Here is a 57,671-nt window from a genome sequence, read left to right as displayed (position 1 = left end):
GGACGTAGAAATTGAACGGGTGAAAAATGAACTTATTTCCGATACCGAATTTGAAAAACTTCGTAATCAAGTTGAAAGTGGTTTTGTACAAAGTAATTCAACTGTTGCGGGAATCGCGGAAAGTCTTGCTAATTATCATGTCTATTTCGGTGATGCCGATTTGATTAACACTGAGTTAGATAGATACATGAAAGTAACAAAAGAAGATATTCAACGAGTTGCAAGAGAATACTTGAATAATGATAATCGAGTTGTGCTATACTATTTACCTAAATCGCAACAGAACTAAAAGTTTGTGAGAAAATTGGAGAATGAAATGAATAATAAATTTTTAATGATTTTTACTGTTCTATTATCAATGTCGCTTTTTGCACAAGTTGATAGATCAGTTATGCCGGAAGCAGGCCCAGCACCGGAAATTCAATTAAGCAATCCGCATTCTTTCACTTTAGAAAACGGTTTAAAAGTATTTGTTGTTAAGAATGATAAACTGCCTAGAGTTGCTTTTTCTCTAGTAATTGACCGCGATCCTATTTTAGAAAATGAATATGCCGGTTTTACTTCTATTGTGGGTCCTTTACTGAGAACAGGGACGACAACCAAATCAAAATCGGAAATTGACGAAGCTGTTGATTTTATTGGCGCGACACTATCAACATCATCCACGGGAGTATATGCAAGTTCGCTAACTAAGCATACCGATAGACTTCTTGAATTAATGTCGGATATAGTCTTAAATGCGAGCTTCCAACAAGATGAATTGGATAAATTAAAAAAGCAGACGATTTCAGGATTGAAAGCTCAGAAAGATGATCCAAATACTATTGCTAATAATGTAAGAAATGCACTTGTTTACGGTTTAGAACATCCATACGGTGAACAAGTAACCGAACAAACTGTTGAAAATATTTCACTGGAAGTCTGCCAGCAATATTATGATAATTACTTTAGTCCATCGATTTCCTACTTGGCAATAGTCGGAGACATCGATACCGATGAAGCGGAAGAATTGGTTGATAAATATTTCGGGAATTGGAAATCGAAAGAAGTTGCTGAGCTGAAATATAAAACTCCCGCAGCACCATTGGTAAATAAAGTGGCTATTGTTGATAGACCTCAATCTGTTCAATCAGTTTTACATGTTTCATATCCGGTTAATTTTAAAGTTGGGTCTGCCGACGCAATAAAAGTATCAGTTGCGAATATGATACTCGGTGGATACTTTTCTTCAAAGCTTAATTCTAATTTACGTGAGGCTAAAGGTTACACTTACGGAGCAAGATCAAGCATAGATTCCGATGAACTTATTGGTCGATTTGATGCTTCAACTCAGGTTAGAAATGATGTTACAGATAGTACAATTACAGAAATACTTTCCGAAATGAAAAAAATGCGAACAGGTGAATTTACGGATGAAGAATTTGAAACAGCAAAAAATTATTTGACAGGTATATTTGCACGATCACTTGAAGATCCACAAACTATAGCTCGATTTGCACTAAACATTGAACGATATAATTTGTCTGCGGATTATTATCAAAACTATCTTAAAAATTTAGCGGCTATTACAAAAGAAGATGTTATTGCGGTTTCTAAAAAATATATAAATCCTGATGAAGCTTATATTTTGGTTGTCGGGAAGGCTGAAGAAGTAGCAGAGGATTTAGAAAAATTTTCTTTAAGCGGAAAATTAAATTATTATGATATTCATACCGTTGAATACGATCCGGATGCAAAAAAAGTTGATGAAAGCGTGACTGTTGAATCAATAATCGAGAATTATATTAAAGCTCAAGGCGGGAAAGAAAAGTTAGAGTCCGTGAATGATGTTACAACGTCGTTAAAAGGAAAAGTTCAAGGTTTCGATATTACGCTAACTATTGCAAGAAAATCTCCGAATAAACTCTTCCAAGAACTTGATGCCGGTGTATTTAAGCAAACAACAATTTTTAATGGTGAGTCAGGCAAGCAAATAGCAAACGGACAAGAACAACCTATTGAGGGAAATCAACTTGAAGGATTGAAGTACCAATCAACATTTAATCTCTATTTTGATTATGATAAACACGGTATTTCATCTGCAATAAAAGGTATTAAAGATGTCAATGGGAAGGATGCTTACGAAATTGAGTTAACCTTACCTTCGGGGAAAAAATGGTATCATTATTTTGATGTTGAAAGCGGATTAAAGGTTAGAGAAATCGCGACCGTTGACACACCTCAAGGAAGTTTTAATCAAACTGTAGATATGAGTGATTACAGAGAAGTCAATGGTTTACTTTATCCACACAAGTTAACTCAGCAGATTGGTCCACAATCAATAGATTTAGAAGTAACGGAAATAAAAGTCAATCAAAATTTACCGGACACAATGTTTAACTAATTAATGCGGTCGATCCTAGAGATCGACCGCAAATCCTTTCTATGAAAAATTCAGATTACCGTGTTATTGTTTTTGATTTAGGGAAAGTCCTTCTTCCATTCGATTCACAAATAGTAATAGATAATTTTAATAAAATTGAATCAGGTTTAGGAGATCGATTTGATAAATTGTATAATGAGAATTATCATGTCCATCAACTTTTTGATAATGGTAAAGTAGAAATCGACCAATTCATAAACACGATGCTTGATTGGCTGGAACATAAAGTTTCTGCAGAAGAATTTTGTAATATTTATTCGAAGATGTTCACTGTTAATCAACAAATGATTGATCTTCTACCGAAGTTAAAAGAAAACTATAAATTAGTTTTATTATCGAACACGAATATCATTCATAAGCAGTATGGCTGGGGCGAATACGATTTTCTAAAGTATTTTGATAAACAAATACTTTCCTACGAAGTAGGATTTTCTAAACCCGAAAGTGAAATTTTTAGAGCAGTTGAAAAATTTACAAACGAAAAATCCGATGCGCATTTTTACACCGATGATATTTTAGAATATGTAGAAGCTGCGAAATTAGTTGGTTGGGATGCCGTTCAGTTCAAAGGACATGATGACTTTATTTCCGCGCTCGAAATTAGGAGTATTATTTAACAATTTTATTATATTTGATTTAATCGTCATATATATCAAATAATCAATGCATCCACTCAACATCATCATTATAGTTCTAATCTTTACAACAACAATTTTCCCACAACAATCACTTATAAAAAATTACACAGCAGTTGATGGTTTACCTGTTTCAACAATTTATGATTGTGTTCAAGCTAGTAACGGTAACATGTGGTTTGCTTCAGAAAAAGGGTTGATTGAGTACGATGGGAATAATTGGATACTACACGATTCTTTGGGTAGTGAAAAGGCCGATTTACATTTTCAGATTCTTAGATTAGATGAAAAGGGAATTCTATGGGCTATCCCTTATGACCAAAGTAAAAAAATATTTTATTTGAAAGATTCTGAATGGTCGAATTTACCTTCCATGGGTAATGAATACAAATCATTACTTTCTTTTGATATTTCGTACACTTCTGATGAGAGAAGAATTATTCTGGTTGTTAACCGAACGGAAGTTCTAATCTCAACAAATGATAGTTTAGCTCTAACTAGAATAGAAATTGAAGACACAGATATTATTTATGATGTAAGGTTTATTGACGAACATATACTTGTTGCGACAAACAAAGGACTGTTTCAACATGATTTTCAGGGTAATAGAATTAGCAAAAATTTAGTCAACGCAGATATTCCTGTTTACACTATCTTGAATGATTACTTAAACAATGAGGTGTATTTTCTTACTAAAACATGGATTGGTAAATTAACTGGGACACATTATGAAAAAATAATTACAAACATGTTTCTTAATTTTTACGAAGAACACATCAACCTTCCTTTTCTTGCAAAATCACCAAATAATGATTTTTATTTCGGGACAAAATTCCATCTTTATCAATATTCTTCTGTTTTTAAATCCATTAAAAAACTAGATGTAAGTGAAAACTTTACAACTTCAGGCGCAACTTCAGTATATATTGATTATGAAAAAAATTTATGGATAACTACACTAAGAGGAATAAGCAAAATTCGGTATTCCCCATTTTCCAATCATCTAAACTCATCTACTTTTTTGGAAAATGAAGTTACTTCAATTTCCAGATTTCCTGATGGACCTTTAATCTTGGGTCACAATTCCGGTTTCACTTTTATTCAAGGGGAACTTGTTAAACGCATTCATCTAAACCAAAACGATTTTGATTTATTTTCAAGGATAATCAAGACCGAATATAATCCTAATGATGATAGAGTTTATTTCACGTCACAACGCATGGGGGTTGGTACTATTAGTAGAAATGGATATCTGGATTGGTTAGTAATAGATTCTAATATTAAAACCAGTTATATGAGTTTATTTCTTGCATCAGAACAGCATATCTATTTCTCAACATTTAGTAGCTTGAACAAACTTTCTAATGATTATTTCAGCGAGATTTTTCGTGAGCATAACCTAAATATCCGAGCAATGGATTATTTTAGTGAAAATAAGCTGATACTTGCAACAAGAAGAGGGGTTTATTTATACAACCTTCTAAACGGAGGGTTTACTCAATATAAAGTTGCTGATAAACAAAAGGATGAAATATATGCTCTCTTAAATATTAGCGAAAATAACTGGCTCATCGGTTCTTACGGCGGTTTATTGGTTTTTGACGGAAAAGAATTAAAAGAATTCCCCGACTTAAAAATTTCTGATCCTATTTTCTTTATCGAAAAAGAAAATGATTATATATGGTTTGGACTAATGGGCGGAGCTTTAAGGTGGAATCCCAAAACCGGTGAATTTAGGAGATTTACAACAAAGGATGGTTTTGCCGGTGTTGAAACTAATCGCGATGCTTTTCTTTTTGATGATAATAAAGTTTATATCGGTACTGAAAATGGGCTTTCAATTTTTATTCCAGAAGCATATCATGCTGAGTATTACGAGATTAAACCAAAAATTAATTTTATCGGAATTTCTGATCTGGATGGTAATATTAACAATATAACTGAAGAGATTGAATTTCCCCACACAAATAATGATTTGATTATAATGTACAATTCACCAAGCTTCATCGATGAAACTGCAATGACCTATTCTGTTTTATTAGAAAACATTGATGACGGAACAACCGAGATTTATAATACAAACGAAACTTCATTTTACTTAAGAAACCTTGCCCCCGGTGAATATAAGGTTGGGGTTTCATCAATTAATCCAAACGGTGTTTCAAGTGATACTGTTTACTCTAATACGATTTTTATTGGATCACCATTTTATATACAGAGTTGGTTTTTGGCTCTACTCGTGTTATTATCGGTTGCAGTCAGCTATTCAATCTATAATTATATAGTAAGATCACGCTATTCAAATTTGCTTGAAGAAAAAGTGAAAATTAGAACAAGTCAGCTCCAAGAATCTGAAAAGAATATTAGGATATTAACACAAAGAATTTTTACCGCGCAGGAAGAACAAAGCGAAAAGATTGCCAGAGATCTACATGATCATATTGCTCAAGATATGGCGGTGTTAAAATTAGAAGTCGATAAATTGATTGAAAGCAATAAAGCCGAGCATGAAAATTACTCGTGGATTTCAGATAAAATTTCGGAGTTAACAATTTACTTGCGGGACTTAGCTTATTTTCTTCATGCAAATTCTATCAAACAAACAGGGTTTGTAAATTCTATTCATGCACTATGTAATGATTTTAACAACCACATGAAAATTGATGTGGAATTTTTTACAAATTTAGAGGAGTCTTTCAAAATCTCCGAAGAATCCGGGAATAATATATATCGCTTCATACAGGAAGCACTTTGGAATGTAAGAAAACATTCAGACGCTAATAGCGCACTTGTTATACTAGTAACTCAAGATGATTCTCTAATTATTAGAATAGAAGATGACGGTAAAGGTTTTGAGGTTGAAGACATTCTTCATTCAAGTAACAGCAGACGTATGGGTTTAAAAAGCATGGAAGAAAGAATTCTCTTTTTGCAAGGAAAGTTTTCTATTAAATCGATGATAAAGGATGGTACAAAAATTAAGGCCGTGATTCCTTTATCGGTGATAAATCAATCTGCTTCGGAAGCAAATGTTGACCAAGCATCTACATTGTAACCAAGAACAACTTTTCTATTTAATCTTACAATCGGAGTTTTAAAGAGCAACGGATCTTCCAACAATTCTGTTTCGATATTATGCAGAATATATTGCAAATTTCTTTTTTTATAATGTTTGCCTTCCTTGTCTATAAGTTCTTCAAGTTCATAAAATTGCAAAAAATTATCAAATTCCTTTTTACTCACACCTTTTTCGGTAAGATCACAAAATTGATAATCAATTTTTCTTTCTTTAAAAAAACGTTCTGCCTTTTGTGTTTCCTTACACTTTTTGGTTCCAAATATTTGAATCATTATTTCCCTTTTATTTCCTATACTTCACCATTCCGTCCAACACGTTTTCAGCTTTATGACCGTTTTCTATAAGTATTTTTGTCGCAAAAGTTGATCTATTCCCGGTACGACAAATAACCGCTATGTTTTTCCCTTTATATTTCTCTAATTCACTAACTCTATCAGATAATTCTTGAACAGGAATATTTATAACTGATTCAATTTTCCCGAGCGGCCCAACCAATTCTTGCGGAGTTCTTACATCTAAGATAACCAGTGAAGTATCTGTTTCGATTTTTTCAATAAATTCTTCAATTGTTATTGATGGCACATTTGGTCTTTGTGCACATGATGTAGTAATTAAAACGAGTAATGCTATGATAGCGAATTTTATATTCATAGTTTATTCTACTTTCAGTTTTAGTTTACCAATATTCTCAATTTCGGCTTTAATTTCGTCTCCAATATTAACAGCTCCAACACCCTCCGGAGTTCCGGTAAATATTAAATCTCCTTTTTCCAACGTGAATTTTGAAGATAGATATGCAACAATTTGAGTTGAATTAAACAGCATAAAATCTAACGAGGATGATTGTTTGATTTCATCATTTATGTAAAGTTCTATTTTTTCATTTCCGCTTAATTGATAATCTTTCTTACTAACGAACTCTGAAATGACAGCAGAAGTGTCAAAAACTTTTGCAAGAGTCCAAGGATGACCTTTCTTTTTTAACTCACTTTGGATATCCCGAAGAGTCATATCAAGTCCAACGGCATAACCAGCTATTGCATTTTCAGCTTGTGTTTCGTCTGCATCTTTAATTGTTTCACCAATCAATAAAACCAGTTCTACTTCATGGTGAAGCTCACCCGAATTTTTGGGTTTAATAATATTTTCATTATCTGATATTAAAACCGAAGCCGGCTTTAAAAATATTAATGGGAATTCAGGTATTTCGTTACCGAGTTCTTCGGCATGTTTTGCATAATTTCTGCCGACACAAACTATTTTACCGACTTCAACTTGTTCATTGCTGTTTTTAATTTTTAAAAATCTCATAAAGCTTCCGGTTATGTTTTTTGTTTTTTCTTTTTTGCTGCGGGGAATAAAATATTATTTAATATTAATCTGTAACCCGGCGAGTTTTTATATAGACTCAAATCGGTTTCAGGGTCACCAACCGCATGTTGATAATCTTCAGGGTCATGTCCGCCATAAAACGAAAAGAATCCTCTGCCAAAATTTCCATGAATATATTTAACTTGATCTGTTCCCTCGCGTTCGCCCAAAATATAAACTGAATTTTTTATTAAATGTTTTCTGAACATTGTTGTTTGTCCCATAAATCCACGAATAACATTAACGTGGTTTTGAGTTAACATTGTAGGAACCGGATCGTACTTAGCAGAAAACTCGAATAAAGTGAAATAATCATTCTGCTGATTCCCAACTTCCAAAGGTTGAATATCAATATCACTGTATTCATAAACGTAAGGGTTCATTTCTAACTGAAAGTTTTCAAACGCAAGTGTTTGAGAAAAATCTAATTTTTCTTGAGCGTTTGCGTCGGGAGGATCTCCGTCAAACATTCTATCAGCAATATCAGTATTTACTGCAGCCAAAGCTATATCATAAGAATCAGTAGCGGAGCACATTGCAAACAAGAACCCGCCTTCGGCAATGTAATTTCTAATTTCAAAAACAACCGCTCGTTCCATTTCGCTAACTTTTGTAAAACCTAATTTTTTGGCTTCGTTTTCATATAACATTTGCTGTTCAATATACCACTGCGCATTGCTGTAGCTTGCATAAAATTTTCCATACTGCCCTGTAAAATCTTCGTGATGAAGATGAAGCCAATCATATTTTTGAAGATCGCCTTGAATTATTTCTTGAATCCATATTTTATCATATGGAACTTCCGCATAATCCAAAACAAGAGAAACGGCATCATCCCACGGGAGAAATCCTTCAGGAACAAACACTGCTATCTTCGGAGATTTTTCTAATCGAACAACATCCATATTCTGTTCTTCATTTTGAACATAAGCTAGAATTTCAACTGTTTGTGGAGAAGAAAGGAGTTCGTAAGAAACACCTTTTAATTTGCATCTTAAAGCAAGATCATCGTCAAAGTCAAATAGAAATGAACCGCCTCGATAATTGAGAAGCCAATCAGCTGTGAGACCTCTATCTAAAGCGTTGTAAGTAACACCGTATGCTTTGAGATGATCGGTTTGTTGAAGATCCATGCATATTAAAATTTTGGACTGTGCGCTTATTATTGCGCACAGAGCCAAAATCATTAAAAATATTTTCTTCATTGAAAAGTTAGGAAGTTAGAAAATTTATTAAGTGTGAATTACGCCGATTTTCTATCGGACTCAATATACACCGGCTTTGAGCCTTTATTAATCGTGTCTTTTGTAATTAAACATTTTTCAACTTTATTCATGTTAGGAAGCTCATACATAATATCGAGCAAAACCCCCTCTACTATTGAACGAAGTGCGCGTGCACCTGTTTTCCTTTCCATTGCTTTTACTACAATAGCTTCGAGAGAATTTTTATCAAACTCCAACTCTACACCTTCCATCATAAACAATTTTTTAAATTGTTTGATAATCGCATTCTTCGGTTTTGTGAGAATACTTTTCAAAGCATCTTCGTTTAATGAATGAAGAGGAGCGATAATCGGTAATCGTCCTATTAACTCGGGTATCAATCCAAATTTTAATAAATCTTCAGGTTGAATCATTTGTAATAGTTGATCTCTTTCTTCATTATGTTCGGTAGAAAAATCAGTATCAAAACCCATAACATTTTTCTTTACACGTGATGCAACAATCGGATCAATTCCATCGAATGCGCCGCCGACGATAAATAGAATATTTTTAGTATTGATATTTATCAAGCTTTGTTCAGGATGTTTTCTGCCACCGCGAGGAGGAACTCCGGCAACCGTTCCTTCTAAAATTTTTAGAAGTGCTTGCTGAACACCTTCTCCCGAAACATCTCTGGTAATTGATGTACTTTCACTTTTTCTTGCAATCTTATCAATTTCGTCTATATATATAATTCCTTTTTGAGCTTTTTCAAGATTATAATCGGCAGCTTGTAACAACCTTACTAAAACTGTTTCAACATCGTCCCCGACATATCCCGCTTCGGTTAATGTGGTTGCATCAGCAATTGCAAAAGGAACATCTAAAATTTTTGCTAGTGTTTGTGCAATTAATGTCTTACCAACACCGGTTGGTCCGATCAAAAGAATATTACTTTTTTCTATCTCAACATCATCCAATTCAAAAAATGATGTGTGTGAATTGATTCTTTTATAATGATTATAAACCGCAACAGATAAAACTTTCTTAGCTTTTTCTTGTCCGATTACATGTTCATCGAGACTTTTCTTGATCATTTCTGGAGTTAAGCTAGCAGTTTTTTTTGTTTTGGTATTGTATGCTGCAAGATTGTTTTTTAGTATATCCACACTAGTTCTAATACAGATGTCGCATATATAAACATCAGGTCCGGCAACCATACTTGTTACTTCGTTACCTTCTCTTCCGCAAAACGAACATTTTACATTATGTTGATCTTGAGTTTCATTCATATTGTTTTATTCTTCAATTCGTTAATAAATTCAATTTTTTGTCTGGACTTATCAAAATATAAGGAGTTGCTATAATTATCAAGGATATTTCGATATGCTGTCTGAGCTCCTTCGTAATCTTTTATAGCAAATAATTTTATTTCACCCGAAATATACTCAATTTCAGGTTCAAACATTTTAATAGTGCTGGTTTCTTTTGTTTCTTTCAATATTTCCAAAGCTGCTGTGTAACGATCTTGGGCGATCAAAACATACGCATACTTTAATCCGGCTAATTCTTTCAGAATGGGATTTGAGCCATTTCTTAACTGATCATAAAGTTCAGCTGCTTCATCAAATTTTTTATTGAAAGAATGGTATTCGGCTTTTGAATATGTTGCCAAGTTTGCGGAATCACTTTTTAAAGTTCCGATTAATGTTTGAATTTGCAACGCATCATTTGCGTTATCATCAAGTAAATTTTTTGTTACCGAAGATAAACTGGAAGATGCTTGCTTAAATTGTCCATTCCAAAAATGTAATTTCCCTAATAAAAGACTTGCTTCGCTTTTATACTGTTCGGAAATATTTGAGCTTTTCGCAATTGTTTCTAATCTCGTTGCGGCAGATTCGTTTTCACCGTTTCTTAATTCAATTTCAGCTATTCGAATATTTGCTGAATGAATAATTTGAGCAAAAGTGCGAGAACCGATAACTTGTTTGTAATATGACTTCGCACTATCCGGATTATCTAAATAATAATGATATATTTCACCAATTCTATAAAGCGCTTCCCCTTTTATATCATCGTTCGGATACAATTCCAAAATTGTTTTATATGAATTTATTGCTTTAATAAAATCATCAGTAAAAACTACTTCCGCATTAGAAAACGGTTTCCAGTTTTCAATTGTCGAATAACGTTTACTGATAATTGATTGCTCAAAAGCTTTTGCATAACCAATTCTTGAGGAGGGTACTAATGGTGACTTTGGATATTCTTCAATTAATTTTTCAAAGGACATTGATGCAACATCAAACTTTTTTTCAATTAAAGCCTGTTGAGCAAATTGAAAGAACTCTCTTCCGTTTTTGTTGGATTCTTCTTCTAACTTTACAACGTGTTCAAACGCGCTTTTATAATTACCGTTCATTTTATAGAGATGAATCAGTAAAGAATTTAATTCCGGAATATTGTTTTGGGTATAATAAGATTTTACAGAACTTATACTTTCGGTCAATGCTGTCGGTCGTGTAAGAAAAGCGGACATGTTTCCGATTACCATTTGAACTAAAGTCGGATCATTTTTAATTATCTCACAATATTCGAATGCAGCTTTCTCAAAGTTCATTGTCATCGCATAAACTCTGGCTAAATCAAGAGAAAAAACATACGTATCATTTCCAAAATTCTTTGCTCGATTCAAATATTCTATTGCTTTGTTAAAAGCTCTGTTTTGTAAAGCATAATTTATAATTGCTCTGTAAACCGCAGTGTTGCCGCGTGAAATCTCCAATCCCTTTTCCCATGTTTCGAAAGCTTTTGTTGTATCGCCTTTAGTGTAATAGGTGTTGCCAAGCATCCCATAATAATTAACATTTTGTGGTGACGAACTGATAATGTTAGTCATCATTTGAATTGATTTATCGTAATCTTTTAGAAGTATGTAAATATTGTTTAAGGCTTCGAGAAAAGTTGGATTGTTCGGTTGTGATTTATGAAGATCTTCATAAATACTTTTAGCTTGTTCGAATTCACCGGATTGCTCAAATGTCTGCGCCAATCTGAACATATTGGATAATTTTGCTTCTTGCGAATAACCAATTAGAAACGGGAGAAAAATAAATATGTAAAATAACTTATAAACCTTCATAAAATTTCGGATCGATTATGTTACCGATGTTTAAAATTAATTTTGGGTCAATCTGTTTTTTCAGATTAGCCATTTGCCGTATCTCGTTTTCCGTAAACATTAATTGCAGATAATCTCTTTTTAATTTCCCTATACCGTGTTCGGCAGAAATTGTTCCATTTAATTCCACCGCTTTTTTACAAATTATCGAGTAAATATTTTTTGCAGTTTTATATTCTAATTCAGTTTTAGGAAGCATGTTTAGGTGCAGATGTGAATTACCAAAATGTCCGTATGCTATTTGATCAATATTACTTTCCGCAACTATCTTTTTTGCAAAGTTGTAAAACTCTTTGAAATTCTCATCCGGAACCGCAATATCAGTTCCCACTTTTAAGATATTATTTCTTGAGATATATTCATTCACCTTCCAAGAAACAGCATGACGAAATTCGCCAAACTGTTTTCTATCTTTTTCATTATTAGCAAACCACGCGGATTCAACATCACCGTTACACTCTTCAATAAGTTCAATCCATTTGTTAAAAATAGATTCTTCGCTATCCGAACTAAATTCCTGCTCAAACCAAACCGCGGATTCGGCATGACGAGGTATATTAGGATATTCTTCATACAAGAATTTTAACGAGTTACCATCAAAGTATTCTAAGGCAAGAGCATCAATACTTTCAGTAAAAGAATCTTTGCGATTTTTATAAGTTTCTTCACGTGCATCTTCAACAAATTTTAATGCATTATTTTCAGTACTAAAAAATATTACGGACGATAAAATATTTTCCGGTTTGTTAAGAAGCTTCAATTTTATTTCAGATATAAACCCAAAAGTTCCTTCTGCCCCTATGAACAAGTCAATTGCATCCATATTTTTTTTTACAAAATATCCCGCTGCGTGTTTGGTCTTAGGCATTCGATATTTCGGAATAGAAAGATTTATAACGCTTCCACTTTTACATTGCAGTTTAAGATCATATCCATTTGCAAATTGCTGATCACGTTCAAGATACACTTCTTCTCCATTTGGAAGAATTATCTCTAATCCGATTACAAATTCTCTTGTTGCACCGTACTTAAAAGTTTTTGCACCGGAAGCATTATTTGCAACGGTTCCGCCTATGTAACAATCTTTTTCTGTTGGATCCGGCGGATAGTAAAGATTTTTCTCTTCGACAAGAGTTATAAAATCCCTTAACAAAAGACCCGGCTGAACAATTGCATATTTCTGCTTTTCATTTATTTCAATAATTTTATTCAATTTATCAGTTGAAATTAAAATACCGTCAATCGGAACACAGCCTCCAGTTAAGCCGGTCCTATTTCCACAAATTGTAATTTGCTTATTCAATGAGTTTGCCAGTTGAAAAATTTCTACTACATCGTATTTTGATTCAGGAAAATAAACTTCTTCACATTTTCCTTTATAGTTTGATGCATCAACAAGAAAGTTTTGTAATTCGGATTGTTCGGTTTTTATAATCATTTAATTTTCTATTCTACTTTTATACCGTGACGCTCCATTATCTCCAGCCAAGTTTTTTCATCCAGCTGTTCGGATTCATCAATCAACATAATCGGAATATCATCTTCAATTCTATACCGTCTTCTCGTATTTTTATCTGTTGAGACTAAAAAGTTATTGTCTAGAACTAAATCTGCTTTTGATTCCGGACAACAAAGTACGTCTAGTAATTTTTGGCTTATCATTTTGCACCTACTTTATTAATGTCATTTTTTTTGTTTGAATATTTCCGTTGAGATATAAAGTATAAAAATATATGCCGCTAGTAAGTTTGCTGCCATCAAATTCCATTTGATATGTACCGGGAACCAGATACTCATCAAGTAAAGTATCGACTTCTCTACCCAATAGATCATAAACTTTAAGTGTTGTAAATTCAGAATGGGGAATTGAAAATTTTATTGTTGTAGATGGATTAAACGGATTAGGATAGTTTTGATACAAAACAAATTCATTAACTAATTCATCAATTACAACGTTTGTCGTATTTGATGGGAAGAAATATTCCAAAATTAAATCAGTTGTTGCTCGCCATAATCCCCAGCTATGTCCTTCATGAAATTCTTTACCGTCTATTTCATATCCCAACGAGATCATTTCGCTTTGGAAGTTTCGCATGTTAGTGAACAAGCTTTCATAACTTCCCCAAACTGAGTAATACTTTATATCTTTCCTTTCTCCATTTACGATCATGTTATATACTTCATAATCGTTAGGCCAAAATGCTGCCGAATGAAGTCCGCATAAACCAAATACTTCCGGGTATTGGTAGCTTATCAACGCAGAAATATTACCGCCGAATGAATCGCCAATGACCAATCTATTTTGCGGAGATTTTGTAGTATTGAACATCGAGTCAATATGAGGGACTAATTCATTTGCAAAAAACTCTGCATATTTAAATCGGTTATCGTAAGCATACTCATCGTTTCTGTTTGTTGGTCTAACAAAAACTCCTAAAATTGGTTCAATTATATTTTGTGAAATTAAATTGTCCAAAATAACCCAACCATAACCAAGACTTAAATAATCGCTTCCATCTTGATAAAATGCTGTCGAGTAGCCTCCGGATTTTGCACTATCATAACCAACAGGAAAGTAAATTGTTACAGAATAATTTCTGTTCATGATTTGGGAAGACAAAGAAAAGTTAGTCAGCTTTCCTCTTTCAACAATTGGATTGTAAACAATTTCCCATGGTTGAACATAATCCGGCATTGCCAGTTCGGAATTTTTACCAAATCCACCCGGAACTGTATTGGGGTTACGCGGATCTAAAATCATTTGTCCATTTACAACCAACTTATAATCAAACCTAGCATCAAGTTCAAAATTTCTGGTTAGATAAAATAAATCAGTTCCACTTAAGCGAGACATAGCCGATGAACTCCAGCCGTTGAAATCTCCGGCAACTTGTACCGAGCTTACATTTCCTTTGTAAAGAAAGTTAGCTGTATTTCCTTCCACAAACGGAACTCCAACTGAATCAGCGTGAATCAAAAAACTATCAACCACGGCTTGCTTATCCGTTGGATTATTTATGCTGTTTACTCTACTTAGAAAATCTTGAAATTCAGAAGGATAGACATTGATTCCAAGGACAGCAATCAGCATCAAATATTTTCTAAAACACATTTTTTTTCCCAATAACTTTCAGTTAACAAAAATAGGTTAATATGTGTTAAAATGTTATTCCAATAGAAATAACCGACAATTTCATCTAAACAAGACTTGATAATCCTTAATTTCGAAGATGAATCCAAAATCAATTGGAGACATCATATCTGTATATAAAATAATTGGAGGACGATATGTCAGAAGAAACAAGAGTTGGTATTCCGTTACTTGGTGAAGTTATGCCAAGCTTAGAAGTTCAAACAACACACGGTATGAAGAATATTCCGGGTGATTATAAAGGTAAATGGATTGTACTTTTTTCACATCCCGGTGATTTTACACCGGTTTGCACAACTGAGTTTGTTGCGTTTGCAAAAAGAGTAAATGAATTCAAAAAATTAAATGCCGAGTTAATAGGTCATTCTATCGATCAGGTGTTTTCACATATCAAATGGGTTGATTGGATTAAAGAAAATTTAAATGTAGAAATTCCGTTCCCAGTAATAGCCGATGATATGGGTAGAGTTGCAATGAAATTGGGAATGATTCATCCCGGGAAAGGAACAAACACTGTTCGCGCGGTTTTTGTAATTGATCCCGAAGGCAAAATAAGATTGATGATTTATTATCCGCAAGAAATCGGCAGACAAGTTGATGAAGTTTTACGTGCGTTGAAAGCATTACAAATTTCCGATTCACAAAAAGTTGCTATGCCGGAAAACTGGCCGAATAATGAAATTATGGGCGACAAAGTAATTATTCCTCCACCAAAAGATGTTGTTACCGCACGAGCTCGTGAAAAAGAAAATGTTGAAGGTTACGACTGGTGGTTTAAGTTCAAGAAGCTTGATAACTAGCATCGAAAAATAAATATTAAATACTAAGATCGAAGGCACGCAAAAGCGTGCCTTTTTTTATTTAATGAAATATTCAGTTATTTGGTAAGTTTTAAGTCGCCTAAAGTAATACAAAAAGTTGTTCCTTTGTACTTCTGACTATCTACTTGGATATCAGCATTGATCAATTTGCAATACTTATCGGTTAATGCCATTCCCAAACCGCTTCCGTCAAATGTACGAGAATATCCCTGTTCTTCCTGTCTGAATGGATCGAACAAATATGGTAAGAACTCTTCGGAAATACCAATACCCGTATCAGATATTTCTATACAAAATTTAGAATCATTATTTTTGTAGAGTTTAACCTCAACTCCCCCATCGTTAGTATATTTTAGCGCGTTATCAATCAAGTTGGCAACAATTTGTTTAACGGCATAATCATCAGTATTAATAATTGCTTCATCAAAAGCAGTGACAAAATTTAAATTCAATTTTTTATGATCTGCCGTGCCCTGATATTCTGAAATTAGGCTTTTAAGTATATGAACCAGATTTGTTCTCTCAATAGACAGTTCGTAAGTCCCAAGTTGAAGTTCGGACATATTTAATATCGAATCAACAGTACGAATCATTCTTTTACTCGCAGAATCTATAGCCGAGAACGCGACTTCTAAAGTTTCATTTTCTTCATCGCTAACTTCTTCTTTTATTACTTGAGCAAAATTAAGTATCGCATTTAACGGACTTCTAATTTCATGAGACATTTGTGCAAGGAATTCTGTTTTTAATCTATTCAATTTCTCAGCTCTATTTTTCGAATCGATTAATTCTTGATTAACTCTCATTTGCTCGGTTATATCTCGTATAATTGTGGTAGATCTTTTTTCCCCCTCCGAAGTCGTAAAAATGGATGAGGTCATTTCTGCTGGAAACTTTGTGCCATCCTTTTTAGTGAAAATGAGTTGACCTTTTGCTTTTCCTTTTTCTCTCCTCTCCTTCATTAAAATTTGTAAATTCGGATCGGATTGATCTACTATACCGTTTCTTCCTTTTTGAATAATTTCTTCTTCGGTCATTTGAAATAAATCGCATGCCGCCTTGTTTGCCGAAAAAATACTTCCGTCCGGTGCCGTAAATAATATTGCATCCATGCTATTTTCAAGAATAAGGCGATAGCGTTCTTCGCTTTCACTTAATTCCTTTTCAATAGCCGCTCGTTCTTCAATATTTTTCTCTAATTCATTTACATATATTTTTAATTTCTTTTCATTCTCTTCACTTTGTTGCATCTTATCTTCTAATTTTCTAATGAGCGCCGCATTGTATTCTTTCAGTAAAACATTTTCCGGCATTAAATTTTTTGTTCTGGGGATAAGTTTTCTGTCTTCCACTTCATGTAATAGTTCACGAACAATTTCAATAAAAACATCGGGATCCTGCGGCTTCAAAACAAATCGATCCGCTCCAAGACTAAGTGCAAATTCCTCATCTTTTTTATCGGTGTAAGTAGCGGTGTAGAATATGAACGGAATGTTTTTAAGTGTTTCGTCTTTTTTGCATTCACGACAAAAAGCAAAACCATCCATAACTGGCATAAGAATATCAGAGATTATCAAATCATACTTGTCATCTTTAAGTTCGGCTAGTGCTTCAATTCCATTCTGGGTAGATTTTATTTGATAGCCGTTGCCTGTTAATAAAGATTCGAGCATATAAAGATTTTCTTCTTTATCATCAACGAGTATTATTTTCATATTCATAACTAACTCTCATCTTTCTGATGAAGTTCTTTCGGCAGGAAAGAAATCATCTGTGAAATAAATGTATCCGGGTTTATCGGTTTTTCGATATAGCCTGTTGCGCCGGATTCTAAAGCCTTCTCTCTATCACCCGGCATAGCGTACGAAGTTACAGCAATTATAGGAATATTTTTTAAAGAATCTTGTTTTCTTAATTCAGCAGCTACTTGATAACCGTCCATTTGCGGCAATTGAATATCCAAAAGAATTACATCGGGACTTTCATTAATCGCAATTGCAATTCCGTCTTTTCCGCTAAAAGCTTGCAGCACTTGATAGTTCTCGCTTTCTAATAAATATGACAGCATATACATGTTTTGAAGATTGTCTTCTATTATCAAGATTCTCGTTTTCATCTTAAACTCTAGCTTAAATTTGTTTAGAACATATTAAATATCTAAAGTTACAACAAATGTACTTCCATTTCCGAATTCACTTTCAACAGAGATTGAACCGCCCAATTTTTCTACTAATTTTTTGCTGATTGACAGACCGAGTCCGGTTCCTTCATGATTTCTTGTCAATCCGGTATCAATTTGAACAAATGGTTTAAATAATTTTTCGAGATCATCCGGTTTAATTCCGATTCCCGTATCAATAATTTTTGTAATAATTTTTCCATTATAAACTTTGCAATCAACTTTTACAATTCCTTTTTCGGTGAATTTTAAAGCATTGTTAAGAAGGTTCAAGAACACTTGCCCGAGTCTTCTTTCATCACTTGTGACTTCGACTTCTGTAGTTGGAATATCTAACTCTAAATTAAGATTCTTTTTTTGTACTAAAGGAGTAATAGAATTTATCACATTTTTAAGCATAGATATAAAATCAAACTTGGTTAATGAAACAACTAGTTGACCGGCTTCAATTTTAGAAATATCCAGCACATCATTAATTAATGCTAGAAGATGTTGTGCGCTATTTTTTGCCATACCAAGTTGTTTCTTTTGCTCATCATTCAATGGTCCCGCTAATTCTTTTAACAAAATGCCTGTAAAACCTATTATCGAATTTAACGGAGTACGAAGTTCGTGAGACATGGTTGCAAGAAAAGCCGACTTAAGTCTATCAGCAGCTTCGGCTTTTTCTTTGGATTCTTGTAAAACTTGTTCCGATCTTTTGCGATCAGTTATATCGAGAGACCATCCACAGGTTGCAAATATTTTATTACTGCTATCCATAACCGGGAAAAGTAAATCTAAGAAATATCGAGTTTCTCCATTCTTTATCGATTCATTTTCAAATACTTGCGGCTGATTCGTTTCAACAACTTTTTTATTCTGGGCAATATTTCTTTCAGCTCTTTCTTTAGGAAATAATTTTAAATCAGTTTTCCCAATGACATCGTCATAACTAAGCTTCATCAATTTTTCAAATTCTTTATTAACAAAAAGATAGTTTCCCTCAAGGTCATTTATATAAACAAGCAAAGGCGCATAATTAAGAATGTTTTCTAATTTTTGTTCACTTTCGAAAAGAGCTTTCTCGGTTGCTATTCTTGATTCAATTTCATTTTGTAAAGCTAGGTTTTTCATTTCAACAGCTTGTTTTGCAATATTTAGATCTCTTATAGCATGTTGTAATTCATTTGTTCTTACACTTACTCTGTCTTCTAGTTCTTCATTAAGCTTCTTTAACTCGGCAGAAGTTTTGTCAATTTCATCTTGCCTTTGTTTTAATTTTGCCACCATTTCGCTGAATCTTCTGTAAAGAAATCCGATTTCATCTTTTCTATTTTTATCAACCACAATTTCATAAGATTCGGACCTTGCTATTTGTTTCGATGCTTCAGCCAGATTTAGAATCGGTTGAGAAATTATTTTTTGAAGACGGTTTGCAATAATATAAATTGGAATGGCTAACAGAATTAATAGGATAAGTATTATGGATCCGTTGCTAATTATCTTTTCTAATATTGATGCGGTAGAAACTCGGAGGTAAATTGTCCCTTCAACTTCATTTCCTGTTTTAATCTCGTGAATAATGTGAATGTAATTCCAATTATCACTAAAATTTATTTCTTCATAATTGTTGATCATTAGGTTACTTTTATCATCTCTGTTATACCCCGAAAATAGATTTCCATTATGTTCAAAAACAAAAGCGTTCACTATTTCCGGAATAGCATTTAGTTTGATCAAAACCTCATCTACTTCATCATTGTAACCAAATGATAACGGCACTTTACAATACTCCCCTACTAAGGCTGCTGTAATAGAAGAATTATTCTTAATTTCCTCGCGATAATTAATTACATCAAACACACTATAGGCGACTAATCCTAAAATTATAGCAAATGTACTTGCTCCTGTTATAATTAACAGAAGCTTGTTTTTGATAGAGATATTTTGAAATTTTTTCTTCATCCGCTTAAGATTTATAGTCTTTACTAAACTTGTTACTCATAAACATTCACGGCAAGAGAAAGTAATCGTGAATTTGGAATTAGTTTATTTTTTTCCAGCACCCGTTTATTTATTTCGAATTTTATTTTATCCTCAACTTTAATGAAATTAATTCCAGCACCTTTCTCTGCGAATCCTTCTGAATTTGTAATCAGTAGAATTGCTTTCTCATTAGCAAAATCAATTAATCTTGAAAAGACTCGAATATTATTTCCCGGATAGAAAAGAATATTACATTTTTCGATCTCATTAAGTTTGTTTAATTCTTTCACCTCAATTTCTTTTCCGTTTACAGTTTCCTTCTTCGCAATGACTTCCAGCGGGGAGATAATTTTATTTTCACCCCAAATACAAATATTGAATTTGTCCGATTGACTAGGTGGCCATTCAATATATTTTGAAAAATTATAAATATAGACCGACAAAACATTTTCAAGGGTGGCAGATTCACTTTGGGATATGAGATTAATTCGCAATGATACCAAGAGAACAAAACTAATTATCACATAACGAGCAATATTAATATTTGTTTTCTTCATTTTGTCATCAGAATGAAAAATCTACATTAAACAAAATAGTACGCTGTGGCTGTCTATATCTATCCGGCGGTCTATTTGATGTATGATAATATTCTGTGTCGAGGATATTTTTAATACTCAAAGTGAGATTCAGATTTTTTAAAGCAGTGTATGTTAAAGCCGAGTGTAAAATAAATGCCGCATCAATTAAATCATTTCCGGTGTTTGTAATAACTTGCGGATTGGTTCTCTTCCCAATATAATTTCCTCTTAGAGATAATTTTATTACTTCAGAAAGTTTAACATTTACTCCAACATTTGCGATGTGTCTTGAAATCTCCGGAAGAAATATATCATCATTGTTCGTGGAAAAATTATATGTATAATTCATGTAAGCTTTCACATTTTTCAGATAAATGTCGGTAGTAGTTTCAACACCTCTTACTTTAACTATTCCTTTATTAACCCATTTGTATTCGTTACCAATAAACTCTTGGTCAATAATATCTATCAGCTTATTATTATAAAATGAAACTCCAACTTTCAAAATATTGGCGAAGGAATATCCTCCGGCTAACTCAAAAGAACGCATTTTTTCAGGTGTCAAATTTGGATTTCCTAAACCACTTGTATAATCCCACGGTTTAGGTGCGCGGAATGCTTCTGAATACAAAGCTTTTAAAGTAAGTCGTTCATAATTTAGAACTAATCCGACTCTTGGTGTGATCACATCTCCATAAACACTGCTTTGATCATAACGAGCACCGATGAAAAAATTTAACATTCTCAATAAACTCAGTTCAGATTGAATGAATAAACTTAAGATATCGTTTCTATCAATATTTGGTTCTGATGGAATGGGTGGTTTTTCTGATGAAGAATTACTTTCTGTAATTGAAAACTGCTTCGAAAGCCATTCCGATTTGAAATTTATTCCTCCAATTAATTTCAATTCACTTAGTGGTTGATAATAAGTAACAAGCTCAGCCGTAAGTGAATAGTTTGGACGATAGTATCCAACTTGAGAAGTATCCGTCACATAAGCAATGGTATTATCATGAACCGTTGTGTTGGTATAAGCTACTTTCGATTGAATATCAAGATTATCTTGAATGAACAATGAATGTTTCATAAAAATATTTGCGAAACTTATATTCCACAAACTATTCTTATCTAAATAATTTGTTCCAACAGATCTATAATTTGTAGTTCGGGAAGCTTGTTTGTTTTGAAATAAAACGCCCAATATAAAATTGTTATATGCTGTTTTTAAGTTTAGTGAATAATCTCTTTCAAAATTTTCCATATCAGGTGACCAATTGAAATCTCCATTGACACCGGCAAGATCAGCTTTTTCGGAATTATAATACATTCCTGAAATTCTCAAACCGAGTTTTTCTTCTTCATCATAAAATGAATAACTAGAATTAATTGTATATGTATTAAATGAACCGATTAAGCCGGAGATATGAATTTCGTTTTCCGCCTCGGGATTTTTCGTGATAATATTAATTACACCGGAAATTGCATTAGTTCCGTACAGAGATGACGCCGGACCGTAAACGACTTCAATTTGTTCAATATCCTCCAAATTAAATTGTCCGCCCGCATAAAAACCGCCCGAACTTAGTTCATTAATTTCAACACCATCGACAAGCAGAAGCGTATAATTATTTTGATTTATAATACCTCTTTGAAAAACATAGCTATTGAATCCCTGTATATTTCTAAATTGAAATCCCGGCAAATCCGATAAAATTTCTTCAAGTGTTAGATAACCGTTTTCCTTAATTTCATCCGTTTTAATAACTCTTACCGTTGCAGGAACTTCACTAATTCTATTTAATCTTTTTGTTGCAGAAATTATTTTTAGATCCGTCAATTCCTCGAGATCAAGCTGAAGTAGTTTAGTTAATTCATCTTCTTGTGCAGAGATTTTTGAGTTGAGTAAAATCGCAAAAATTATAAGCAGAGAAATTAATTGAAATATACTAACTGATTGAAGTGGGAAATTATTTATAAAAGAAAATGCTGGAGATGATTTTATTGGTTGGATTTCTTTTTGATTCGATAACATCATTCGAGGTTCTCATCTTGATGAGTTTCTAATTTAACTACTATCGATCACAATGAAACTTTTCGTGAATAATCATCCACTTTTATATTTTGTTGGAATTGCTTTGTTAAATATATAATATCCGTTAACTAATACAAGTGATTTTACGCTCAAAGTTAGCTTTTATGAAGAGAATTTGATTATTTTGGAAAACATTAATAATAAGAAACTACTTCTCGCAAATGCAAAAACCAAGAGTAAAAATCTGCTGCATTTCTTCAATTGAAGAGATGAAGCTAGCCGTAAAATACGGCGCTTCTGCAATTGGACTGGTGGCAGAAATGCCAAGCGGACCGGGAGTTATTTCGGATGAATTAATTGAAGAAATTGCAACTCAAACACCGCCGGGAATTTCTACTTTTCTTTTAACCAGCCGACAAACTGTTAATGGGATTATCGAACATCAAAAGAGATGTAAAACAAATACCATACAGATTGTCGATCGTTTAATCGAAGGAACACATAAGGAATTGAAAAATGCATTGCCGGGAATTTCAATTGTACAGGTTATTCATGTTAATGATGAATCCTCGGTACATGAAGCAATTACTGTTTCTGAAAGCGTTGATGCAATTTTACTCGATAGTGGTAATCAAAAATTAGATGTGAAAGTGCTCGGCGGTACCGGAAAAACTCACGATTGGTCGCTCAGTAAAAAAATTGTTGAGTCAATATCAAAACCGGTTTTTCTCGCCGGTGGATTAAACCCAAGTAACGTAAGGGATGCCGTAGAAACCGTTAAGCCGTTCGGAATTGATCTTTGCAGCGGTGTTAGGACTAATGGATTGCTTGATGATGAAAAGCTTAGAGAATTTTTTGAAAGATTGTAGGTTTGGAATTTTCTGTTCACACAAAACAATCACACTTAGCCAGAATTACTTGAGCAATACCATCTTTCGTGTTTGAATAAAGCTACCAACTGTAAGTTTATAAAAATAAATTCCACCCGGTAAACTTGTACCATTAAATTCAATATTATGATTTCCGCCATGCATCGGTTTATTTAATAATATTTTCACTTCTCTACCAAGAATATCATAGACAATTAACTTGGTCTGTAGGGGACGAATATATTCGTCCCCTACGTTGGAAATTGTAAATTTTATATTTGTACTTGGATTAAAGGGATTGGGATAGTTTTGTTCGAGGGTAAAGGGATATAAAAGTGTTTTATCTCCGTCACGTATTGAGGTAATTCCTCCATTGTTGGTTGCTAACACAAATCCATTAGCCCCAGCATCTCCACCAACTGCAATCCCATTATTTTGATCGAAAAAGTGTAGAGCAGTTACATATCCAATTGGCAACTCTGAAATTTGATTTGTCCAAGTTTCACCCCCATCAGTTGTGTTAAGGATAACACTATTCCAACCGACTAACCACCCTAATTGTTCACTCACAAAAAATATATCCTCAAATTCATACTGCCCTTTCATTTCAACATAGCTATGCAGCCAGGTATTTCCACCATCAGATGTTTTAAGAAAATGAGAATCTAGCCCGGTTGCAAAGCCTAAAGTGTCATCTAGGAAAAACATTGATGTTATAGTCCCACCTTCCGGTGTCGTTACAACTCGTGTCCATGTTTCTCCGCCATCAGTAGTTTTATCAATAATACCGTTGAAATTACTCCCCGTCGTTATTTCTCCTGTTGCAAAACCAATATTATCATCAAGGAAACTGATACTATTGTATAAAGCATCACTTGAATGGATATTACTCCAAGCGGCTCCTGAGTTAGTTGTTTTTAATACACTATTTAATGTAACTCCAAATCCTAACTCTTCACCAACGAATGATATATCTAAAATTTTCTCTTCAATATTTGTTGAGAACACTTGCCAATTTAATCCCATATCTGTTGAATAAATTATCGTACCGTTATCACCTGAAATCCATACAGAATTTTCATAAAAAGAAATGGCAGATAAATCTTCTTCGGTTAAACTATTGATCTCGAGCCATTCTTGTCCTGAATTTGTTGTTCTTAAGATATAACCACTATCGCTAACAACAAATCCCACGTCTTCATTGAAAAACTCTATATCATTAAAACTAGCATAAGTTTTATCAAGTTCTTTAACGTACCATTGCCCACTGACGATGGTCATAAAAAATAAGTGCACAATAAATATTATCTTTTTCATGACGAACCCACGTTAATTGTAATTTCTCTCTTTTCTATAAAATCATTAATTGCCCGGCACCAATTATCAATATAATCGAATTATACTATGTGACCTTATTCTTACTGGAGTTTTAGAACTGTTTAGGTAACCGAATGAAGGTAAAAAAAAATATTTAATTATCAATCCCAGAGACACAGCACTGCTGTGTCTCTACATAAAAATTAATCTGCTAGGGTAAACTTAACTTGTGTTGAATCTTGCTGATCAGATAAGTCATCCATTACAAAAATTTGCAAAGTATAATCACCAATTGCAAAAGTAGAATCAAAAACGATTTGTATTTCTAATTGTGTGTCCATTAATTTTTCCGGACTTGTTCTATTAATCATACCGTAATCAATTTCTTCCAAAGTTTCATTAGACGGAGTAATTAGATTAACATAGTATGATAGTTTTGTAGAGAATTCTTTTCCATCTTCAACTTGTGTAAATCCTTTTACCTGTGCGCTTGCATTTAATTCCCATTCAGTTCCAATATTAAACGCGAATGCTTCCGGACTATACACTTCTAATTTTTGTTCTTCTTCAGAGCAGGCAAAAAAAGTAAATAATACGGCCAAAAATACTATTACTAAAATTCGATTTGTCATTTTATCTATTTATTTCTCCTTTTATTTGAAAACCTAAATGTTATAATCATTCTTTTTCATAAACCATCTCATTACCGCATCAACCGATTTGTTAACAACATCACTCTCTCCGCTAATTTCAATATCACTTAAATGAACACTCTCGAAACCCTTTGCAATAAAATACTCGGCTTTGTCAAAAAAGTTATTAATCTTCATGTAAAAACCCAACGCTTCATGAAGATCAAGTGTGCTTGAGATTAAACCCTCTTCAACTATAAAATTCCAAATTACGACTCGTTCTAAAATAAGTGCATAAATTACTTCGGAAACTTTCATACCTTCAACGGCTCTTTCACGTCCGAGTTTAATAAAATGTTCGGCTGTTTTTCTAAAATCGGGATCGTCCTGCAATAAATAATCTCCCAATCGTTTGAACACATCATAAACTCTTTCATTGAGTTGCTTCTCCGGTATATTTTTGTAACCGGGTGTAGAAGGATTATTCCGAACTTCGTGACTCCACTTTTTAGTCAATTGTTCGGCATGATCCTCAACTAAACGGATGTACTTTTGATACAACATTTTATCCTCCGCTATTAATAATTTGTTGACGAGAGGAAACAAAAAGTAAAGAACATTTCATGAAGAACTATTCATTAATATAATTGAAAACAATTGGGAAGCAAGTTAATATTTTCCATTAATAAATTGTTTTCCAAAAGTTATTCATACTGTATATCCGAATAATCTTTTAGATATTGAGGAACACGTGGATTACCATTAAAGAATGTCTCGTCTACTCCAAGTGTCAACGCCCATCGATGAATCCATGACGGACCGTATTTTCCGACAAAATTATTTTCCGAACTATAAGCTTCATCTTGCAAAGCTTCATCCAATGAGACGAAATGATATCCTTCATTCTTAATTGCTTCGGCTAGTTCATCAAAATAATCGGCGTTAAGTAAATTGGCATGAACAAGCAAAACTTGTTTAATGTTTCTTCCGAACAATTTTTGTGATTGTTCTTCATAATATTTTATTTTTTCTATCATATAATCCACATAATCAGCACCTAATCTTTGCATCATCTCGATGTCGTTTTCCTTAAATGCTTTGTTGTACCCGAATGCAAAAATCCATTCCGAGTTATCAATTGTAACGGGAGCTTCTTTGTAATTATTATCCTTTAAGAATTTTTTTAATGATAACATTATCTCTTCCGTCTCTCCGCTTCGTAAATAAGGATGTCGGAAATATTCATATTTAATATTTCTTTCTTCGGCAAGTTTTCTCGTAAATTCTTCACCCTTTAATACATCTGCTTTGTATTCTTCGAATGGTATGGCATTAATATTTGGATGTGAGTAGGTGTGATTACCTAATTCCAAACCTGAGTCAAGCCATAATTTTAATATCTCCACTCCGGTTTCATCAATAACGTTTTCTTTTACCAGCTTGCCCTCATTTACAAAACCGACAGCGGGTATATTATATTCTAAAATATGTTTGATAATCTGTTTATTAAATTCAAACTGCTTTTCGGAAGAATATTGTCCGCTTTGCTGAAACGGTAAATCATCAAAAGTAACAGCCATAAATTTTTCTTGTGCTAAAGAAATAGTTGCAAGAAAAAGAATAACCAATCCGAATCTTTTCATTTTACTCCAAAGAAAATAGTGTGTGTTTAATTAAGGAAAGTTATTAAAAATGAATGAGAGATTCTCATCCCGCTCTTTAACACAATTGAGAGCGGGATGAAGAAATTAAATTTACTACCATGCTCTCTTAAATGAGATCAACAAATAAGCTAGTAAATAGATTACCGCTCCCAGTAATAAAGCCGTGGCATATCCGAAAGAGAAAGCAATTAAAACGACAATAGTTGACCCAAGAACCGACGCAGCCCCGTTAACCGCAAAACCCCAATCAACTAATTCGCCAATTAGTAACGAACCCTTAGGGAAAGGCATTCCCATAAAAAAGCCAAGCGGGAAGATTAAGATTGCCGTTATAATTATTCTCGGAGCCATAGTGAGACCACCTAAAGCGTAAATCAGTTCTGTGAAAGCTACAACATCTATCAGAAGCCAAATTGAGATAAATGTAAATACAAATTTCGGTGAAAATTTTTCGGAATAACGGCTCCCGATTCCGGACGCCAAAAGAAGTACGAGTAATATTGTAATAATGCTGTAAACACTCGGCCCGATAAAGAGAGTGTACTTTTGCATTAAAACAACTTCAACCATCATAAACGCAAGTCCTATAGCAAAAAAGTATAGCCATGGTACTGCTCTTAGTTTTGGTCCCTTCTTTAAATACGGAATTAGATTTAGCGGGACAATTAGAAAAACAACAATTAGCAAAATTACTGTAATAATAATTTTTGAAAGCGGAAATCCGTAAAATTCATATGGTAAAATTGTTTCAACTTTCCCAAACTGAAAATTCCTCATCAAACCGAGCTGAGCCGTAAAGGGTCTGTTGTCGTTACAAGGAGAGATATCGATTGCTGCATTAACTTGAGCTGTTTCCCATCCCTTAGTAACAATTTGATTAATCAGATTGTCTTTTACCGAATCTGCCGCCGGGTAAAGTAAGTAATGATAATTCTGAGCACCTTGCGGAACTTCACCGAAAGCGTTTTGCATTAACTCTTCCGTTAACGGTTGCTTTGAGATAAAAAGAATGTTTCTTCTCATCTTAGGCAGGTTGTAAACAGCAAAATGTGACGTTGGATTTTCTACATCAAGTTCTTCGAGTGCCAACATAAGTTCAGAGGTTAAACGCGGCACATAAAATTGATGTTCCATCATTACAAAACCACTGTCGGTAAGTGAATTCCAATAATCCTGAAATGCTTCTGTTGTAAAAAGATAGTTTTCTGCCAAGGCAAATGAACCCGATGCTAGAGCGGCAAACGTATTCGAGCTTAGTGAATAGATGATATCGAACTTGTTTTCGAATCTTCTTACATAAGCTCGACCGTCTTCTGTAATTACTTTTACTCTCGGATCATTATAAATATTACCGCTGTAATCGGCGAGATTTCCCTCAGTCATTAAATAATTAATATGGTCTATCACTTCAACGGCATGAACTTCTGCTGCACCTTCTTGTAATGCTTGAAGAACATCTGTTCCGCCCCCGGCACCAAGAGATAAAAAAGTGCAAGAATCAAACCTATCAATTAGATTTTTAACGCTGATGTTATATTCATACTTAAGTGAGTCTGGTTTATTATAGTTTCCGTCAAAAGGATATACCGGTGAGTTTGCTGCGTTATCAATGTTTATCCCCCTTGCCTGTCCATTGTAATCGAAAACTTTGATCTTCGCCATTGCATCCCAATAAGTATAAATCACTTCTGCGCGGTCCGGTTTTCCCGATTTTAAAAATTCATTTGAGTAAGGCGACATTCCAATTGCAATTAAAACCAAAAGTGCCGGCAGTAATTTTCTCCAACTATTCATTGCAATAAATGCGGCAATAAAAATTGGTATTGATGTTAGGAAAACAGAGGACGGAGTTCCGAATGAGTTCATCATTATAACCGAAAGTAAAACTCCGAATGCTGCACCAATTAAATCGAACATATAGAGCAGCGGCATTTGGGAAACATCACTCTTAAATAATTTTGCGAGCGCTATTCCTCCGAAGAAAAAAGTAGAGCTTAAAATTGCTATCGCAGCTATAAGTTTAACCATCGATATCCAATCGTTAAGCAAAGATGTAAAATCCAAATTCATTTTTATTATTGCGATAGGTCCGGCAAGAATTGTTAAACCGGAAAGAACAAGTGTAACGCCTACTATCCAATCTTTGTTAAGAAAATTAAACAAGCGTAACGAAAGAGCGCCTAAACCTAATCCAAGTATAGCCAGTGAGATAATCATAAACGCGAAAGTGTAAAAATATTCAGCCGAAAAAATTCTCGTCCAAATAATTTCTACGGAAATAAGCGATAAAGAAAGTAAAGCAATAATCAACATCCGGGAAGTCTTCACATTAACCTCTATATGTTAAATAAGAACTGTTGTCTTAATTAATACTTTATTGTCCGGTTAATTTAGACGAAGAGAATTCACGAAAGTTGAGTGAAAAATGTAATTATATTAAAGTCGAACGCGTAGGTCATTTTGAGTGGAACGACGAATCTCACTTTAAAAATTGGTTATTTTATAAATGGAGATTCTTCACCTCGATAAAATTCATTTTGATTCAGGATAACTATAGTAGACATGAAGTCCATTATCTCACTTCGTCAATCATCTCTTTAATTTTCTTAACTGTCCGCCAGTTACGTGCGGTTGCCGAAACACCTAATAATTTTTCCGCACGATCGCCAAGCTTTGATTTACCGAATCCATCCGGTGCATAAAAGTAGAAAAATTTATCGACCAACTTAAATTGTTCGGTTTCGGTTTTAATCTCATTCATTTTATCAAAATTTGCTCTGTCTGCTTTTCTCTCAAGGAAAAATACATGTAATGATTTATGATTTTCACCGACTTGCGGAAACGGATTATTTGCAACTACTTTTTGAATATCTTTCTTTTTTAATAACATTACGTTGGGTTCAAAACCATGATTCTTCTTAATCGCAGATTTAATTTTATCGGTAAGAACTTTTACATCCTTTTCATCATGTTTGAGTACAACATTTCCACTTTGAATGTAAGTTTGCACCTCCTTACAACCAAGTTTTTCGAGAATGGATTTCAAGTCCTTCATCGGCAGAATATTTTTTCCCAATACATTAATTCCTCTCAACAAAGCTATATAGGTTTGCAAATTAAGTCCTTCTTTAAATTCTTATTTCTGGTTTTGATAAACAACTTTTCCGTTTACTATTGTTGTTAAGACTTGTGTATTCGTGATCTCCCAATCTTCACAATTTAGCAAGTCATTTGAAAGAATTACAATATCCGCGAGTTTGCCGGGGGTAATACTTCCTTTAATATCTTCTTCAAATGCTGCATAAGCTCCATTGATTGTATAAGTTCTTAAAGCTTCTTCCCGCGTCATTCTTTGTTCAGGATAAAATGTGGTTTGATCCGAAAGTATTCTGGTTACCGAAGAATAGAAACTTGCTATCGGACTTACATCTTCAACAGGTGCGTCTGTTCCGTTACAAATAATTGTTCCGGCTTCTAATAATTTCCTCCAAACATAAGCACCTTCTTTTGCACGATATTGGCCGAGTCGTTTTGGCACAAAAACAGCATCCGATGTACAATGAACTCCTTGCATCGCAGCTATAACACCTAATTCGGTAAACTTCGGTATGTCTTTATTTGATAAATGCTGCGCATGTTCTATTCGCCATCTTAAATCTTTTTCGTTGTCTTTATTGTAAGCTTCTTCGTAAATTTTCAATACTTCACGATTTCCTCTGTCGCCTATTGCATGTGTGTTCATTTGAAGATTATTTTCAAGACATATTTGAGCTGTTTCTTTTAACTCACTTAATGGCGTTACATTTAATCCCGTATTTGTGCTGTCATCGGAATAAGGCGATAACAGCCATGCGCCTCTTGATCCTAATGCACCGTCAACATATTTCTTAACTGATCTGACTGTTAAACGATTATTTCCATATCCAACCAAATGATAGTCTTTTATTTTTACTTTGAGACTATCATTATTTTCATAAATCATTACATTTAATCTCACCGGTATTTTGTTTGAATCGATTAGATTTTTTAATAAATCTATCTCCTCAAATGATGACCCCGCATCATGAAATGAGGTAATTCCTTTTGATAGACATTCTTCTGCTGCCAATTCATAAGCTCTAATTTTCTCATGTCTTAATTGCTCATCGGTAAGTGTTTGTCTATACTCTTCATATTTATCAACTATTAAATCCTCTGCGTTTTCTTCAAACACACCTGTTAATTTTCCGCTAGAATCTTTCACGATATTTCCACCGGAAGGATTTGGGGTTGATGAATTTATTCCGGCTAATTCCATCGCTTTAGCATTTGCAATAATTGCATGACCGCTTGCATGTGTTAAATAAACGGGATTACGAGGACTAGCTGCTGAAAGTTGATCATGAAAAGGATAACCGTTTACATTTTCAATCGGAGACGGGTCCCATTTTTCTTGATGCCATCCTCTTCCTGTAATCCATTCACCCGGCAAAGAATTTTCAGCCGCTTCGGCAACAATTGCTACAACTTCATCATAATTATTTGCACCACGTAAATCCAAAATCATTTTTGATTTACCAAGCCCGAGAAAGTGTGCATGGCTGTCTATAAATCCGGGCATAACAAAATTATTTTTTGCATCAATAACCTTTGTCGAATCACCTTGATGATCGAGAATCTCATCATTGGTACCAACGGCTAAAATTTTACCATTTTTAATTGCAATAGCTTCTGCGGAAGGATTTGTAGTATCAACAGTTGCTACAACTCCGTTAATAATTATCGTATCAGCAATCGGTTTATCAACACCACACGAAATAACGATTAATGATAAAATGGCAATAAATAATTTTTGAATACTGTTTTTCATTTTTCCTCGGTTAATAATTAATATTTTCGAGATCAGTTACCTTTGAAATTCGGTTTACGTTTTTCAAGAAAAGCTTGAACTCCTTCTTTATAATCATGTGTATTGCCTGCTTCAATTTGTAATTGCTTTTCCAGTTCAAGTTGTGATTCCAAATCATTGTTCATTGATTGATTCAATGCTTTTTTTGTTAAAGCAAAACCTTTTGTCGGCATTGTCGCAAGTTGTTTTGCAATTTCATTAACTTTTTCTTTGAATTCATTTTCAGAAATGACTTTGTAAATCATTCCTAATTTTTCAGCTTCATCTGCTGAAACTTTATCGCCCATCATCATTAAAGCGGACGCTTTTTGAAAACCGATTAATCGAGGTAGAAAATATGTACCCCCGCTATCGGGAATCAAACCAATTTTTGAAAAGACTTGCGCAAACGAAGCTTTTTCGGAAGCGATTACAATATCACAAGCTAAAGCAATATTTGCACCGGCACCGGCTGCAACGCCATTTACAGCGGCAATTACAGGCTTATTTAGATTTCTTATAAGTAGAATAGTTTTGTTATAATTTTCATCTAAAATTTTACCTAGCTCGGCAAGCGGTTTATCTTTCGGAACTGCTTCGGCTAGATCTTGTCCAGCACAAAATGCTCTTCCTTCGCCCGTAATAACAACACATCTAATTTCTTTAGAATCACACTTTTCCAAAGCCTCATGTAATTCCTTACCCATCTCTAAATTAAAACTATTAAGTACATCCGGGCGATTGAATTTAATTAAACCTACATTTGAATCTATATCGAATTGAATAAATTTATAGTTCATTAATTATCCGGTTCTTTTTTGAATGACGTGGCAAAATAATAATTGTTATTAAAATTATCATTCTCTAACTGACTTGAAAACTATCACACTTTATATTTAATCAAAAGAAATCTCTCCGTATATTTAAAGTAATATCAATCCAATGTGAGAGCAACTTATGGAAAATTTTGAAAAGCTTGGTTCTTTTTATTTAGGCAAAAAATTTGATCTCAAATCCAACTCTCTTACCAATGAAATTATTTTATACGATTCAAAAGATTTGACGACTCATGCATTATGTATTGGTATGACCGGCAGCGGCAAAACCGGTTTGTGTATTTCTTTACTTGAAGAAGCGGCAATCGATAGTATTCCCGCAATAATCATTGATCCGAAAGGTGACATGGGAAACCTGAAACTTGCTTTTGACGGATTAACAAAGGAAGAATTTCTTCCTTGGGTTAATGAAAGTGAAGCCGAAAAGAATGGATTAACAAAAGAACAATTTGCCGAACAACAAGCTTCTCTTTGGAAAAAAGGATTGGGGGATTGGGGTCAATCTTCAGATAGAATTAAGATGATGAAAGATAAAGTTGAGGTTGAAATTTATACTCCCGGAAGCTCATCAGGAATTCCAATTTCAATTTTAGAATCTCTCTCCTTAGATAATTATGATCAATTAAACGATGCGGATGCAATTCACGATAAAATTGAATCGGTTGTTGGAAGTTTGCTTGGTCTGTTAAATTTAAACGCTGATCCACTTACAAGCAGAGAACACATTTTGCTTTCGGCAATTTTTAACCACTACTGGCAAAACAAAAATATTATCGATTTAGCGTTACTGATTAATGCGGTTCAAAATCCTCCATTTGAAAAACTTGGTGTGTTTGACCTTTCATCTTTTTTTCCGCAAAACGATAGATTAAAATTAGCAATGATGCTAAATAATCTTTTAGCTTCACCATCGTTTCAAACTTGGCTAAATGGTGAACCGATGAACATCAACAACTTTTTATATACGCCGACCGGTAAACCCAAATTATCTATTATCTCAATTGCACATTTATCCGATACGGAAAGAATGTTTTTTGTTTCATTACTGCTTAATCAACTAATTAGTTGGATGAGAGTTCAGCCGGGGACGAGCAGTCTAAGAGCAATACTTTATTTCGATGAACTTTTCGGTTACCTTCCCCCTGTAAGTAACCCACCCTCAAAAAAAGCATTAATGACTTTATTAAAGCAAGCGCGCGCATTTGGGTTGGGATTAGTACTGGCAACTCAGAACCCTGTTGATATTGATTATAAAGCACTATCGAATACCGGGACTTGGTTAATTGGAAGATTACAGACCGAGCAAGACATCAATCGTTTAATTGACGGATTGATGAGTTCTTCTGGTTCGGATAAGTTTAATAAGAACGAAATTACGTCAATTATTTCGGGACTGGGCAAACGAAAATTTTTATTACATAATGTTCACGAAAATGAACCTGTAGTTTTCGGTACTCGATGGGCACTATCTTATCTTGCTGGTCCACTTACCAAATCGCAGATATCTACTTTGAAATCGGTCACAAAATCGTCTACCAAAAATCATGTTCAGCATATTTTAAATAAAAATGTGAGCACTGTGCTTCCGGTTATAGATAGTTCAATAAAACAATTTTACATTCCTTACAGAGGAAGTGCCCCTTCGGTTGAAGCAAAACTTACCTATAAGCCTTTCGTTTGGGGAAGCGCTAACGTTTTATTTAGTGACACCAAAAAGCAGATTAATCAAGAATCATATATTGCAAGAATCACCCCGATTGAAAATACTGCAATAGCTGTAGATTGGTTAAGCTCCGAGTCGACTGATATCTCTGAAGATGAGTTATTAACTAAACCGGAAGCAGAATGTTCTTTTAGTGAACTCCCTAAACCAGCTTCGGTAAAAGCCAGCTATTCTAACTGGGAAAAAGATTTTAAGGATTTCATTTTTAGAAATCATAAACTCGATCTATTAAAAAGTCCCACCATGAAAATAACTTCTAAACCCAATGAATCAGAAAGAGAATTTAGAATAATGCTGAATCAAGCTTTTAGAGAACAACGGGATCAATGGGTTGAAAAACTAAGAGATAAGTATTCAAAAAAAATCATTTCGCTAGAATCAAAAATAAGAACTGCCGAAGAACGAGTTGCTAGAGAGGCAGACCAAGCAAAACAACAAAAAGTACAGACCGCTATTTCAATTGGAACGACTCTACTCGGTTCAATATTTGGCAGAAAAACATTTAGCAGCGGTACTTTGAGCAAAACCGGAACAGCGATGAGAGGTGCTAGCAGAACCATGAAAGAAACCGCAGACGTTAAACGAGCCGAAGAATCACTTGAACTTTTGTTAAAACAAAGACAAGAACTTGATGAGGAATTTGAACGCGAGGTGAATCTTTATAGCAATAATTTTGATGCAACATTAGAAAAATTAGAAACCGAATCTATCTATCCGAAAAAAACTAATATAAGCATAAATCTATTTTGCTTAGTCTGGGCACCTTTTTGGTTAAGCAAAGATGGAAATGGTACAAAAGCTTTTTAATAGCTTAATAAATAGACCTTTTCCATAGAATTAATTTCTTAAAAGCCCCGACCGACTTTTAACTGTAAGGTTTATTCAGTCCTCTACAATCCTTATATTAGATTGAACATATTAGGAAACTATATGAATCACATCGACGTATTGAAAGACCTTCACAAACGCAACCTCACTCAAAAAACATTGAAATACCGATCAGACGAAAATGCAGCGGTAAAATCTTTGCAAACAATTTTATATGAGCTTGGCTTTGGTAAAGAATTAAAATGGGATACTTACGGAGCAGATGGAGACTACGGAGATTGTACCTCTAACGCTGTTGATACATTTTGCACCAACAATAAAATCAGAGCAGGCGGAAAAACTGTTTCGAAAAAAACAGCTGAACAAATGATCTATCTTTATGAATTAATGGATGAACTAAAACTAATAAACGACGCTGTCCAAAAAGGTGAGATTGAAAAACGAATTAAACATAATGGAAGATACAAAACCGGAATTGCAGCTTTACAAACTTTACTTGCAGAACTCGGATATACACTGCAACTTAAATGGAATAAATATGGCGCCGATGGTGATTTTGGAAATTGTACAATTGCAGCACTAAAAAAATATGCGGAAGATCAAGGTTATCTTGATTCGGGAGAAGAATTAACCGAAAAATTAGCCGAATCAATTATTAATAAATTCAAACCATTTTACGGATCGGAATTTTTAAGAGAAATAACAAAAGTCGCTGAGTTAACTCAATCCGTATCAGGAAATAATGTGATAGTTTCCGACGGTAGTTTAACGTGGACATTTAGGAAATACCAAAAGGGATTATTTACGCTCGGTAAAAATACTCCTAAAGATTTCATTCAATCGCATAGTCAGTCTCTTTCAAACCTTGGTTTAACTTCATCAGCTATAAATGTTATTTTATCCGTCTCGGAAAATGAAGGAAACTTAGATGCAGTTAATACATGGGATAATGCTTTTCTTTCTTTTGGAATGTTTCAGTGGACTTTAGGAACTTCAACTAATGCCGGTGAGCTTGCAGCTCTTCTTTCCAAAATCAAATCCAAAACACCAACTATTTTCAATAAATATTTTTTGGATTATGGATTAGATATCTTTCAAGCAAATGATATTACAGGATTACTTTCTCTGAATGGCCAAGAACTTATAAGTGCTAATAGAAAAGAGCAATTAAGAAATGCATATTGGGCTTTTCGATTTTGGAAAGCTGGTCAAGATGAAATTGTTTCAGCAATAGAAGTAGAACATGCCTTTTCACGAATTCATACCTTCTATAAATCTACAAGCTATAAAGTAGAAAGTTATAAAATCTCTGATTTGGTTTCATCGGAATACGGAGTTGCATTACTATTGGATAATCACGTAAACAGACCGGGTTATTTAGTCGAAACTCTTAAAAAAACCTTGAAGGATTTAAGACTTCAACCCCCTAATAATTGGACGACCTCAGAGGAAAAAATTTTTCTGAATCATTATTTACAAGTAAGAAAAACTTATGGAAGATTTCCTATGACGGATTCCGACAGACGAGCACTGATCACAAAAAAATATGTTACTAACGGAAATATCTCGGAAGAACGCGGAAGCTTTAAAATTTGACGTTTATTAGCGAATCAGCAATAATCCAATATACAACTCCTCTTCCGGCTTCCGGTAAATAGATGTATTCAAATGGATCTCGTGTATCCAACGCTTTATCTTGATAATAATTTTCTTCGTTTGTTAATAATCTTGTAAAGAATAAGAAATTGCTATCGTATGAAATTCTCGGGAAATATTCATAATCATTAGTATTAATTTTATTACTGAGATTGATTGGTTCTCCCCACAATCCGTCATCGTCTTTCGTTGAAAAGTAAATATCACCACCGCCAAATCCACCCGGTCTATCTGAGACGAAAAGCATTTTCATTTCATCTTGTGAAATTTGCGGGTCCCAATCCCGATAATGAGTATTGATCGGATAAAGTGATTTACGCGGAGTTACAAATTTACCATCAATAAACTCGGCTTGATAAATATCCCAGTAACCTTCCGAATCATTTCTTGCGGAAGAAAAATAAATTGTTCCGTTTTCAGAAATAGTCGGAGAATATTCATCCTCTTCGGAATTAATTTCCGAGATATAAACCGGTTCACCCCAAGTATCGCCAATTCGTTCGGCATACCAAATGTTATAATCAAAATAAAATTCTTCCGAACTTGGTATTGGTCTATCGGAAACAAAAAACATTTTTTGATTATCGTAAGTAATAAATGGATCTGTTTCATTGTATTGAGTTGAAAAAGAAACCGGCTTGGGTGATGTCCAGTATTCATCCTTAAGTAAGGAAACAAAAATTGTGGAAGAATCATTATCTAAAGTTGTTCGCGTGAAATAAAATTCATTCCCGTCTCTGGAAAAAGCAATATTTTGAATGCTGTATTTTTCTGTTACTAATCCATCCAGAAAAACTTCTGCTGATTCAAACGGAAACGGTTCTCCCAAATATTCATCTGTTAATAAGGTCAAATCGATCGCGGGCTTTTCTTCTTCTTTGCTGCATCCGTGAAAGATCAATACCGTTAATAGTATCAGCAAAGTAAATTTTACATTTCTCATTTTAATTTTTGAATTACTTCCGTGTTTACCCAATATATATCTCCCGAACCATTCATTGGATTGTTAAATTCTCTAACTATTTGCTCATATGAAACTTGATCTTCATAATTTCTGTCAAGCACACGATTGCTTGTAAAAAATAGAAATTTGCCATCAGGAGTAATAGACGGACAGTAATCCAATTTGTTCGAATTAATTTCACCCAAATTTTTTGGTCTGGTCCAACTATTATCTTCTTTTTTGAAACAGACCCACAAATCTCCTCCGCCTAATCCATCACCGAAACCGGTAGTTGTATAAAGAAGATAAGAACCATCTTTCGCTATGAAGGAATTAAACTCTTCCTTCGCTGAGTTTACTGAGTCACCAAGATTTTCATAAGGTTGATAAACTCCATCAACATAACGTGAAACAAATATATCTTCCCCGCCAATTGATTTATCATTTGCTGCAGTAAAATATAGATCGCCGTTTTCGGTTAATGTTGGATAAAATTCATTTGCTTGCGAGTTAACCGCAGAGTCTAGGATTATCGGATCAATCCATTGACCTTCTGAATTTCGTTCAGAATACCAAATATTATAATCGATTGGATCCTTGCCTTCAACCGGTCTGTTTGAAGCAAAGAATATTTTGCTCCCGTCGTATGTAATGAACGGTTCAATATCATTATAAACGCCTGAGAATGGGATTACTTCGGGACTTGTCCACTTTTCATCTTCTCTTTTCATAAACAGTAAAGTGCCTTTTCCATTTTGCCAAATTGAAAAGTAAAATTCCGTTTGGTCAGGTGAGAATGCGGCATCTCTTTCATTCAACCCTGTTGATACAATACCAGGTGCAAATAGTTGCGGGATGTCTCCAGGTTGCTGCTGTCCGAGATAATCTCCGCGCAAATTTGAAAACTTTTGAGTTTGCTCGGGAATTCTTTTTGTACATCCAATAATTATAAGCAATGAAAAAATTAACACAAGAATATTTTTCACAAATCAACTCCTTTTACTAAAAACCTTTCTTAGAATGTTTTTCGATTTCCATTTTTCTTTTCGCAATCCAATTGTTTGGGTCTATTATAGGATTAATTACTGGTGAGAATTTTATTTTTCCTCTACCGTTTGGCATTTCAAGTTTTTGTATTTCATTACCAAGCTTAATTTCAACAGGCATTTCAAAAATTGTCTCATCCGGCGAAATCCATTGTAATCGCAGTTCATTTTCGTAATCTTTTTCGATTAAAACAGCAGCCAGTTCAGGTAGTTTTGCGTTTCTTAAATATACATCAAATAACCAGCTTACTTCTTCACCGGAAATCGATTCGATTTGTTCAATTAAATCTTCGGTTGTAACAAATCTACACTGAGAACCATCTTTTACCTGCTCCAACTCTTCTGTTGGATAAGCCCACCTTCTTAGTACTTTGTAAAAGATTTCATCACCAAGATAATATCTTAATGTATGTACAAACCAAGCTCCCTTGTTATAAATATCCGGATGATAAGCTTTACTTGCGGGAATACTTTCTTCTTGCAACACAGGTTTAACATTCATCATACCCAAAGTTTTCATAAACTTTTGCAATCCTTCCGATCCGGATAATTCTTCCGCATATAAAGCTTGCATATAAGTCCCAATTCCTTCATGAATCCAAAAGTCTCTCCAATCGCTTGCAGTAATTAAATTTCCCCACCACTCGTGCGCTAACTCATGATGATGAAGCCAGTCAAAGCCGAACTGATTATTTTTGTATCCGTTGCCGTAAGCTATTATTGTTTGATGTTCCATTCCTAAATAAGGCGTTTCTACAATTCCGTATTTATCGGCTCTGAATGGATACGGCCCGCAATATTTTTCATAAAATCTAAGATGATCTAAAAACTGATTGGTGAATACTTTAGCCGTATCATAACTTTCCGGCAGCACATAAAACATTACCGGGAAATCCTCGCCGGTGATACTCGTGAAGGTATGTTCAATTAATTTAAATGGAGCCAAAGTGATGTTTATATTATAATTATTAATGGGAGTCGATACAAACCAATGAGTTGTTTTTGTCCCGTCATTGTTTGCTGCTTCGCCAATTAGTTTTCCGTTTGAGACGCAAGTTAAATTATCCGGTGCGGTTATTTTAATCGAAACAGAATCCGGTTCATCTGACGGATGGTCTTTACATGGAAACCAAATATCGGCTCCGCCGCCTTGACAGGCTAAACCAATCCAATGCGAACTGTCTTTAGTTTTCTTCCATACAAACCCATCATCCCATGGTGGTCTTTGTGCTATTCTTGGTTTTCCGCTATAAAATATTTTCGCTTCAATTGTATTACCGATTTGAAATTTGTCTTCTTCAACTTCTATTTTTATTAATCCTTTTTTATGCTCGAAAGATTTTGCTTCATTGTTTATTAGTATACGTTTTATGTTAAAGACAGTATCAAGATGAAGAACATAATAATCAATAGACGAAAGGAGTTCGGCAACAATTAAAGCAGAACCGGAAATAGATTTTTTGTCCGGATCAATATTAAGATCAAGATCATAAAATTTCACATCATAAGCAGCTTGTTCGGGAAGAATTAGTCCGCCTGAATCTTGAGTACCGAACTGAGCAAATATTACCGATGAAAAAAGATAAAAGATGGTGAGAAAGATTTTCATATAAACAACGAGATTATTTTTTCTAAAATACTAAATCCTAATTTCGAAATCCTAAACAAATTCTAAGCACAAATACAAATTGCAAAACCAATTAATCGCGTTTTTACTTTTATTATTTGGATTTAGAGCTTGTTTAGAAATTAGGTTTTCTGATTTAGTGCTTCTATTATTAGATGCACTTAAAATGTTCGAACGGCTGCTGACAAGAATTGCAGTAATGAAGTGATTTACATGCGGTTGATCCAAATTGTGAGGTGAGTTTTGTCTCTCTTGAATTGCAGTATGGACATTCAATCGGTTTTGTAATTAGATCACGATAAAATTCATCTTCAGCTTTTCCTTCGGGTGGAGCAATTCCGTATTCTTTTAATTTTCTTTTTGCTTCATCTGTTAACAAGTCTGTTGACCATGCCGGAGTATAAGTGTTTTTGACTAATACTTTATCGAATCCTTTTAATTTTAGTTCTGCTATTATTTCTTGTTCTATAGACTTCATAGCCGGACAACCGGAATATGTTGGCGTGATCTTTACAACCAGTTCATCGCCAATAGATTCAATATCGCGGACAATTCCCATCTCAACAATATTAATTACAGGAATTTCCGGGTCGGGAATGTTAGAAAGGTATTCGAACAATTTATTTGTGCTAATCATAATTTCGATAATACTTTGACCTCTTTTTCAAGTTTGTTTTTGAGTTTATCCTTTGCCATTTCGATATTATATCTCATTTGGAGATTCAGCCAGAATTGTTCCGATAGTTTAAAATACTTTGATAATCTAAGTGCTGTATCTGCTGTAATGGATCGTTTACCAAGAATAATTTCATTAATTCTTCTGGGGGGTACATTAATATCCTTTGCTAAACGATATTGGCTAATTTCCATCGGGTTTAAAAATTCTTCTAATAATATTTCTCCAGGATGAATGGCTTTTTGTTTAATTCTCATTAGTCCCTCAGTGGTAATCAATTATTTCAACTTTGTATGCATTCCCATCTTCAAATTCAAAGATGATTCGATACTGGTTATTAATTCTGATACTATATTTTCCTTTTAAATTTCCTGTTAATTTTTCAAGTCTATTACCCGGCGGCACTCGTAAATCATTCAAATTCACTGCGGCATCTATCAACAACAACTTACGCAATGCTGTTCTTTGAATATCACCCGATAACTTTTGAGAAATCTCTCGATTAAAAATCTTTTCGGTTTCTTTGTTTGAAAATGATTTAATCATTTTATGAATAATAACGTTTTACGTTATTATTTACAAATAAAGTTATTCGCTACCATTTTGCACCCGGATGAGATCGTGCAACAATCTGCATTTCCGCTAATATATGTCCAAGGTATTCTGTATGATCACCGTTTCGTCCACTTCGTAAATTTGTGTTTGGTTCATCGGGGATTTTAAGAGTTGCTTCAATTAGTGTGGATTCAACGACTTCCTTCCATTTTGTTTCAATTGATTTTACCGACGGAACAATTTTTTCTTGAAATAAATTTTTATCGACATCATTTTCAAAAAAGATCTCTCCTGTAAACATCCACAAATCATTAATTGCATTTTGAATTTTTTCATGACTTTCTTCTGTACCATCACCCAATCGTAATATCCATTGTCTGCTGTGTCTAAGATGATATTTAACTTCCTTGAGTGCCTTAGCTGCAATTCCGGACAAATCTTCAATCTTACTTTTAGAAAGTTTATCATAAAAATGAACAGCAAATGCATCGACAAAAAATTGTCTAGCTATAGTATACGCGAAATCAATATTCGGCTGTTCAACAAGTTGAAGATTCCGAAATTCTGTTTCATCTCTAAAGTATGCTAAATCATCTTCGGTTCTATTTTTGTTTTCAACTGATGCTGCTAGAATTAAAAATGCGTTAGCTTGTCCGACACAATCAAGTGCAATATTCGCAAGAGCAATATCTTCTTCAAGTATCGGGGCATGTCCGCACCATTCGGATAATCTATGACCAAGAATTAGCCTATCATCAGCGAGTCGAAGTAAATATTCAAACAAATCTTTTTTTATTTCATTTTTGATATCGTTCATTACATTCCCCTAACACCTTTCGGAACCGAATAAAATTGTGGATGACGATAGGCTTTATCATTTCCGGGTTCAAAGAATGGACCGCTGTCACTTGGACTTGAGGCAACAATGGCATCCGAAGGCACAACCCAAAGACTTACCGCTTCACCTCTTCTTGTATAAACATCTCTTGCATTTTGCAACGCCGTTTCTGCATCGGGGGCATGTACGCTTCCGGCATGTTCATGCGGTGCACCGGTTTTTGATTGTGTAAATACTTCCCAAAGTTTTCCCTGATCGCTCATTTTTAAATCCTTGTAATTTTCTATTTACTATTGATTATTGACGAATAGACAATGGCAAATAGTCAATTGAAATTAGTTCTTTCGTTTCTCAGCATAAGCCATTGCCGCTTTACGAACCCAAGCTCCGTCATCGTGTGCTTTTTTTCTTTCGCGGAGTCTTTCTTTGTTCATTGGTCCGTTGCCTTTTACAACCTGCCAAAATTCTTCCCAATCTATTTCTCCAAATTCCCAATGTCCTGACTCTTCATTGTACTTTAAATCAGGATCTGGAATTGTGAGGTTAACTGCTTTTGCTTGCGGAATTGTTAAATCAACAAATCGTTGACGTAGCTCGTCATTACCTTTTAATTTAACTTTCCATTTCATCAGTTCGGCGGAGTTTGGAGAATCTTTGTCCGGCGGACCGAACATCATTAGTGTGGGCCACCACCATCGATTCACCGCATCCTGAGCCATTTTCTTTTGTTCAGTAGTTCCGTTAGCAAGAGTTGCTATTATTTCATAACCTTGTTTTTTGTGGAAATTCTCCTCCTTACAAATTCTTACCATTGCTCGTGAATATGGTCCATAAGAACTTTTTGCCAACATAGTTTGATTAACAATTGCCGCACCGTCAACAAACCAACCGATTACACCCATATCAGCCCAAGATAAAGTCGGATAGTTAAAAATACTGGAATACTTTGCTTGTCCCGATAAAAGCTGCTCTAACAATTCCGATCTATCAACACCAAGAGTTTCTGTTGCGCTGTAAATGTAAAGTCCGTGTCCGGCTTCATCCTGAACTTTTGCGAGGAGTGACATTTTTCTTCTCAAACTCGGTGCACGCGTAATCCAGTTTCCTTCGGGTAGCATTCCCACAACTTCGGAATGTGCATGCTGGCTCATCATTCTGATAAGTTGTTTTCTATATCTTTCCGGCATCCAATCTTTGGGTTCAATTACTTCGCCGGAATTAATTCTATCTTCAAATTTATTCTGCAATTCTTGTTCACTCATGACAATCCTTTCAAGTCTTTGAGGAATAATATATCATATCTTTTTTTACAGATCAATTATTAGTTTAGTTCTTAGTAATTTGTAATTCAGTTAATCGGATGATTAATGTCCGTTTTATCAAGGAAGAATTGGGTTATGTTCGATTGTTTTATGAAAGTATTAATATTCTCAAACAGTTCAGAGCAGCGGTATTCAATAAATTATTTATGGTGTTAAACATATGGTTAGTGTTGAACTAAACAAGTCAATCACACAAAAAGTAATTCTGCCGGATGGTAATAAATCTGTTGAAGTATATCTTCAGCGTGATGATTTAATTCATCCATTAATCGGCGGAAATAAATATTATAAGATGAAATACAATTTACTGGAAGCGAAAAAAAATAATTACGATACGATTTTAACATTCGGCGGAGCTTTTTCAAATCACATCTATGCTGTTTCAGCAGCAGCAAATTTATTTGGTTTTAAATCAATTGGAATTATTCGTGGTGAGGAATACTATCCCCTTAATCCGACTTTACAGTTTGCCGTAAACAATGGAATGAAATTACATTACCTAGATCGCGAAACTTATCGAAATCGTTTTGATCAAGAATTTAGAGAAACAATTGCAAAACAATTTGGTCGAGTCTATATCCTCCCAGAAGGCGGAACAAATGAATTAGCATTAGAAGGAACCGCCGAAATTATCAAGAATATAAAAGTTGATTACGATTACTTGTGCGCGCCTATAGGTTCTGGTGGAACTGTAACTGGCTTAATCATGGGATCAGACAACAATAAAATGATAATTGGTTTTTCTTCTTTAAAGGGAGGAGAATATCTATCAAGCATAATTAGTGAGCTTATTTCAAATTCGTCAAATCGTGAATTCGACAATTGGATGATCAATCATGAATACCATTTCGGCGGCTTTGCAAAAATTAATATGGACTTAGTTGAATTCGTTAATTGGTTCAAAGAAAAAAATAATGTACAGCTCGATTTAATTTATAACGGAAAGATGATGTATGGAATAAATGAACTAATTAGACAAAACTATTTTCCGGCTGACTCAAAAATTGTAGCAATACATACCGGCGGCTTACAAGGTCTTGAAGGTATGAAATCAAAAATCGAAAAGTTATACAAGAGCAGCAACTCCCCTTTGAAGTGAATCAATCAAATTAATTTATTAGTTTCGGACTCATCATAAATCATTAGGAAGTATAACGTGCTTAGTAAAGATTCAAATATCGGGATTGTTGGTGCCGGAACGATGGGGACCGGAATTGCACAAATTGCGGCAACCTTTGGTCATCAAGTTTTTATTTATGATAATAGTAAAGCCGCACTTCAAAAATCAGAATTAAGTTTACAAAAAATATTGACTCGTTTAGTTGAAAAAGGAAAAGTTTCACCAGAAGATTCAACACAAATATTGAATAGAATTCATTATTCTGATTCTATTAATGAAAAGGATAATTGTGATTTGGTTATTGAAGCTATCATCGAAAATCTTAATACCAAACAAGAAGTATTCAAAAAATTAGAAGAAATTTTCCCAGCTGAAACAGTATTAGCAACAAATACCTCTTCGTTATCAGTTACCGCGATTGCATCGGCTTGTCAAAAAACCGATCGCATTATCGGCACACATTTTTTTAATCCCGCTCCGATTCTACCTCTTGTTGAAATTGTGCCGGGTTTAGCAACAAATGTGGATATAATTCAACAAACAAAATCTTTAATTGATGCTTGGGGAAAAACAACCGTAATTGCAAAAGATACTCCCGGATTTATAGTAAATCGTGTTGCGCGACCTTTTTATGGTGAAGCTCTCCGAATTTATGAAGAAGGAATTGCCGATGTTTCAACAATTGATTGGGCAATGAAAGAAATCGGCGGATTCAAAATGGGTCCTTTTGAACTGATGGATCTTATCGGGAACGATGTTAATTATGAAGTTACCAAAACTGTATTCGAGCAATTCTATTTTGATCCGCGATTCAAACCTTCTCTCATTCAAAAGCAATTGGTTGATGCAAAACATTTTGGTAGAAAAACCGGGAAAGGGTTTTATGATTATTCCGAAAACGTAATTTCAAAACAACCGAATAAAGACAAATCGCTTGGTGAAAAAATCGTTAATCGAGTTGTCGCGATTTTAATTAATGAAGCCGCTGATGCTGTATTAATGAAAATCGCATCTGTTTTTGATATTGATCTTGCAATGACAAAAGGTGTAAACTATCCCAAAGGTTTATGTAGTTGGGCTGATGAAATTGGAATCGAAAATGTTGTTGAACAAATTCAAATTTTATATGATGAGTACGGTGAAGATAGATATCGAGTAAATCCCCTGCTGAAAAGAATGAAAAAAGAAGGCAAGAAATTTTATGACTGAACAAGAAAAAGCTGAAAAAGTAGTCCAACATATGATGGAAAACGATGAGTTTAGTCAGTGGTTGGGTATAGAAATTTTGGAAATCAAACCAGGTTATTCAAAAATTAAAATGAAAGTACGCAAGGAAATGTTGAACGGTTTCGGCACCACACATGGCGGAATTACTTTTTCATTAGCGGACAGTGCGTTGGCTTTTTCTTCGAATAACTATGGCAGAATTGCCGTTGCTTTGGAAACCAGCATTGCATTCCCCAAACATGTTAATGAAGATGATGAACTCACAGCTATCGCAGAAGAACAAAGTAAAGGCAATAGTGTTGGTATTTATAATGTTACTGTAACTAATCAACATAATGTTAAAGTCGGAATCTTCCGCGGAACTGTTTACAGAACAAAGAAAGAATTTTTAATTAAATAACATTTTTATTTAATCTTACTCTTAATCATAATCTTAATCACATTTTAATTTAAGAGCAAGAGTAGGATTAAGATTAAGAATAATAACAAACATATTAAAGTGTAATTCTATGAAACAAGCATATATAATTGATGCAATTAGAACCCCAATTGGTAAACTTGGAGGATCACTTTCGAGTATTAGAGCGGACGACCTTGCCGCAATTACGATAAATGAAATTATTAAACGAAATCCCACGGTTGATTTTTCTGAAATTAGCGATGTAATTCTTGGCTGTGCAAATCAAGCCGGAGAGGATAACAGAAACATTGCACGCATGGCATCATTGCTTGCCGGTTTACCAATCAATGTTCCCGGCGAAACCGTTAATAGATTATGCGCATCCGGAATGAGTGCCGTCGTAAATGCTGCTAGAGCGATAAATGTAGGTGACGGTAATCTTTATATCGCCGGTGGAGTAGAACATATGACACGCGCTCCGTTAGTCCAATCAAAGGCAGAACAAGCTTATTCAGGGAAAGTAGAAATACATGATTCAACTTTAGGATGGCGATTCATAAATCCGAAGATGAAAGAATTATATGGCACCGATGCAATGGGAGAAACTGCCGAGAATGTAGCTGATCAATATAAGATAAGCAGAGAAGATCAAGATTTATTTGCATATAATTCTCACATGAAAGCAGTAAAAGCTAATCAATCCGGGAGAATGAACAAAGAAATTATCCCGGTTGAAATTCCTCAAAGGAAATCTGAACCATTAATTTTTGATAAAGATGAATTCATTAAACCAACCACAACTCCGGAAATTTTATCGAAACTAAAATCGGCATTCAGAAAAAACGGAACTGTTACTGCTGGGAATTCTTCCGGATTAAATGACGGTTCATGTTCGTTACTAATTGCTTCCGAAGATGCAATAAAAAAATATAATCTTATTCCGCGAGCTAAAATTATTACCTCGACAGTTGTCGGATTGGAACCTCGTGTAATGGGACTCGGACCAATCTATGCAACAAGAAAAATTTTAGAAAAGACAAAACTTACTTTGAATGATTTTGATGTGATAGAATTAAATGAAGCTTTTGCCGCTCAGAGTTTGGCCGTTCTCAGAGAACTTGGTTTAGATGATAATGATCCGCGTGTCAACCCAAATGGTGGCGCGATTGCGCTTGGACATCCACTAGGAATGAGCGGTGCTCGTTTAATAACCACAGCAATGATAGAACTAGAAATACAAAATAAAAAACGTGCACTTTGTACTCTCTGCGTTGGAGTTGGCCAAGGAATGGCAACAATTATTGAAAGAGTATAATTTTTTTATAGGATTCCTTAAATGAAATACAAACTTATTGTTTTGGCTATTGTTCTCACTTCTTTAATTGTTGTTTATTCACAGTTAGAAACCGACGAATCCATTGTTTACCTCAAAGCTAATCTTGAATATCTTGCTTCCGATGAACTGGAAGGAAGAGAGGCAACAAAACGCGGTGAAGATCTTGCAGCGATGTTTATTGCCTCCGAGTTGAAAAAATATGGTGTGGAACCTTTTGGTGATAGCGGATCATACTTCCAAAAATTTGATGTGCAAATTTCTTCGGTAAGTAAATCTTCTGCCGTTGCTTTTCAGTCGGGAAATGATAAGTATGAGTTGAATCCGGATACTGATTTTATAGTTGATCGTCGTGGATTCCCTTTGCAAAATAGCAGCGCTGAAATGCTTGATATTGTTTTTGCAAATTATGGAATAGTTTCGGAAGAACATGAAATGAATGATTATATTGATCTGGATGTCAAAAATAAAGCAGTAGTGGTTTTTGATGATCTACCAAATGACGAAAAATTTTCAAGAGCGGACACTCGAAAATATGGGACTTGGACAGCTAAACGGAAAATTGCAATTGAGCAAGGTGCGGCTGCGTTAATAATCATTTTATCAAATGAATATTATAATAGATGGGACGGTTTACAAAGACGAATGTTTAGTGAAAGCTTTACTCTTGTCGCCAATGAAGAAAAAGATTTTGGACTTCCAACACTCGCATTTTCCCAAGCAACTTTTGAACAATTTTTTAAAGATGAGGAATTTTCTTTTGAACAGCTTTCCGAAATGAAAGAGAACGGAGAGAATGCAAAATCATTTATCCTAAACAAAAAATTATCTTTTTATTTACATGAAAAAAGTGAAATTGACAAAGCACAAAATGTAGTCGGAATTATCAGAGGCAATAACAATAAATTATCCGAGACCTTTATTGCCGTGACTGCTCACTATGATCATGTTGGGGTGAATAATGGCGAGGTTTATAACGGTGCGGATGATAATGGCTCGGGAACCGTTACAATTCTTGAAGCAGCCAGACAATTGGCTTTAATAAAGCAAAATGAAAGATCTATTTTATTCGTTTTTCACACTGCCGAAGAAAAAGGTTTACTCGGTTCAAAATATTTGACTGCGAATGCCGAATATACGGACAGCATAATTGCAAATATCAACATGGATATGGTCGGACGAGGTCCCGAAAATGAAATTTACTGTATCGGTTCCGGGAAACTAAGTTCTCAGTTTTATGAGTTAGTTAAAAATGTTAATGAAGAATCAGTTCAATTTTCATTGGATTATAAATTTGATGCCGAAGACGATCCGAATAGATATTATTACAGAAGTGATCATTATGAATATGCAAAAAGAAACATACCTGTAGTTTTCTTTTTTGATGAAATGAAAGAAGATTATCACAAACCAACTGATGATGTTGAAAAAATCAATTTTAACAAACTTAAAAAAATGGTAAAGCTTACTGCGGGAATTGCACTTAGTGCAGCTAATCTGCCTGCAAGACTTAGTATTGACAATTGACTATTTTCTATTGACTAATGAACAAGCAAGAATTATTAAATCGAACAAAGGAATTTGCACACCGTTGTGTAAAGCTTGCAATATCATTGCCGAATTCACAACTTGGAAATCATATTCGCGGACAATTGATTCGATGTTCTACCTCAGTAGCTGCAAATTATAGAGCAGTTTGCATAGCACAATCAAAAAAGAGTTTTATTTCAAAATTGAGCATTGTAATAGAAGAATGTGATGAATCAACATTTTGGTTAGAATTTATAATTGATGAAACTCTTAAAAAATCAGAACTAGTCAATCCATTACTTATAGAATCTAGAGAATTAACTGCAATATTCATTAAATCAAGAAAAACCGCTCGAAAAATTAATAGTCAATCTTCAATATAAAATAGTAAATAAAATGATATACGAATACAATGGAATCAAACCCGTCATCCACGAAACGGCATTTGTTCATAAAACGGCAAGCGTAATCGGAAATGTAATAATTGGCAAGGATGTTTATATCGGTCCGGGTGCTGCAATTCGTGGTGACTTTGGAAAAATTGTTATTGAGGACGGATGTAATGTTCAAGAAAATTGTATTATTCACATGTTTCCAAATGTTACGGTAACATTGTTCGAGTCGGCACATATTGGCCATGGTGCAATTATTCACGGAGCGAACATCGGAAGAAATTCTTTGGTTGGAATGAACGCCGTAGTAATGGATAATGTGGAAGTCGGTGCTGAATGTATAATCGGCGCACTTTGTTTTGTCCCGGAAGGAATGAAAATCCCAAATCGAAAAATTGTAGTTGGTAATCCGGCTAAAATAATAAAAGATGTGACCGATGAAATGGTTAATTGGAAAACCGAAGGCACTAAATTGTATCAATCACTTCCACAACAACTTCACGACACATTAAAGGAATGCGAACCTCTCAGACAAATTCCAAGTGATAGAAAGGAATTGCATATCGATTATAAAACTTGGGGTAAAACTAAGCGGGATTAATTTCATAATAATCCTTAATTTTATTTTTACAATTTTTAAACTGCGGTGGTGTTCTTAAACATATGTCTAATCTCATAAAACTGTTTTCAAAAATTGATTCGCTAATTCCCAAGCACATCAAATTTTTATTTGGTATTTATTTTTTGGGAATTCTTTTTTTCACGTTCATAAGAATATTGCTTCTGTTTGTTAATTGGGACTACGCATCAGACATTCCCGCAAATGAAAAATTTGAAATTCTTTTTACATCTTTCATTTATGGTTTTCGTTTCGATACAGTTATTTCCGGATATATTTTAATTCTCCCGTTTATTTTTCTCTCCATAACTTCATTCTTTAAACGAGAATTTATTATTCCCTATAAATTTGTTTTAGTTTTTACCACTATATTATATTTAGTTACTTTTTTTATTGGTAGTGCAAACATCCCTTATTTCAACTATTTCTTTTCGAATATAACTTCTGTTGTCTTTAACTGGTTTGAAGATTATAGTTTTGCACTAAGAATGATCAGCAGTGATATTTTTATGTCAATTTTTGTATTAATCTTCTTGCTATTAGCCGGGGTTTACATATATGTTTCAATTAAATTTTATCGAAGAGTCAATAATAATTTTAGTCCGAGTACTTCTGCATTTAAATTTTACTCAATACGTATTTTTTCTTTCGTTTTCTTTTTACTTGTACTAATCTTAGCTATAAGAGGTCGTGTTGAAGAGAAATCTCCGATTAGAATTGGAACGGCATATTTTTCAGAATATTCTTTTGCCAATCAGCTTGGATTAAATCCTACTTATACTTTATTAGTAAGTTTACTCGAAGACAAAAAACTTCAAGAAGAAAAAGTCAGTTTCGTGAATGATGAGATCGCATTAGAGAACACCAAACAATTTTTGGGTGTAACTGATTCCGATTTACCAACTCCAATCTCAAGAAAAATTACTGCAAAAAATTTACCAACAAATAAAAATGTCATATTAGTAATAATGGAATCGATGGCATCAGTTAGGATGAATCACTTTGGCAATGAAAGCAACTTAACACCAAATCTAGATAGTCTTATTAATATTTCTATTAGTTTTAGTAATTTTTACACTTCCGGGATTCATACTTACAATGGTGTTTATTCAACTTTGTTTTCATTTCCTACGATTTGGAATCGACATCCAATGAAACCATCTATAATTCCAAATCTTAATTCTATAGTAAGCGAACTAAAAGAAAATAATTATCACACATATTTTTTCGTCGCACATGATGATCAATTCGATAATATGGCCGGATTTCTTTACGGTAATGGTTTTGAAAAAGTTTTCTGTGAACGCAATTATCCTTCCGAATGGATTTTAAGTACACTCGGAGTTCCTGATCATATTTTGTTTGAAGAGACAATTAAATTATTAAACGAAAATTTGGACAATAAACCGTTCTTTGCTTCATTACTTACTGCCAGTAATCATGATCCGAAAATAATTCCGGAAGGAATAGATTTTATCCCGACCGCTGAAACGGAAGACGAAAGATTAGTTCAATATTGTGATTGGTCAATTAAGTATTTTCTTGATAGAGCTTCCGAACAGGATTGGTATGAAAACACCCTTTTCATTTTTGTTGCAGACCACGGTCGAAGTGTTAAACAGCCATATGATTTACCTATAACATTTTTCCATTCACCATTTATTATTTATTCTCCCGGTGAACAATTAACTCCGGCTAAGTACAGTAACTTTTCATTGCAGATTGACGTAATGCCGACAATAGCAGGATTGCTATACATAAACTATACAAACAATACTTTAGGAATAGATGTCATAAATGAAAGAAGACCATTTGCATTTTTCAGTGGTGACAATGCAATTGGAGTGTTAAGCGAAAATGAATATTTAATTTATAAACGGGATGGTGATTTATCTTTATTTAACTACCGAGTGGGAAGCACAAAAAACATTATTAGTGAATACCAAATAAAAGCTGATAGTATGCTTAATTATACTCACTCTATGTTTCAAACTTCGCAGTACATAATTGAGAATTTTTCAACAAAGAATTAAAGTCGGTTTTTATTTGAAAAACAAAAATTTTCATGTATTTTAACAAAACAAGACCTATTGTATAAATAATAATCCAGGAGATTTAGCCTTGAACAAAACTAACAAGCTTTTAGTATTTGTATTATTTTTAACTCTGATTTTTGCTGCTTGCAGCAGCGATGACGATTCAAATCCAACCAAACCGGAAGATCCGGCTAGTGTTGGAACTTATTCAGGGAAAAATAGTATGGATACTACGATGACTATTACCATTTCGAACGTCGATGGGAAAGCATTTGTTACAAGTTATGAAATTCATTATTCAGTCCAGACCGGAAGCGGGACAGCAAGTGGTACTTTTTCAAGATCAATAAGCTCAGGAATGGCTGAAGTTGTAAATAGCAGTTTTCAGTACTCTTTAGGAACGGAAGTTGATGAAGTTTTAACCGGAACAATTAACGGGAATAATATTGCCGGAAGTTTCAAGTTTCCGCCAACTCCATTTGCAGGTGTTGTATCGGGAACATATACTATTTCCAAGTAGAATTTCCTCATTTTTAACCGGGTAAACTTTTTTACCCGGATTTTTTCCTCGTTAAACTTTTTCCACATTATTTTTGTTTAAACGTTATAACAAATTTTAATATTTAGGATATTTATGCGAATTACTAAACTATTCTTCTTTCTCATTATAATCTTTTTTTCAACACACTCTTTGGCACAACAAGGTGGTAGAAGCGGAATGCCGCCTCCATCAATCACCGGTAAAGTCATAGAAGTTGGAACCGGTACTCCAATGGAATTTGCCAATATTGTACTTTTCAATTCGGAAGACAGCTCACAAGTCACCGGCACTATTACAAATAAAGAAGGCATTTTTCTTCTTGAAAGAATTCCGCGCGGTTCTTATTACATAAAAATCAGTTTTATCGGATTTGACCCAGAAATTATTGACAATGTTTTAATTCAAAAACCCGGGCAAATTGATATAGGTGAAATTGTTTTAACTCCCCATTCTTATGGAACTGAAGATATAATTGTTAGCGGACAAAGATCACCGATCTCATACGAAATAGATAAAAAAGTAATCGATGTAGGAAGCCAACTTACAGCAGCTTCAGGCTCGGCGGTTGATATTTTAGAAAATGTTCCATCGGTTACAGTTGATATTGAAGGAAATGTTAGTCTTAGGGGAAGCAGTAATTTTACAGTATTAATTGATGGCCGTCCAACCGTAATGGACGCCGCCGATGCACTTCAACAAATCCCAGCAAGTTCTATCGAGAACATTGAAATCATAACAAATCCATCCGCTAAATATGATCCGGAAGGCACAGCGGGAATTATAAACATCGTAATGAAAAAATCCGAGCTTGCCGGGATAAGCGGAATTGTAGAATTAAACGGTGGATTGAATAATCAGTACGGTGCGGAAGGAATTTTTGATTATAAGAAAAATGATATTCATTTGAATTTTTCAGCTAACTATAATAGACGAATTTTTGAAATGGACGAACAAGAAGAAAATTGGACTTTGAGAAATGATGTTTTTTCCTATTACGATGGGACGGGTGACGGTAACCGTGGTTGGAATGGATTAAGACTAAGCGGTTCGATTGCATATGATTTTGGATTAGGAAATATTATCACATTTGGTGGTAGATATTCCGATAGAACATTTCAAGGAAATTCGAATCTCAATTACAGTGAATGGACATCTAACGAACCTAATAAACTTTTCTATTTTAGTAAATCGGAACGTGAACGCGGCGGAGTAGATTTTACAATTTTCTCTAACTACATACATAAGTTTAATAACAATGGTCACCAAGTAACCGCAGATTTTAGTTTCGAATCAGAGACCAATGATGAATTTACTCTAAACTCATTAAAGGAAGGCAACCAAATTATTAACGGTCAAAGAACTACCGAAAGTGGTCCCGAAAAAGAAATAAGAGGCAAAGTTGATTATACACTTCCATTTTCTGAATTCAGTAAATTCGAAGCCGGTTTTCAAACCGAAATTGAATTAAGTACAGAAAGAACTAGTCTATCATTATATGAATCTACTTTTGAAGATTATATTGAACAACCAGAATTTAACAACGAAACAAATTATGATGAAATAACCCATGCGATCTATTCGCTTTATTCAAATAAGCTAGGAAGACTTGGGTTTCAGGCTGGTGCTAGAGCGGAATATACAGGAAGGCAAATCGAGCTTGTTAGAACCGGACAAGATTTTAATATCGACACATGGGACTTTTTCCCTTCAACACACTTTTCATATGAATTTTTAGACAAGCATCAATTAATGGCAAGCTATACAAGAAGAATAAATCGTCCGCGTGGTTGGGAACTCGAACCTTTTCTTACTTGGATGGATGCATATAATGTGAGAATCGGTAATCCCGCTTTGGATCCAGAGTATATTGATTCATATGAACTTGGTTATCAAACATTTATCGGAAATACGGTTGTATCTGTTGAAGGATATTATCGCGTTGTGAACAACAAAATTGAAAACGTAAGATCGGTTTACGATGATGGAATAACATTAAACTCCGTTGAAAATGTAGGAAAAGATTTTTCACTTGGTACAGAGTTGTTTGTTAATTTCGATCCGATAAAAAATTGGAATATAAATCTTATTGGCAACTTATATGACTATAAAATAGCAGGTCAATTAAACGGTCAAGATTTTTCAAGAAATAGTTTCAACTGGAATGTTCGTTTTAACAACAGCATCAAACTAAGTGAAAGAACAATGTTCCAAATAAATGCAATTTATAATAGTCCTTCGGTTTCATCACAAGGAAGAAGAGAGGATTTTCTCTTTGCTAACGTCGCCGTCAGATATGAAATATTTGAAAATCTACTTACAGCAACCTTACAAATCCGTGATGTGCTAAATACTGCAAAAAGAGAATTTGTTCTAGAAACCCCAGAATTATATTCATATCGATATGGATCAAGGTCCAATCCGCATGTAATGTTAAATCTTAGGTTTAATTTTAACAATTACAAACAAGAACGACGTCCGGACAATGGCGAAGGAGACGGCATGAGTGGTGAAGAGTTTTAGATGAATTAAAGGAGGCTGTCTCAAAAGTAAATTTCAATTAAACAATCTGTGGAATTCAGTTCAAATCTGCGGTATCTGCGTTCCAATTTTATAAAAACTTTACTTTTGAAACAGCCTCTTTTTTATTCAATCTCTTCTATTTCGTTTACTACATCAGCAAGAAGCTTCCATTGGTTATTTTCAATTACCCAAACATGCAAATAGTAAAACTCATAAACTGTTTGAAACTTATCATCTAACGCGGATCCTTTTCCGTAAGTGAAAGCAAGATCATTGTTGATTGATGCTTTTCCTCCAAAAGTTTCCCACTTAATATTTGCGTTTAATGTCGAGATGAATTCTTTTACTTCTTCATCAATAATCGGGAATCTATTATTTCTTAAGATTATTGTCGAATTGTCTGCAAACTTCAGGTAATGGTTTTTTGCAATATCGTTAGCAAAATTCTCTTCGATTGAAATTATGTCTCTATACTCTAGTTGTACATGATCGCTAGGAACATTCACAACAATTGAATTAATTTTTGCTTCTTCGGCAGTTTCAAGTTTAGGATGACTGATTCCCAAATCAATTAAAAATTTCCAGGTATCGTCAGATTGTTTCTCCCATACTGTTACAAATTGTCCGAATGCGATTGATTCATCATTTTCGTTTTGTTTAAATTCCCACGGACCTGTATTTACACCCATCTCGCCAGATGATGAAACAATTGAATAATTCGGATACCATAGTAGCAGCCCGGGTTTCGCCTCCGAGTTTGTCAAAAACTCTTTTCCATTAACCGGATTGGGACGGAATAAAATTCCCTCTTCGGCAATGTATTTTAAAAATCCATCTCTAACGGTTGAATTTTTTGTTGTTTCGGCAAAAGCATATTCGGTTTCGATCAAATTCATTTGCTCTTTATTGTTTGTATTCTCCTGTGATAAAGAAAACGATGTAGATAAAAGCAAAATGATTACGGAACTCAAAAAAAGATTATTCATCTTACTCCCCCAGAATCTTGTTGATACAGAATAATAAAATTGCTAACAACAATAAAATAAATTAATTTAACAGACCTTTCGTCTTAAATAGAATTTTTCTGGAGGATTATAGTTGATACGTCTTAAATCTTATGTAAAAGGTAATTGGGTCGAAGGAACCGGTGATTTTGAAACTTTATACAATCCTGTCAACGGTGAAAAAATTGCCGAGATTTCATCAAAGGGAATTAACTTAAAAGAAACTCTTGATTATGCGAGAAATGTTGGCGGACCAAAACTCCGTGAGATGACATTTCATCAACGAGGAAGAATTTTAAAATCACTTGCTCAATACTTAATGTCTCGCAAAGATGAATTCTATCCACTCTCTTTCCAGACCGGTGCAACTAAAATTGATTCATGGGTTGATATTGAAGGTGGAATTTCAACATTATTTACTTATGCAAGTAAAGGCAGACGCGAAATTCCCGACGGTAAAGTTTGGGTTGAAGGTAATATGGAGATGCTTTCGAAAGAAGGTACTTTTATAGGTCAGCACATATGTGTTCCGCTTCAAGGAGTTGCTGTCCATATAAATGCATTCAACTTTCCGGTTTGGGGAATGTTGGAAAAATTAGCTCCGACATTTTTAGCCGGAATGCCTGCAGTTGTAAAACCGGCCCCGGTTTCATCACATCTTGCCGCAAAAATGACAGAAGCAATAATTGAATCAGAATTACTTCCCGAAGGTTCGCTGCAATTAATTTTAGGTGAACCTTATGATTTACTTGATTACTTAACAAATCAAGATGTAGTTACATTTACCGGTTCTGCTGCAACGGGACAAAAACTTAAATCTCATCCGGCAATTATTAAAAACTCTGTTCGATTTAATTTAGAAGCTGATTCATTAAATGCTTCGGTTCTAGGTCCGGATATAACTCCACAAATGGAAGAATTC

Annotated in this window: 51 protein-coding genes (2 of these 51 running past the window's edge); 19 read left to right on the top strand and 32 right to left on the bottom strand. The window is 34.2% G+C overall.

Annotated elements, in window-relative coordinates:
• The 4 genes in view from QY331_00970 to QY331_00955 are tightly spaced (at most 46 nt apart) and all read left to right on the top strand, a layout consistent with a single transcriptional unit that may run on beyond the window.
• Positions 1-289: the end of a pitrilysin family protein gene (locus QY331_00970; GenBank protein WKZ69821.1), read on the top strand. Its footprint begins 1,034 nt before the window's first position; the window shows 289 of its 1,323 coding nt (coding positions 1,035-1,323); its start codon lies beyond the left edge, outside the window; its stop codon occupies positions 287-289.
• A 27-nt stretch (positions 290-316) separates the two neighbouring features.
• A complete protein-coding gene (locus QY331_00965) occupies positions 317-2,383 on the top strand; it encodes an insulinase family protein (protein WKZ69820.1) in 2,067 nt (688 codons plus the stop codon).
• Between the two features lie 41 nt (positions 2,384-2,424).
• The gene (locus tag QY331_00960; protein WKZ69819.1) at positions 2,425-3,039 is read left to right on the top strand and encodes an HAD family phosphatase; all 615 of its coding nucleotides are present in this window, start codon (positions 2,425-2,427) and stop codon (positions 3,037-3,039) included.
• A gap of 46 nt (positions 3,040-3,085) precedes the next feature.
• Complete coding sequence (locus QY331_00955; GenBank protein ID WKZ69818.1) at positions 3,086-6,112, top strand: hypothetical protein; 3,027 nt, start codon at positions 3,086-3,088, stop codon at positions 6,110-6,112.
• Here the strand turns inward: QY331_00955 and QY331_00950 are convergent.
• The 9 genes from QY331_00950 to QY331_00910 form a co-directional block, all read right to left on the bottom strand.
• Positions 6,067-6,408 (bottom strand): ArsC/Spx/MgsR family protein, encoded by a 342-nt coding sequence (locus QY331_00950; protein WKZ69817.1) that lies wholly within the window; start codon positions 6,406-6,408, stop codon positions 6,067-6,069. The genes QY331_00955 and QY331_00950 overlap by 46 nt on opposite strands.
• A 10-nt stretch (positions 6,409-6,418) precedes the next feature.
• Positions 6,419-6,787: a rhodanese-like domain-containing protein gene (locus QY331_00945; protein WKZ69816.1), complete on the bottom strand. Its 369-nt coding sequence runs from the start codon at positions 6,785-6,787 to the stop codon at positions 6,419-6,421.
• Positions 6,788-6,790: 3 nt separating this feature from the next.
• Entirely contained in the window at positions 6,791-7,447 is a 657-nt protein-coding gene (locus QY331_00940) for a fumarylacetoacetate hydrolase family protein (protein WKZ69815.1), read from the bottom strand.
• Positions 7,448-7,458: 11 nt separating this feature from the next.
• On the bottom strand, positions 7,459-8,640 hold the full coding sequence (locus QY331_00935) for an asparagine synthetase B (GenBank protein ID WKZ69814.1): 1,182 nt from the start codon (positions 8,638-8,640) through the stop codon (positions 7,459-7,461).
• Between the two features lie 110 nt (positions 8,641-8,750).
• Positions 8,751-10,004, bottom strand: coding sequence for an ATP-dependent Clp protease ATP-binding subunit ClpX (gene clpX / locus QY331_00930; GenBank protein WKZ69813.1), 1,254 nt, complete (start codon positions 10,002-10,004; stop codon positions 8,751-8,753).
• Positions 10,001-11,857 carry a tetratricopeptide repeat protein gene (locus QY331_00925; protein ID WKZ69812.1) on the bottom strand — a complete coding sequence of 619 codons (1,857 nt, stop codon included), beginning with the start codon at positions 11,855-11,857 and terminating at the stop codon, positions 10,001-10,003. Before QY331_00925 ends, clpX begins: the two co-directional genes overlap by 4 nt.
• Positions 11,844-13,334, bottom strand: a complete 1,491-nt coding sequence (locus QY331_00920; GenBank protein ID WKZ69811.1) for an FAD-binding oxidoreductase — start codon at positions 13,332-13,334, stop codon at positions 11,844-11,846. Before QY331_00920 ends, QY331_00925 begins: the two co-directional genes overlap by 14 nt.
• An 8-nt stretch (positions 13,335-13,342) precedes the next feature.
• Positions 13,343-13,558 carry a hypothetical protein gene (locus QY331_00915; GenBank protein ID WKZ69810.1) on the bottom strand — a complete coding sequence of 72 codons (216 nt, stop codon included), beginning with the start codon at positions 13,556-13,558 and terminating at the stop codon, positions 13,343-13,345.
• A gap of 7 nt (positions 13,559-13,565) precedes the next feature.
• On the bottom strand, positions 13,566-15,008 hold the full coding sequence (locus QY331_00910; protein ID WKZ69809.1) for an alpha/beta hydrolase-fold protein: 1,443 nt from the start codon (positions 15,006-15,008) through the stop codon (positions 13,566-13,568).
• Positions 15,009-15,184: 176 nt separating this feature from the next.
• Between QY331_00910 and QY331_00905 the strand changes: the two genes are divergently transcribed.
• Positions 15,185-15,847, top strand: coding sequence for a peroxiredoxin (locus tag QY331_00905; GenBank protein ID WKZ69808.1), 663 nt, complete (start codon positions 15,185-15,187; stop codon positions 15,845-15,847).
• A gap of 77 nt (positions 15,848-15,924) precedes the next feature.
• Here the strand turns inward: QY331_00905 and QY331_00900 are convergent, their stop codons facing one another.
• The 5 genes from QY331_00900 to QY331_00880 are packed head-to-tail and all read right to left on the bottom strand — an operon-like array spanning position 15,925 to position 22,631.
• On the bottom strand, positions 15,925-17,583 hold the full coding sequence (locus tag QY331_00900) for an ATP-binding protein (GenBank protein ID WKZ69807.1): 1,659 nt from the start codon (positions 17,581-17,583) through the stop codon (positions 15,925-15,927).
• Between the two features lie 8 nt (positions 17,584-17,591).
• Positions 17,592-17,984 carry a response regulator gene (locus tag QY331_00895; GenBank protein ID WKZ69806.1) on the bottom strand — a complete coding sequence of 131 codons (393 nt, stop codon included), beginning with the start codon at positions 17,982-17,984 and terminating at the stop codon, positions 17,592-17,594.
• Between the two features lie 33 nt (positions 17,985-18,017).
• Positions 18,018-19,994, bottom strand: coding sequence for an ATP-binding protein (locus QY331_00890; GenBank protein WKZ69805.1), 1,977 nt, complete (start codon positions 19,992-19,994; stop codon positions 18,018-18,020).
• A 32-nt stretch (positions 19,995-20,026) separates the two neighbouring features.
• Positions 20,027-20,572 carry a YfiR family protein gene (locus QY331_00885; GenBank protein WKZ69804.1) on the bottom strand — a complete coding sequence of 182 codons (546 nt, stop codon included), beginning with the start codon at positions 20,570-20,572 and terminating at the stop codon, positions 20,027-20,029.
• A 7-nt stretch (positions 20,573-20,579) separates the two neighbouring features.
• Positions 20,580-22,631 carry a TonB-dependent receptor gene (locus QY331_00880; protein ID WKZ69803.1) on the bottom strand — a complete coding sequence of 684 codons (2,052 nt, stop codon included), beginning with the start codon at positions 22,629-22,631 and terminating at the stop codon, positions 20,580-20,582.
• Positions 22,632-22,849: 218 nt separating this feature from the next.
• On the opposite strand from QY331_00880, the gene QY331_00875 reads away from it, so the two are divergent.
• On the top strand, positions 22,850-23,497 hold the full coding sequence (locus QY331_00875) for a phosphoribosylanthranilate isomerase (GenBank protein ID WKZ69802.1): 648 nt from the start codon (positions 22,850-22,852) through the stop codon (positions 23,495-23,497).
• 45 nt (positions 23,498-23,542) lie between these two features.
• Here QY331_00875 and QY331_00870 read toward each other — a convergent pair whose 3' ends face one another.
• The 8 genes from QY331_00870 to paaG form a co-directional block, all read right to left on the bottom strand.
• Positions 23,543-24,814 (bottom strand): YCF48-related protein, encoded by a 1,272-nt coding sequence (locus QY331_00870; GenBank protein WKZ69801.1) that lies wholly within the window; start codon positions 24,812-24,814, stop codon positions 23,543-23,545.
• Between the two features lie 203 nt (positions 24,815-25,017).
• Entirely contained in the window at positions 25,018-25,446 is a 429-nt protein-coding gene (locus tag QY331_00865) for a hypothetical protein (GenBank protein WKZ69800.1), read from the bottom strand.
• A gap of 33 nt (positions 25,447-25,479) precedes the next feature.
• Positions 25,480-26,010: an RsbRD N-terminal domain-containing protein gene (locus tag QY331_00860; GenBank protein ID WKZ69799.1), complete on the bottom strand. Its 531-nt coding sequence runs from the start codon at positions 26,008-26,010 to the stop codon at positions 25,480-25,482.
• Between the two features lie 140 nt (positions 26,011-26,150).
• Positions 26,151-27,089 (bottom strand): polysaccharide deacetylase family protein, encoded by a 939-nt coding sequence (locus tag QY331_00855; protein ID WKZ69798.1) that lies wholly within the window; start codon positions 27,087-27,089, stop codon positions 26,151-26,153.
• A 114-nt stretch (positions 27,090-27,203) separates the two neighbouring features.
• The gene (locus tag QY331_00850) at positions 27,204-29,438 is read right to left on the bottom strand and encodes a hypothetical protein (protein ID WKZ69797.1); all 2,235 of its coding nucleotides are present in this window, start codon (positions 29,436-29,438) and stop codon (positions 27,204-27,206) included.
• A gap of 244 nt (positions 29,439-29,682) precedes the next feature.
• On the bottom strand, positions 29,683-30,225 hold the full coding sequence (locus QY331_00845) for a DUF1697 domain-containing protein (GenBank protein ID WKZ69796.1): 543 nt from the start codon (positions 30,223-30,225) through the stop codon (positions 29,683-29,685).
• Positions 30,226-30,246: 21 nt separating this feature from the next.
• Positions 30,247-31,959: an amidohydrolase gene (locus tag QY331_00840; GenBank protein WKZ69795.1), complete on the bottom strand. Its 1,713-nt coding sequence runs from the start codon at positions 31,957-31,959 to the stop codon at positions 30,247-30,249.
• A 32-nt stretch (positions 31,960-31,991) separates the two neighbouring features.
• Positions 31,992-32,777, bottom strand: coding sequence for a 2-(1,2-epoxy-1,2-dihydrophenyl)acetyl-CoA isomerase PaaG (gene paaG, locus QY331_00835; GenBank protein ID WKZ69794.1), 786 nt, complete (start codon positions 32,775-32,777; stop codon positions 31,992-31,994).
• A 157-nt stretch (positions 32,778-32,934) separates the two neighbouring features.
• Between paaG and QY331_00830 the strand changes: the two genes are divergently transcribed.
• Both QY331_00830 and QY331_00825 read left to right on the top strand, forming a co-directional pair.
• Positions 32,935-35,343 carry a DUF87 domain-containing protein gene (locus tag QY331_00830; GenBank protein WKZ69793.1) on the top strand — a complete coding sequence of 803 codons (2,409 nt, stop codon included), beginning with the start codon at positions 32,935-32,937 and terminating at the stop codon, positions 35,341-35,343.
• A gap of 123 nt (positions 35,344-35,466) precedes the next feature.
• Positions 35,467-36,960, top strand: coding sequence for a hypothetical protein (locus QY331_00825; GenBank protein WKZ69792.1), 1,494 nt, complete (start codon positions 35,467-35,469; stop codon positions 36,958-36,960).
• Here the strand turns inward: QY331_00825 and QY331_00820 are convergent.
• From QY331_00820 to paaA, 9 genes are all read right to left on the bottom strand, one after another.
• Positions 36,950-37,996, bottom strand: coding sequence for a hypothetical protein (locus QY331_00820; GenBank protein WKZ69791.1), 1,047 nt, complete (start codon positions 37,994-37,996; stop codon positions 36,950-36,952). The two genes, QY331_00825 and QY331_00820, sit on opposite strands and share 11 nt — an antisense overlap.
• Complete coding sequence (locus QY331_00815) at positions 37,960-38,949, bottom strand: hypothetical protein (GenBank protein ID WKZ69790.1); 990 nt, start codon at positions 38,947-38,949, stop codon at positions 37,960-37,962. Before QY331_00815 ends, QY331_00820 begins: the two co-directional genes overlap by 37 nt.
• Before the next feature lie 16 nt (positions 38,950-38,965).
• Entirely contained in the window at positions 38,966-40,618 is a 1,653-nt protein-coding gene (locus tag QY331_00810; GenBank protein ID WKZ69789.1) for a M1 family metallopeptidase, read from the bottom strand.
• A gap of 169 nt (positions 40,619-40,787) precedes the next feature.
• A complete protein-coding gene (paaD, locus tag QY331_00805; protein WKZ69788.1) occupies positions 40,788-41,273 on the bottom strand; it encodes a 1,2-phenylacetyl-CoA epoxidase subunit PaaD in 486 nt (161 codons plus the stop codon).
• Entirely contained in the window at positions 41,270-41,569 is a 300-nt protein-coding gene (locus QY331_00800; GenBank protein WKZ69787.1) for a HigA family addiction module antitoxin, read from the bottom strand. Before QY331_00800 ends, paaD begins: the two co-directional genes overlap by 4 nt.
• 7 nt (positions 41,570-41,576) lie before the next feature.
• Complete coding sequence (locus tag QY331_00795; GenBank protein ID WKZ69786.1) at positions 41,577-41,858, bottom strand: type II toxin-antitoxin system RelE/ParE family toxin; 282 nt, start codon at positions 41,856-41,858, stop codon at positions 41,577-41,579.
• A 49-nt stretch (positions 41,859-41,907) separates the two neighbouring features.
• Positions 41,908-42,684, bottom strand: coding sequence for a 1,2-phenylacetyl-CoA epoxidase subunit PaaC (gene paaC, locus QY331_00790; GenBank protein ID WKZ69785.1), 777 nt, complete (start codon positions 42,682-42,684; stop codon positions 41,908-41,910).
• Positions 42,684-42,968, bottom strand: coding sequence for a 1,2-phenylacetyl-CoA epoxidase subunit PaaB (gene paaB, locus QY331_00785; GenBank protein WKZ69784.1), 285 nt, complete (start codon positions 42,966-42,968; stop codon positions 42,684-42,686). The genes paaC and paaB overlap by 1 nt, the downstream gene beginning before the upstream one ends.
• Before the next feature lie 72 nt (positions 42,969-43,040).
• The gene (gene paaA / locus QY331_00780; GenBank protein WKZ69783.1) at positions 43,041-43,967 is read right to left on the bottom strand and encodes a 1,2-phenylacetyl-CoA epoxidase subunit A; all 927 of its coding nucleotides are present in this window, start codon (positions 43,965-43,967) and stop codon (positions 43,041-43,043) included.
• Between the two features lie 220 nt (positions 43,968-44,187).
• Between paaA and QY331_00775 the strand changes: the two genes are divergently transcribed.
• The 10 genes from QY331_00775 to QY331_00730 all read left to right on the top strand — a co-directional run bounded on the left by QY331_00775 (position 44,188) and on the right by QY331_00730 (position 55,745).
• On the top strand, positions 44,188-45,126 hold the full coding sequence (locus QY331_00775) for a pyridoxal-phosphate dependent enzyme (protein ID WKZ69782.1): 939 nt from the start codon (positions 44,188-44,190) through the stop codon (positions 45,124-45,126).
• Positions 45,127-45,183: 57 nt separating this feature from the next.
• Positions 45,184-46,356: a 3-hydroxyacyl-CoA dehydrogenase NAD-binding domain-containing protein gene (locus tag QY331_00770; GenBank protein WKZ69781.1), complete on the top strand. Its 1,173-nt coding sequence runs from the start codon at positions 45,184-45,186 to the stop codon at positions 46,354-46,356.
• Entirely contained in the window at positions 46,349-46,774 is a 426-nt protein-coding gene (locus tag QY331_00765; GenBank protein ID WKZ69780.1) for a hotdog fold thioesterase, read from the top strand. Before QY331_00770 ends, QY331_00765 begins: the two co-directional genes overlap by 8 nt.
• 109 nt (positions 46,775-46,883) lie before the next feature.
• Positions 46,884-48,089 carry a 3-oxoadipyl-CoA thiolase gene (gene pcaF, locus QY331_00760; GenBank protein ID WKZ69779.1) on the top strand — a complete coding sequence of 402 codons (1,206 nt, stop codon included), beginning with the start codon at positions 46,884-46,886 and terminating at the stop codon, positions 48,087-48,089.
• Positions 48,090-48,110: 21 nt separating this feature from the next.
• Entirely contained in the window at positions 48,111-49,634 is a 1,524-nt protein-coding gene (locus QY331_00755) for a M20/M25/M40 family metallo-hydrolase (protein ID WKZ69778.1), read from the top strand.
• A 17-nt stretch (positions 49,635-49,651) separates the two neighbouring features.
• Entirely contained in the window at positions 49,652-50,020 is a 369-nt protein-coding gene (locus QY331_00750; GenBank protein WKZ69777.1) for a four helix bundle protein, read from the top strand.
• A gap of 13 nt (positions 50,021-50,033) precedes the next feature.
• Positions 50,034-50,630 (top strand): transferase hexapeptide repeat family protein, encoded by a 597-nt coding sequence (locus QY331_00745; GenBank protein ID WKZ69776.1) that lies wholly within the window; start codon positions 50,034-50,036, stop codon positions 50,628-50,630.
• Between the two features lie 62 nt (positions 50,631-50,692).
• Positions 50,693-52,681 (top strand): sulfatase-like hydrolase/transferase, encoded by a 1,989-nt coding sequence (locus tag QY331_00740; protein WKZ69775.1) that lies wholly within the window; start codon positions 50,693-50,695, stop codon positions 52,679-52,681.
• 88 nt (positions 52,682-52,769) lie between these two features.
• Positions 52,770-53,204, top strand: a complete 435-nt coding sequence (locus QY331_00735; GenBank protein WKZ69774.1) for a hypothetical protein — start codon at positions 52,770-52,772, stop codon at positions 53,202-53,204.
• A gap of 114 nt (positions 53,205-53,318) precedes the next feature.
• On the top strand, positions 53,319-55,745 hold the full coding sequence (locus QY331_00730) for an outer membrane beta-barrel family protein (GenBank protein ID WKZ69773.1): 2,427 nt from the start codon (positions 53,319-53,321) through the stop codon (positions 55,743-55,745).
• Between the two features lie 122 nt (positions 55,746-55,867).
• Here the strand turns inward: QY331_00730 and QY331_00725 are convergent, their stop codons facing one another.
• Positions 55,868-56,731, bottom strand: coding sequence for a hypothetical protein (locus QY331_00725; protein WKZ69772.1), 864 nt, complete (start codon positions 56,729-56,731; stop codon positions 55,868-55,870).
• A 112-nt stretch (positions 56,732-56,843) separates the two neighbouring features.
• Here QY331_00725 and paaZ point away from each other — a divergent pair, with 112 nt between their 5' ends.
• On the top strand, positions 56,844-57,671 hold the 5' end (the start) of the coding sequence (gene paaZ / locus QY331_00720) for a phenylacetic acid degradation bifunctional protein PaaZ (GenBank protein WKZ69771.1). It continues 1,209 nt past the right edge of the window; 828 of the gene's 2,037 nt are visible here — the first part of the coding sequence; it begins with the start codon at positions 56,844-56,846; the stop codon falls past the right edge of the window.

The sequence above is a fragment of the Melioribacteraceae bacterium genome (assembly GCA_030584085.1).
GTDB lineage: Bacteria > Bacteroidota > Ignavibacteria > Ignavibacteriales > Melioribacteraceae > SURF-28.
This window is presented reverse-complemented; position numbering and strand designations above follow the sequence as displayed.

What these genes read in the sequence shown, in the direction of transcription:
- QY331_00905 (WKZ69808.1), top strand. Translation starts at nt 15,185, where the DNA reads ATGTCAGAAGAAACAAGAGTTGGTATTCCGTTACTTGGTGAAGTTATG.
- QY331_00920 (WKZ69811.1), bottom strand. Translation starts at nt 13,334, where the DNA reads ATGATTATAAAAACCGAACAATCCGAATTACAAAACTTTCTTGTTGAT.
- QY331_00730 (WKZ69773.1), top strand. Translation starts at nt 53,319, where the DNA reads ATGCGAATTACTAAACTATTCTTCTTTCTCATTATAATCTTTTTTTCA.
- QY331_00870 (WKZ69801.1), bottom strand. Translation starts at nt 24,814, where the DNA reads ATGAAAAAGATAATATTTATTGTGCACTTATTTTTTATGACCATCGTC.
- QY331_00865 (WKZ69800.1), bottom strand. Translation starts at nt 25,446, where the DNA reads ATGACAAATCGAATTTTAGTAATAGTATTTTTGGCCGTATTATTTACT.
- clpX (WKZ69813.1), bottom strand. Translation starts at nt 10,004, where the DNA reads ATGAATGAAACTCAAGATCAACATAATGTAAAATGTTCGTTTTGCGGA.
- paaB (WKZ69784.1), bottom strand. Translation starts at nt 42,968, where the DNA reads ATGAGCGATCAGGGAAAACTTTGGGAAGTATTTACACAATCAAAAACC.
- paaA (WKZ69783.1), bottom strand. Translation starts at nt 43,967, where the DNA reads ATGAGTGAACAAGAATTGCAGAATAAATTTGAAGATAGAATTAATTCC.
- QY331_00725 (WKZ69772.1), bottom strand. Translation starts at nt 56,731, where the DNA reads ATGAATAATCTTTTTTTGAGTTCCGTAATCATTTTGCTTTTATCTACA.
- paaD (WKZ69788.1), bottom strand. Translation starts at nt 41,273, where the DNA reads ATGATTAGCACAAATAAATTGTTCGAATACCTTTCTAACATTCCCGAC.
- QY331_00935 (WKZ69814.1), bottom strand. Translation starts at nt 8,640, where the DNA reads ATGGATCTTCAACAAACCGATCATCTCAAAGCATACGGTGTTACTTAC.
- paaG (WKZ69794.1), bottom strand. Translation starts at nt 32,777, where the DNA reads ATGAACTATAAATTTATTCAATTCGATATAGATTCAAATGTAGGTTTA.
- QY331_00875 (WKZ69802.1), top strand. Translation starts at nt 22,850, where the DNA reads ATGCAAAAACCAAGAGTAAAAATCTGCTGCATTTCTTCAATTGAAGAG.
- QY331_00765 (WKZ69780.1), top strand. Translation starts at nt 46,349, where the DNA reads ATGACTGAACAAGAAAAAGCTGAAAAAGTAGTCCAACATATGATGGAA.
- QY331_00955 (WKZ69818.1), top strand. Translation starts at nt 3,086, where the DNA reads ATGCATCCACTCAACATCATCATTATAGTTCTAATCTTTACAACAACA.
- QY331_00860 (WKZ69799.1), bottom strand. Translation starts at nt 26,010, where the DNA reads ATGTTGTATCAAAAGTACATCCGTTTAGTTGAGGATCATGCCGAACAA.
- QY331_00895 (WKZ69806.1), bottom strand. Translation starts at nt 17,984, where the DNA reads ATGAAAACGAGAATCTTGATAATAGAAGACAATCTTCAAAACATGTAT.
- QY331_00880 (WKZ69803.1), bottom strand. Translation starts at nt 22,631, where the DNA reads ATGATGTTATCGAATCAAAAAGAAATCCAACCAATAAAATCATCTCCA.
- QY331_00775 (WKZ69782.1), top strand. Translation starts at nt 44,188, where the DNA reads ATGGTTAGTGTTGAACTAAACAAGTCAATCACACAAAAAGTAATTCTG.
- QY331_00830 (WKZ69793.1), top strand. Translation starts at nt 32,935, where the DNA reads ATGGAAAATTTTGAAAAGCTTGGTTCTTTTTATTTAGGCAAAAAATTT.
- QY331_00855 (WKZ69798.1), bottom strand. Translation starts at nt 27,089, where the DNA reads ATGAAAAGATTCGGATTGGTTATTCTTTTTCTTGCAACTATTTCTTTA.
- QY331_00890 (WKZ69805.1), bottom strand. Translation starts at nt 19,994, where the DNA reads ATGAAGAAAAAATTTCAAAATATCTCTATCAAAAACAAGCTTCTGTTA.
- QY331_00810 (WKZ69789.1), bottom strand. Translation starts at nt 40,618, where the DNA reads ATGAAAATCTTTCTCACCATCTTTTATCTTTTTTCATCGGTAATATTT.
- paaC (WKZ69785.1), bottom strand. Translation starts at nt 42,684, where the DNA reads ATGAACGATATCAAAAATGAAATAAAAAAAGATTTGTTTGAATATTTA.
- QY331_00925 (WKZ69812.1), bottom strand. Translation starts at nt 11,857, where the DNA reads ATGAAGGTTTATAAGTTATTTTACATATTTATTTTTCTCCCGTTTCTA.
- QY331_00910 (WKZ69809.1), bottom strand. Translation starts at nt 15,008, where the DNA reads ATGTGTTTTAGAAAATATTTGATGCTGATTGCTGTCCTTGGAATCAAT.
- pcaF (WKZ69779.1), top strand. Translation starts at nt 46,884, where the DNA reads ATGAAACAAGCATATATAATTGATGCAATTAGAACCCCAATTGGTAAA.
- QY331_00960 (WKZ69819.1), top strand. Translation starts at nt 2,425, where the DNA reads ATGAAAAATTCAGATTACCGTGTTATTGTTTTTGATTTAGGGAAAGTC.
- QY331_00795 (WKZ69786.1), bottom strand. Translation starts at nt 41,858, where the DNA reads ATGATTAAATCATTTTCAAACAAAGAAACCGAAAAGATTTTTAATCGA.
- QY331_00840 (WKZ69795.1), bottom strand. Translation starts at nt 31,959, where the DNA reads ATGAAAAACAGTATTCAAAAATTATTTATTGCCATTTTATCATTAATC.
- QY331_00885 (WKZ69804.1), bottom strand. Translation starts at nt 20,572, where the DNA reads ATGAAGAAAACAAATATTAATATTGCTCGTTATGTGATAATTAGTTTT.
- QY331_00940 (WKZ69815.1), bottom strand. Translation starts at nt 7,447, where the DNA reads ATGAGATTTTTAAAAATTAAAAACAGCAATGAACAAGTTGAAGTCGGT.
- QY331_00915 (WKZ69810.1), bottom strand. Translation starts at nt 13,558, where the DNA reads ATGATAAGCCAAAAATTACTAGACGTACTTTGTTGTCCGGAATCAAAA.
- QY331_00740 (WKZ69775.1), top strand. Translation starts at nt 50,693, where the DNA reads ATGTCTAATCTCATAAAACTGTTTTCAAAAATTGATTCGCTAATTCCC.
- QY331_00945 (WKZ69816.1), bottom strand. Translation starts at nt 6,787, where the DNA reads ATGAATATAAAATTCGCTATCATAGCATTACTCGTTTTAATTACTACA.
- QY331_00825 (WKZ69792.1), top strand. Translation starts at nt 35,467, where the DNA reads ATGAATCACATCGACGTATTGAAAGACCTTCACAAACGCAACCTCACT.
- QY331_00800 (WKZ69787.1), bottom strand. Translation starts at nt 41,569, where the DNA reads ATGAGAATTAAACAAAAAGCCATTCATCCTGGAGAAATATTATTAGAA.
- QY331_00750 (WKZ69777.1), top strand. Translation starts at nt 49,652, where the DNA reads ATGAACAAGCAAGAATTATTAAATCGAACAAAGGAATTTGCACACCGT.
- QY331_00755 (WKZ69778.1), top strand. Translation starts at nt 48,111, where the DNA reads ATGAAATACAAACTTATTGTTTTGGCTATTGTTCTCACTTCTTTAATT.
- QY331_00950 (WKZ69817.1), bottom strand. Translation starts at nt 6,408, where the DNA reads ATGATTCAAATATTTGGAACCAAAAAGTGTAAGGAAACACAAAAGGCA.
- QY331_00745 (WKZ69776.1), top strand. Translation starts at nt 50,034, where the DNA reads ATGATATACGAATACAATGGAATCAAACCCGTCATCCACGAAACGGCA.
- QY331_00965 (WKZ69820.1), top strand. Translation starts at nt 317, where the DNA reads ATGAATAATAAATTTTTAATGATTTTTACTGTTCTATTATCAATGTCG.
- QY331_00900 (WKZ69807.1), bottom strand. Translation starts at nt 17,583, where the DNA reads ATGAAAATAATACTCGTTGATGATAAAGAAGAAAATCTTTATATGCTC.